Origin of the sequence: Pseudomonas sp. VE 267-6A (assembly GCF_024126555.1) — a bacterium.
In the GTDB taxonomy this organism is placed as follows: Bacteria; Pseudomonadota; Gammaproteobacteria; order Pseudomonadales; family Pseudomonadaceae; genus Aquipseudomonas; species Aquipseudomonas palmensis.
Window position 1 is genome coordinate 57,672 of the sequence record NZ_JAMYBY010000012.1, and the last position, 57,325, is coordinate 114,996.

A 57,325-nucleotide genomic window follows, 5' to 3' on the forward strand; every position below is an offset into this window, starting at 1 on the left:
GGGCTTGTTGGCCTGCGCCGCCGGGCTCACCCCGTGCATGAAGAAGGCATACAGCGCGCGGATATCGTCGTCACTGAGCTTGGCGTACGAGGGGTAGGGCATGGCCGGGTACAGCCGGCGACCGTCCGGGGTCACCCCATGGCGCACGGCGCGGTCGAAGTCGGCCAGGCTGTAGGCGCCGATGCCGGTGGCGCGGTCGGCGGTGATGTTGGTGGCGTAGATCGCGCCCAGCGGGGTGGCCATCTTCAGCCCGCCGGTAAACGGCGCCGCCTCTGGCAGGCTGTGGCAGGCCACGCAGTCGCCCAGCCGCGCCACGTACTCGCCGCGTTGCACCAGGGCCGGGTCTGGCGGTGCGGCACTGGCCTGGGCAGCGAAGGGCGACGCCGGCGTGCGGGTCACGTACCAGGCCAGCACGGCTGCGATGACGAGGCACAGCAGCGCGAAACAGCCCAGCGTTGTTGCGAGTCGACTCTTGGTCATGTGCGCGATGTCCCTGATCGAGGCCTAGCTGAAGGTGTAGCGCGACAGCGGCATGCTGCGGATGCGCTGGCCGGTCAGGTGCGCCACCGCATTGGCCACCGCCGGGGCCACCGCCGGCAATGGCGGTTCGCCGATACCGCCCATCTTCGCGCCGCTCTCGACGATGCGTACATGCACCCGCGCCATGCGCTGCGCCGACAGGATCGGGTACAGGTCATAGTTGCGTGCGCGCGGCTGGCCGTTCACGTACACCGCTTCCTCCACCAGTGCCTGCGACAGCCCCAGCGACACCGCGCCATTGACCTGCGCCTCGATGATCGCCGGGTTGACGATGCTGCCGGGGTCGATGGCCTCCCAGATATCGTGCACCTTCACCTGGCCCTGCTCGATGGACACCTCGGCGATCACCGCCGCCTCCGAGCCGAACGGCGAGGCCATGGCCACACCCCGAGCGCGCCGCGAGCCGTCCTCGGCAGTGAACGGGCCGCGCTTCCAGCCACCGGACAGATCGCCCACCGCCTGCAGCAGGTTGGTCAGGCGCTGGTTGTCGCGCAGCAGGTGCAGGCGCAGTTCGAACGGGTCCTGCTTGCCCTTGTCGGCCAGTTCATCGAGGAACGCCTCATAGAAGAAGTCATTCAGCGAGTTGCCCACCGAACGCCAGTAACCGAGCATCGCCGGGCCTTTCACATAGACCTGGGCGATACGTTTGCTGGGGATGGCGTAGGCCTTGCCCGACAGCCCTTCGAGCGCCGTGGGGTCGATTTTCTCGCCCTGCTTGCCGGCGATGGCTTCGGTGGGGCCTTCGGTGGCGCTGACTGCCTCGATGGCCACCGGCAGGCCCTGGGCGTCGAGTGCTGCGCGGAACTTGACCACGGCCATGGGGCGCAGCGCGTCACGCAGAAACTCCTCTTCGCGGCTCCAGATCAGCTTGACCGGGCGCCCGACCGCCTTGGCCAGCAGGATCGCCTGCGGGTAGGGGTTGGCGCTGTCGTACAGGAAGTGGCGGCCGAAAAAGCCGCCCAGCAGCGGCGAGTGCAGGGTGATCTGTGACGGGTCCAGGCCGGTGCGCTTGGCCATGTCGGCGCGGAACATGTCGGGCGCCTGGTTGGGCAGCCACACCTCCAGCGTGCCGTCGGGGTTGAAGCGCGCCAGGGCCGAAGGCGGCTCCAGCTGCGCATGGTTGAGGAACTGGTTGTGGTAGGTGGCCTCCACCTGGGTGGCGGCGTCGGCATAGGCTTTGCCGAAGTCGCCTTCATTCTCCTCGTCGCGGGCCGGGCCGGTGGCCGCGGCCAACTGGTCGCGAAAGGCGTCGCTGGAAAAGTCCGCAGGCATCTGGCGCACCTTCGAGTCGGCCGATGCCTCCAGCCACTGCACCTGCACGGCCTCCACCGCGCGCTTGGCGTGCCACCAGCGCTCGGCCACCACGGCCACCGCACCGGGCAGCCGATGCACCGAATGCACGCCCTTCATGGCTTTCACCTGCGCCTCGTTGCGCAGCTCGCCCACGCGCATGCCCAGGCGCGGTGCATGCTGCACCGCGGCATGCAGCATGCCGTCGACCTTCACGTCGATGCTGTACACGGCCTTGCCGGTGGACTTGTCATAGGCGTCCACCCGTTGCACCGGCTTGCCGATCCAGCGGAACTGGCTGGGGTCGCGCAGCGTCACGCCGGCAGGGTCTGGCACGGGCAGGTCCATGGCCTGGGCTGCCAGTTCGCCATAGCCCAGCGTGCGCCCCGACGCGGAGTGTATCACCCGGCCGGGCTCGGTGCTCAGGTCGCCCACCGGCACGCCCAGGCGCTCGGCAGCGGCCTGCAGCAGCATGGCGCGGGCCAGGGCGCCGAGGCGGCGCATGGTCGGGTAGCTGGTGCGCACCGACATGCTGCCGCCGGTGATACGCATGCCGTTGTCCATCACCACGTACTGCTCGCCGGGCGGTGCGCTGTCGATCAAAAAGGTGGCGGGGTCGGCATCGAGCTCTTCGCCCACGATCTGCGCCATGGCCGTGAAGATGCCCTGGCCGCCCTCCATGAACGGGCTGAGCAGGCGGATGCGGCCGTCCGGGCGGATCTCCAGGAAGGCCGGCACCTGGGTGCCGGGCGCCGCTGCGTTGCCCGTGGCGGCCTGCACACGGCTCAGGCCCAGGGGCAGGCCGAAGCCCAGCACCAGTGCGCCCACTGCCGTGCCGGCGCTTGCCAGCAGAAAGCTGCGGCGCGAGATATTGACCGGCTCGCCCACAGGGAAGGGCTGGGCCACGCCGGTAACGCGCAGGCTGTCGTTCATCAGGCGTTCTCCTGCGCGGCGGCCACGTCGTGCACGGCGGCATGGATGGCGTTGTAGGTGCCGCAACGGCACAGGTTGACCATTGCGGCAGCAATCTGGGCATCGCTCGGGTGCGGGGTGTGCTTGAGCAGGGCGGTGGCCGCCATCACCTGGCCCGACTGGCAGTAACCGCACTGGGCCACCTGGTGCTTGACCCAGGCGCTGACCACGCGCTTGCCCACGGCGTCGGCCTCCACGGCTTCGATGGTGGTGATTTCGCGCCCCACCACGCCGGCCACCGGGGTCACGCAGGCACGCACCACGGCGCCGTCCACCAGCACCGAGCAGGCGCCGCACTGGGCCAGGCCGCAGCCGTACTTGGTACCGGTCAGGCCCAGGTCATCGCGGATTACCCACAGCAGGGGCGTGTCCGCGTCAGCATCGACCTCGTAGGTCGTCTGGTTGATTCGCAGTTGCATGGCTCACCCGTCATCAGTCGGTCAGGTCTTGATTTCTTATGGGCGTGGCCGTGCGCAAGGCGCAGGCCACCCATAGACGCTAGCACACGGGGCGGCGGGGGCCGTTGAAGGGGCGGGTCAGGTGACGATCAGCAGGGGCTGGCCAGGTCCAGCTTGGCCACGATGGCGCCGGTGAAGAAGTCCACCACCTCGCCACGATGGCTCAGCACGTGGTCGCCAAACCAGTCAGCGGCCAGTCGCGCCTTGGGCATGATGGTGGTCTCGGTATGGCCGGTGGCGGTTGCGATGATGAGATTGCCGGCGAGCGTGGAGCTGTCGGTGGGCGAGGTCGGCAGGCACAGGTGGCTGCCGGATTCGTTGAACAGGATGCGGCCCGAGCCGACATGGCCATACGCACTGACGTCCTTGGTCCATACCGTTGCGCCCTCGCGGTCGCAGCACAGCAGCCGGTTGTTTTCCCCGGTCACGAACAGGTACTGCCCGTCGCGGGAAAAGCGCAGGCTGCGCACCTTTGCCTCCAGCGGCACGCTGACCCTGCCGACTTCGCCGCTGGCGCAATCGACCGTCAATACGCCATTGCGGGCACGCTCGTCGGGGGCCCAGAGCCTGCCCTGCAACGGGTCGATGCTGCCGAACCTGGCGTCCACGTCACGCTCCACAGGGTCGCTGTGTTCACCGCTGTCCAGGTCGATGATCACCGGGCGTTTCTTGCCATTGGCCACGCTGACCAGCGCGTAGCGGGCGCTGGGGTCGAAGCGTGCCCAGTACGACAGCAGGTTCTGGGTTGCATGCAGCGGCGCGCCGTCGTGCACAAGGTTCAGCCGCGAGCGGCTGGCCCCGCGCACCACCAGCCACTTGACCCCGCTCAGCGCGATGCGGCGTTGGTCGCGCGCGATGTCCCACACGCTGTCGTCGGGCTGGGCGAAAGCCGGCCGGCTCAGGGTGCCGGTGTCGGGATGGTACTGCACGAGGCAGGGCGGGCGAACGGTGTCGTCCTTGTCGAAGAACACCAGGCGGCGCGGTACATCGATGTACATTGGAACTCCCAGGGCCAGCGTGCGAAACGATGCAGGATAAAGCCTGATTGCGCTGGGCAAAAGCACTTGTCGGCTGGCCAGCCTCCGTGACGCGCGGGCGCACGTACGGATTGCTGGCTATGGCATCAAGACACGGGATGGGAGGTCGTGATCAGCGGGCGGGTCAGTTTTATGACAGTTCTGCCAGGCAGCGCTCCAGGATATCCAGCCCGCGCTCCAGCACGTCTGCCTCGGCGGTCAATGGCGCCAGCAACCTGATGATGTGCCGCGCCTTGCCCGCCGGCATCAGCAGCAGCCCGGCCGCGCGTGCCTTCTCCAGCACCTCGGCCAGCTGCGCGGTGGCCGGTTTGCCTTGTGGCGTGACCAGCTCGATGCCGCGCATGGCGCCCACACCGGTCAGGCGCCCGAGGTACGGCGTCAACCCGCGGGCCTTCCACGCTTCATAACGCCCGACGATGGCGCGCTCCTGCAGCTCGCCCCAGGTCGCCAGGTTGGCATCGCTCATCAGTTCCAGGGTCGCCAACCCTGCCGCACAGGCCAGCGGGTTGCCCGAATAGGTGCCGCCCAGGCCACCCTTGGGCAGGCTGGCCATCAGCTCGCGCCGGCCTACCACCGCGCCCAGCGGCACGCCGCCGGCAATGCTCTTGCCCAACAGCAGCAGATCCGGCTCGATGCCCAGCCGCGGGAAGCCGAAGCGCTGGCCGGTGCGGCCAAAGCCCGACTGGATCTCGTCGATGATGATCAGGATGCCGTGTGCATCGCAGAACGTGCGCAGGGCCTGGGCAAAGGTGGGGTCCATTGCCAGGAAGCCGGCTTCGCCCTGCACCGGCTCGAAGATGAAGCAGGCCACTTCGTTGACGTCGATCTCGACGCTGAACAGGCGCTCCAGCGCCTGCATCGCCTGCTCGCCGGTCACGCCGTTGTCGGCGCTGGGGTAGGGCAGGTGGAACACCGGGCCGGGCAGCACGCCGACCTTCTGCTTGTAGGGTGCCACCTTGCCATTGAGGTTGAGCGTGGCCAGGGTACGTCCGTGGAAGCCGCCATCGAAGGCCACCACCGCCGTACGCCCGGTGGCGGCGCGGGCCACTTTCAAGGCGTTCTCCGCCGCCTCGGCGCCACTGTTGGTGAGCATGCCTGCCATCGGGTAGCTCAGTGGCACGAACGCTTCCAGGCGTTGCATGAACTGCACATAGGGCCCGTGCGGGACGGCGTTGAACGCCGCATGGGTCAGTTGCGTGGCCTGGTGCTGGATGGCGCTGACGATCGCCGGGTTGCAATGCCCCAGGTTGAGTACGCCGATACCGCCCACGAAGTCGATGTAGTGCTTGCCATCGGTATCCCACACCTGGGCATTGCGCCCGTGTGAAAGTGTAATGGGATGCACAATGGAAAGAGATCGGCTGATTGTTTCGTGCGTCATGGGCAAGTACCTGGGTGACGGAAGTTTTTATATATCTAAGCCAACATCCGGCAAACGCCACAAGCGAAATAAAGTCGAGCAATCATTCCGTCAAATCGTGATCTTGCCCTGTATCCACTCGACGAACGCCTTCACCTTCGGCACCTGCGCCGCATGCTCGGCATGGGCGATGAAGTGCGCGCCCTCGCTGGGCATGGTGTGCGCCCAGGCCACCACCAGCTTGCCCTCGGCCAGTTCTTCGGCCACCAGGTAGCGCGGCACCAGGGCGATGCCGCAGCCGGCCTGGGCCGCGCGGATGCACAGGTAGAAGGTGTCGAAACGCGGCCCGTGGTAGCTGTGCTGGGACTGCAGGTCCTGCTGCAGGAACCACTCGTGCCAGGCCTCCGGGCGCGAGGTGCATTGCAGCAACGGGTGGTGGGCGAGGTCTTCGGCACTGCGTGGCAGCGCTGCCGCGATCAGCTCGGGGTGACACACCGGCACCACCTCTTCATGGAACAGCTCGATGCAGGTGGCCCCCGGCCAGGTGCCCTGGCCGAAGAAAAACGCGATGTCGGCCTTGTTGTTGAGCAGGTCGAAGGGTTCCAGCTCGCTCTTGATGTCCAGATGGATGTTCGGGTGCTGCCGGCTGAAACCGTGCAGGTTGGGCACCAGCCAGCGTGCGCCGAAGGTGGGCTGGGTGGCCACGGTCAGCACCTGGGTCTCGCCGCCGTAGGTCAGGATGTAGCGGCTGGAGATGTCCAGCTGGGTGAGGATCTTGTTCACCTCGGCCAGGTACAGCGAGCCTGCAGGGGTCAGGTGCAGGCGCCGGCGCACGCGCTGGAACAGGTTGTGGCAGAGCATTTCCTCGAGTTGCGCCACCTGCTTGCTCACCGCGCTCTGGGTCAGGTGCAGCTCCTGCGCGGCGCGGGTGAAGCTCAGGTGGCGGGCCGCCGCCTCGAAGCATTGCAGGGTGGTGGTGGAGGGCATCAAACGCTTGGACATCGAGGGCACCGGGCAGATGAAAAGGACTGAGTTCATTCCATGGAGGAATCATGTGGTGATAAAAGGTCGTTTGTAAGCAGCCTGTTCGCAGATTAATACTGACCTGCGTCAATCATTTCAACTGCTAGTTTCGATGCCCCGAGGGACCGGGAAAAGTGCGTCCGAAACTTATCGAAAAGAGGCCGATCAGTACCCGTTACATTACGTTTGATGCCCAAAAAACAATAACGGCTCCTTACATTTCTGCTGCCGCACACTTTCCATGAAGACCTTGGCCTGACCTGCGCGGTCATCGCGCAACCAGGTGCAGCAGGCATTGGCCAGAGAGGCAACCATGTCGTCCCTACAAGAAAAACCGCAACGCTCGCTCAAGCACGGCCTGACCTCGCGTCAGGTCTCGATGATCTCCATCGCCGGCATCATCGGCGCCGGTTTGTTCATCGGTTCGTCCAACGCCATCGCCAAGGCCGGTCCGGCCATCCTCATCTCCTACATGATTACCGGCCTGCTGGTGCTGCTGGTGATGCGCATGCTCGGCGAAATGGCCATCGCCGACCCCAACAGCGGCTCGTTCTCCACCTACGCCGGGCGGGCCATCGGGCCATGGGCTGGCTTCACCATCGGCTGGCTGTACTGGTGGTTCTGGGTACTGATCATTCCGGTCGAGGCAATCGCCGGTGCCGACATCCTGCACGCCTGGTACCCCGACGTGCCGTCCTGGGCCTTTGCCTTCCTGATCATGATCGTACTGTCGTGCAGCAACCTGATCAGCGTGAAGAACTTCGGCAAGTTCGAGTACTGGTTCGCCCTGGTCAAGGTGGTGGCGATCATCGGCTTTTTGGTGGTGTGCCTGATGGGGGTGAGCGGTGTATGGCCGCTGGCGCAGACCTCGGGCGTCGAGAACCTGTGGTCCAATGGCGGCTTCATGCCCAACGGCTTCGGCGCCGTGCTGGCCGGCGTGCTGGTAACCATCTTCTCGTTCTTCGGTGCCGAGATCGTCACCATTGCCGCCGACGAAACCGCCAACCCGAAAGACAAGATCCGCCGCGCCACCAACCTGGTGGTGTACCGCATCGCGATCTTCTACGTGTTCTCGATCTTCTTCATCGTCGCGCTGGTGCCGTGGAATGACCCGCGCCTGCTGCAGGTGGGTTCGTTCCAGCGCGCGCTGGAAATCCTCAACGTGCCGGGCGCCAAGTTCCTGATCGATGTGGTGGTGCTGGTGGCGGTCACCAGCTGCATGAACTCGGGGCTGTATACCGCTTCGCGCATGCTCTATTCGCTGGGCGCGCGCGGTGAGGCGCACCCGCTGACCAAGCGTATTTCCGGTAGTGGCGTGCCCACCGTGGCGGTGCTGCTGTCGACCCTGGCCGGGTTTGTCGGTTGCTTCGTGAACTTCGCCTTCCCGGGCAAGGTGTTCGGCTTCCTGCTGTCGACCACCGGGGCCATCGCGCTGCTGGTGTACCTGGTGATTGCCGTGTCGCAACTGCGCATGCGTGCCATCGTCGAGCGCGAGGGCACCGAGCTGGCGTTCAAGATGTGGCTGTTCCCGTGGCTGACCTGGCTGGTGATCGTGGTGATTTCGCTGGTGCTGGGCTACATGCTGTTCAGCCCCGACTACCGCTACGAGACCTTGATGACGGCGGCGGTGACGGCGTTGATCCTGGGCATCGCGTTCTACCGCAAGCGGGCGCGTATCGAGCATCAGCCGCAGGCGATGACCGAGCAGGGTTAGCGAGCGCTGCGCACTCGATCGCCGGCAAGGCCGGCTCCTGCAGGATCATCGTGACTCCTGCAGGCGCCGGCGAAGACGTCGCTACAGGCCTCAGCCGAAAATGTCGCGCACGCTGCTGCGATAGAACTCGAACGCCGCCAGCGCCCCATCCACCGCCTGGCGCTCCTGTTCCTCACTCAGCACCAGTGCATCGATCAACCCCACGAACTGGCGCCACTGCAGCGCACGCCCGTCCGGGTGCGGCGCCAGATGCCGGGCGCCACACTGCGCGCCCAGCCCCAGTTGCTGGGTCTGCCTGAACAGAAACGCCGCCCCCAGGTTCGAGCCCTCGCTGCAGTACAGCCAGCCCAGTGCTTCAGCTGGCGCAGACAGCTGCACAGGTGCCGGTACACCGGGCACCGGCAGGCCAAGGTCGCGCAGGTCGGCCTGCACTGCCTCGAACCGCGACAGCGCCGCCAGCCCGGGCAATGTGCGGTTCAACTGCACATCGCCATACAAGGCTTGAAGGCTGCCATGAAAGCGGTGCTGCACTTGCAGAAACAATGCATAGCGCTCGCGGCTCTCGAACGGTCGAACGCCCAGCACCAGCGTATCGACACTGTCGTGCTCGCGGCGGCTGGCGGCCTTGAGGCGTTGGCAGCGGCCGGGTTCGGGCGCAGGGGAGGCGGGGGCATTCATGGTCGGGGTCTCATGTCGGCAGTGAGCAGGCATTGGTAATGCCAATGCCTAGACTCTCTCGCGCCATCGTCGTTCCGTGCAGCACCCGGCCTGCCAGGCGAGCGTCTTCAATGCGTGGATCTGCAATGGCATCTTCATCCCGGGGCATTCGTCTCTGAACTGCATTCGTGGGCGTCATGGCCGGCGGATGCTTGCATGCGCTCCAGGTACGGTCAAGCGCCGCGCAGGGCGGGTAGATGCGGGGTTGAGCAGGGATGTCGAGCAGGCCCCTGCACCCGCAGCGCGGGCGCAGGGGCTGGCAGGTTCATGCCGGTGCGGCGGCTGTCTTGACTGCCCGCGGCTTGCGCAGCTGTTCCAGGCGTGAACCGCTGTAGGTGGTCTCGCGGAAGAACTTCCAGCGCCCGAACAGGCAGTACACGTGCGCCACGCGCCCCTGTTCGTGATAACCCATGCGCAGGTGCAGCTTCATGGCCGGTACGTTGTGCGTCTCGACCACGTCCACCACCTTGTTGCAGCCCTGGGCCTGCATGGCCGCCCACAGGTTGACCTGGGCATCCACCGACAGGCTGGTGCCGAAGTACGACGGGGTCATCTCGCCGCCGAACTCGAAGAACTCGCCCTCCTTGACCGGGAAGGTGCAGCCGTAATAGTGACGGTCCAGGTAGTCGCGCTTGCTGCCCCAGATGAACGCCACCGCATTGTCGGCATCGTCCAGGTACATGTGCCCGGTGTGGCCTTCGCGGGCAAGCTCGGCCATGGTTTGCACACGGTCGCCGAAGTGGCGGGCAAAGGCGACGGCGTTGTCCTCGGTGATGGTCACCAGGCGCACCGGCTTGTGCGGTCGCAGGTTGTGCGGCGGTACCGCACTGACCAGGTCGCGTTCCATCCACAGCAGTTCCCAGTGATAGAACACATGGCGTTCCCAGAGGGTTCTGGCGACGCGGCGAAGGCCTTTTCTTCTGATCTTGTCGCGCACGTTCTGCAAAGCACCCATGGTGCCTCCTTGCCGGATAGGGCAGATGAAACGGTGGGTTTGGTGAAATCTTTTTCATGGTATAGCCCAGCATTTTGACGGCGTGTCAAAAAGCCATCGCGGCGGTTGTTTCAAAATATGTGTAACAAGGGTGAGCCGCTCTACACCGGAGGTTACCGGCATAGAGCAGTTGATCGGAAAGGTCTGACGCTTTTTTGACGATTTAATGGCGCCTGAATCAAGGCGCGGTTCTGCTCAGGCGATGAAGGTGTCAGGGGCCCGTGGCCGGGCCCGCGGCGCCAGGTGAGCGAGGCGCTTGCCGCTGTAGTGGGTGGTGCGCGAGAACCGCCAGCAACCGAACACTCTGTAGGCGTGGGTGATGCGACCCTGTTCCTGATAATCCAGCTGCAGGTGCATCTTCACCGCCTGCACGTTGTCCAGCGCCACCACATTGACGATGCGCGTACACCCCTTGGCCAGCATGGTGGACCACAGGTCGAGCTGGGCCTGGGTCGACAGGCCTGTACCGAAGTAGGCGCGGTCGACTTCCCCGGCAAACTGGAAGTATTCGCCCGGCTGCACCGGGAAGGTGCAGCCGTAGTAATGGCGGTCGTGGTAATCGCGGGTGCTGGCCCACACCATCGCCACCGCGTTGCCGTGGCTGTCCACGTACATGTGGCCGGTGTGGCCCTGTTCGGCGAGGTCGGTCATGGCCTGCACCTGGCCAGGGAAGTAACGGCTGAAGGCCTCGGTATTGTGGGGTGTTATCGCTACCAGGTGCACTGGCGGGCAGGTGCGCCTGCGTTGCGCGGCGACGGGCGCAAGGGGGCTGCGCTGCAACCACACCAGTTGCCAGTGCGAGAAGATGTAGCGGCGCCACAGCGGGCGAAGCGCACGCAGCAAGCCTTTTTGTCTGATGCGCTGGTGGGCGATTTCGATCAATTGCATGAGAACTCCGACAGGTTTTATTCCAGGAGCTCCGATTAGGCGTCCACCGGCAGTTGCATGCCATCGGCCTTCTCTACAGCCCCGGTAAGCTGAAGGTCATGCGCGCTGCATGACCTTGCAACCCGGGGCGTAGGCGCTCAGGCGTCGGTGTCGTGCAGCTGCGGCGCCGGCTCGCTGTCGGCCTTGCGTCTGGCTCGCGGGGCCAGGTGGGCCAGGCGCGAGCCGCTGTAGTGGGTCACGCGGGAGAAGTACCAGCGCCCGAAGAACCTGTACGCGTGGGTGATGCGACCCTGTTCGTGGTAGTCCAGGTGCAGGTGCATCTTGACTGCCTGTGCGTTGTCCAGCGCCACCACCACCACGATGCGCGTGCAGCCTTTGGCGAGCATGGCCTCCCACAGCTCGGTCTGCACCCGCGTGGACAGGCCGGTGCCGAAGTAGGCGCGCTCGACTTCGCCGGCGAACTGGAAGTATTCGCCGGGCTGTACCGGGAAGGTGCAGCCGTAGTAGTGCCGGTCGTGATAGTCACGGGTGCTGGCCCACACCATCGCCACTGCGTCACCGGCTTCGTCCAGGTACATGTGGCCAGTGTGGCCTTCGCGTGCAAGGTCGTTCATGGCCTGCAACTGGCCGGGGAAATGGCGCGCGAACGCGTCGGTGTTGCTCGGGGTGATCTGGACGAGCCGCACGGGAGGGCAGGGGCGCGTGCGTTGTCGAGGCACCCTGGCCAACGGGTCGCGGTCCAGCCACACCAGTTGCCAGTGCTGGAACACGTGGCGTTGCCACAGCGGGCGCAAGGCGCGACGCAGGCCTTTTTGTCTGAGACGTTGGAGCAGTTGCGAAACTAGGCGCATACGGCCTCCTGGCAGATCCGGTACTCAAGGGACCCCGATTAGGCGTGTGTCGGTAAACCCTGACCATCGGACAATGCTGCAGCCCTTGTCAGGCTTTGCACTACTACGGGCTCATGACAAAGACACTGCATGTCCGTGGCAAGTTTCATCGGTGGGGCCGGCGCGGCGCGGCGAGCGTTATTGTCGCCCCCCCGACGCATGACGTACCATCGGGCCTGCGACCCGCACCTACCTATAACAACCTTCTGCAGCGCAACACCCAGGCCGCCGGCCCAGGGGTGGCTTTTGCCTGCGCGCCTTTTGCCGCGCAGGTTTCATTGAACCCAGGGTAGCGTCTGACGCGCCCGCCCCGGAGCCTTGCCCCGTCCGATGAACAACCCCGCAGATACCCGTAATGGCAGCTGGCTCAGCGTTTTCGCGCTGGCCCTGGCTGCATTCATCTTCAACACCACCGAGTTCGTGCCGGTGGCCCTGCTCAGCGATATCGGCCGCAGCTTCGACATGCCCACCGCCCAGGTCGGGCTGATGCTGACCATCTATGCCTGGGTGGTGTCGCTGGCCTCGCTGCCGATGATGCTGATGACCCGCAACATCGAGCGGCGCAAGCTGCTGGCGTTCCTGTTCGTGCTGTTCATTGCCAGCCATGTGCTGTCGAGCATGGCCACCAGCTTCGGCATGCTGCTGTTCAGCCGCATCGGTATCGCACTGGCCCACGCGGTGTTCTGGGCCATCACCGCGTCGCTGGCGGTGCGGGTGGCGCCGCCGGGCAAGCAGGCCAAGGCCCTCGGGGTGCTGGCCACCGGCACCACCCTGGCCATGGTGCTGGGCATTCCGCTGGGGCGAGTGGTGGGCGAGGCGCTGGGCTGGCGCACCACCTTCATGGGCATCGCCGGGGTCTCGGTACTGACGTTGCTTTGGCTGATGCGCTCGCTGCCGCGCCTGCCCAGCCAGAACTCCGGTTCGCTGCGCAGCCTGCCGATGCTGCTCAAGCGGCCGGCGCTGCTCTCGGTGTATGCGTTGGTGGTGCTGGGCATCACCGCGCAGTTCACCGCCTACAGCTACATCGAGCCGTTCAGCCAGCAGGTGGCGGCGATGAGCGGCGAAATGACCACCATCCTGCTGTTGCTGTATGGCGGGGCGGGCATCTTCGGCTCGATCCTGTTCAGTCGCTACAGCGAGCGTTTCCCGCGGGGGTTCGCGATTGGCGCCATCGGCGCCATCGCCCTGAGCCTGTTGCTGCTGGCCCCGCTGGCAGTCAACCCGACCCTGCTCTGCGCGCTGAGCATGGTGTGGGGCATGGCGATCATGTGTTTCAGCCTGGTCCTGCAATCGAAGGTGCTGGTGCTGGCTTCGGATGCCACCGACGTGGCCATGGCCATGTTCTCGGGGCTGTACAACGTGGGCATCGGTGGCGGGGCATTGCTGGGCAGCCTGGTCAGTACCCACATGGGCCTTGGCGACATCGGCCTGGTGGGCGGCGCGGTCGCGGTCAGCGGCCTGGTGCTGTGTTGCGTGACCACCTACCGTTATGCCGGGGTGCTGGGCGCCGACAAACCGGCGTAAGCACCTCACCAGGGGCGCAGGCCCCGCTCGCTGAAGTAGCGCTCCACGGCGGCGGTGGAGGCCGAGGGTTCGGCCAGCGCCACGTAGCTGTCGGGGCGCAGCAGGTACAGCGCGTTGCGTGCCAGGCCGGCGGCCGTGCAGGCGGCCGACCAGGGGTAAACCTGCAGTGGCAGCTGGCGTGCGGCGCACCAGGCGCTCAGTTCCTTGCTGGCCAGGCCGTACACGTGTACCTGCCAGCCCAGGTGCGACAGCGCGCTGAAATTGTCGTGTTCCTGCGTGACCACCCAGGGCAGGCGGTCGCCGCCCTGCACATGGCCGGCGCTGCCGAAGCTCAGCGGCATCAGGCGGTAGTTCAGGCCCAGCTGCGAGACCGTGCGAAACAGCAGGCTGCGCGCCTTGGCGAATGCCGCCATCCGCGGTATCAGCACCGGTGCCAGGCGCGTACGCAACAGGTTGGCGATGCTGCCATCGGCGGTAGCGAAGGTGAACACCTGGTCGGTGGTGGCCACCAGGCGCCGGGCGAAGGCCATGCGCTCGACCGGGTAGCTGTCGAGCAGGTCGTCGTGGGCCTTGCCCTTGAGTACGCTGCACAGCTTCCAGGCCAGGTTGATTGCATCGCCGATGCCGGTGTTCATGCCCTGGCCGCCGGCCGGGCTGTGCACGTGCGCGGCGTCGCCGAGCAGGAAGGCGCGCTGCTGGCGGAAATGCCCGGCCACGCGATGGTGTACGCGGTAGGTGGAAAACCAGTTGACCTTGAGCACCTGCAGTTGCAGGTGCTCGATGGCACGTTGGCTGACATCCTCGAAACGCAGTTGCTCGGGGTGTTCGGCGCGTGCGTCGCGCACCGTGCCGATCAACCGCGCGCGGCCTGTGCCGGCCAGCGGGAACACCGCCAGAAAGTCCGCTTCGTCCAGGTCCACGTGCAGCTCGCCGTTCATGGGCGGGCCGCTGGCATCCACGTCGGCCACGTAGAACAGCTGCTGGTAGGTGCCGCCGGGGAAGTCGACATGCAGGCCGTTGCGCACGCTCGAATGGGCGCCGTCGCAGCCGGCCAGGTAATGCGCCTCGCAGTCTTGCTCGCTGCCGTCGGGCAGGCGCAGGCGTGCGCTGACGGTGGTGTCGTGCTGGGTGAAACCGAGCAGTTCGGTGCTGCGTTCGACCTCCACGCCAAGGCCGCGCAGGCGCTCTATCAGCAGGTTCTCGTGCTGGTCCTGCGGGTAGATTTCGAGAAAGGGGTAGGGCGTGAGGTTGGCGCCGATGCTGTCCAAAGGCAGGCGTGCGGCGGGCTCGCCCTTGACCCAGAGGTTGGCGGCGGGCACCTGGTGGCCGGCGCCAACGACCGCGTCGGCCAGGTCCAGCTGGCGGTACAGCTCCAGGGTGCGGGCTTGCACGGCGAGCGCGCGGGAGGTGGTGCCGGCGGCGCTGGTCCTGTCGAGGATACGTACCGAGATGCCCAGCTTGCTCAGCCACAGGGCCAGGACCAGGCCGGTGGGCCCGGCGCCGATGATCAGGACGTCAGAGTGGGGCATGGCGCGGTCCTCCGGGAAGGTGCGGTGGCACTGACAAGTGTAGATGCAGGTGGCCACACCCCTCATCCAATTCGGTGTACCTTTGCATCCCCCCAACGCCCAGAGCACACCCATGATCGACTGGCTCAGCAACCACCCACACCACAGCGATACCCTGGCCCGCTGGCTGCACGAGCAGTTCGCCTACGAATACGCCGATGTACCGCTGGCCCAATGGCAACAGGAGTTCGCCGATGGCCAGACTGACGGCAGCCTGTACAGCCTGCTGGCGCTGGATGACGGCAACCTGCTGGGCAGCGCTTCACTGGCCCGCGACGACCTGCCCCTGCGGCCCGACCTGAGCCCGTGGCTGGCCTGCGTGTTCGTCAGCCCGCAAGCCCGCGGCCAAGGCCTGGCCGAAACGCTGATCGAGGGCATCTGCACCAAGGCCAGGGCCCTGGGGCACACGCACCTCTACCTGCACACCCACGACCGCGCCGAGTACTACCACAAGCGGGGGTGGCAGTACCTCGAGCAGTTCCAGGCCTGGGGCAAATCACACTGGCTGATGCAGTACCCGCTCTAGCCCGGGAACAGAAACGGGTTCACGCCGCTGCGATCGAACCCCTGGCGCTCCACCTCGGCATCCAGCGCGATCGAGGCCAGGTCATCGGCCACCAGCTCAAGGTCGCGCTCGTGCTCGGGGTAGAACACCTTCAGGTAGCTGTGGCAGTCGTCGCAGCTCTCGGCCTTGATCGCGGTTTCATGGGTATCCAGCGACCAGTAGTCCAGGCTGCCGGTCTCTTCGCAGTTGCTGCACTTGAGCCGCACCATGTGCCAGCGGCTCTCGCACAACCCGCAGTGCAGGTAGCGCAGCCCGGCCTGGGCACCGGTCATGATCACGCTGGCCACCGGCGCCCCGGTGCACACCGGGCAATGCTGGCGCTGCTCGCCCACGCCGGCATTGCCGATGGCGGGCAGGTGCGCCGCCAGCTGGGTGAAGTACAGCGACAGGGCCGCCCACAGAAACAGCGCCTGACCGCTGTCGATCTCGCTGAAGCGGCCTGCCAGCAACGCATCGGCCGCCACGTCCAGGGCGGCCTCGCCCTGCGCGCACAGGCCCTGCAGGGTGGCGTGTTCGATGTGCTCGCCAAGCCCGCGCAACAGTTGCTGCCAGTAGGCATCGCGCGGCAGGCTGGCCCAGGCCAGCGGCGCTTTGCCGGCGGCTACCCGCCCGGCCAGGCTGCTCACCAGCGTTGCCGGTAGCGGCAGGCGTTCGAGCAATTGCTGCTGGGCATCGGCCACCTGTGCCACGAACCGCAGGTAGTCGGCCATCGGGTGCCCCTCGGCCAGCTGACGCAGGCGGGTGGCGCGCTGGCGGTAGCGCTCGCCCAGGGTCGGCAGCAGCACGGCAGGTATTTCGCCAACGCCGGCGCTACGCTGCTCGGCAGGGGTCATCTGGATGCTGTTCATTGCTGCTTGCCACTCCCGCTCTGCTTGTTGCTGATCTGCCGGTACCAGCGGTCATGGTGGGTCTTGGCCCAGTTGCGGCTCACATACCCGGTGACCATGCCGCGAATCGAACCCTTGACCCAGAACGCCAGGTACGCATGGCCGATGATCAGCAGGATCAGGCAGATGCCGGCAATGGCGTGTACCAGCAGGCCGATGCGAATCGACGGGATGCTGAACCACGGCGCAAAGTACGGCCGCCAGATCACCACGCCACTGACCAGCAGCACGCTGATCAGGCCCATGATTCCCCAGAACAGGATCTTCTGCCCGGCGTTGTACTTGCCGATCTGCAGCGCCGGCTCGTGCTCGCCGGCCAGCACCTGGCGCACGTTCCTGAACCACGCGAGGTCTTCACGCTCGGGCAGGTTGTACTTGACGAAGCGCACGAACAGGAACGCCAGCAGCAGGAACACCACCACCCCGAAGAACGGGTGCAGGATGCGCGCCAGCTGCGGGGTGCCGAACACCGCGTTGAGCCCGTTGAGCGACGGGAAGAACCACGACAGCCCCGACAGGGCCACGGCAAGGAAGCACAGCACCATTACCCAGTGGCTGGCACGCTCGATGAAGCGGGTGCGCAGGATCAGTTTGTCCTTGTTCATGCGTGGGTGTCCTCCTCGTGTTTCTCGTCGGCTTCCTCGACCTCGTTCGGCCCCACGCCCACGTAGTGGAACAGGGTGCCGGCCAGGGTGGCGAAGAAGGCCACGGCCGCCACCGGCTTGAGCCAGCCCTTCCAGCCATGGATGGCGCTGCTGATGCGCGGGTCGGTGGGCAGCTTGTGGTACAGGTGCGGCTTGTCGGCGTGCTGCAGCACGTACACCACGTGGGTGCCGCCCACGCCCTGCGGGTCGTAGATGCCGGCGCCGGCAAAGCCGCGGCCCTGCAGCTCGGTCACGCGCTCGCTGGCCTGGTGCAACATGTCCTGCTTGCTGCCGAAGTTGATCGCACCGGTGGGGCAGGTCTTGACGCAGGCCGGCTCCTGGCCGACCGACACGCGGTCCACGCACAGGGTGCACTTGTAGGCCTTGTTGTCCTTCTTGCTGATGCGCGGCACATCGAACGGGCAGCCGGCGATGCAGTAGCCGCAGCCGATGCAGTGGTCGGACTGGAAGTCGACGATGCCGTTGGCGTACTGGATGATCGCCCCTGGTTGCGGGCAGGCCTTCAGGCAGCCCGGGTCGGCGCAGTGCATGCAGCCGTCCTTGCGGATCAGCCACTCGAGCTTGCCGCTTTCATCTTCGACTTCATCGAAGCGCATCAGCGTCCAGGTTTCGGCCGACAGGTCGGCCGGGTTGTCGTACACGCCGACGTTGTGGCCGACCTCGTCGCGCAGGTCGTTCCACTCGTTGCAGGCCACCTGGCAGGCCTTGCAGCCGATGCAGATGCTCACGTCGATCAGCTTGGCCACTTCGGCCTGGTGGTCGCGCGCGCGCGGCGCCGGGGTCAGCACGTTGGTGGCCGAGCGCTTGATGATGTCTTGGGATTGCATGGACATGAAGTTCGCTCCCTCAGGCCTTTTCGATGTTCACGAGAAACGCCTTGTATTCCGGCGTGTGGGTATTGGAATCGCCCACCCCCGGGGTCAGGGTATTGGCCAGAAAGCCCTTGCGCGTGGTGCCTTCATAGCCCCAGTGGCAGGGGATGCCGATGGTGTCGACGTCCTGCCCGTCGATGGCCAGGCGGCGGATGCGCTTGGTCACCACGGCCTTGGCCTTGATGTAGCCACGCTGGGTGCTGACGCGCACCAGGTCGCCCTGCACGATGCCCTTGTCGGCGGCCAGCTTCTCGCCGATCTCGATGAACTGCTCGGGCTGCACGATGGCGTTGAGCCGCGCATGCTTGGTCCAGTGGCGGAACAGTTCGGTGATCGAGTAGGTGGTGGCCACATACGGGAACTGCTCACGGCTGCCCATGCGCTTGCGATCGCTTTCGTACACCCGCGCGGTGGGGCTGTAGGTCACGTTCGGGTGCAGCGGGTTGTTCGCCAGCGGGCTTTCGGTGGGCTCGTAGTGTTCGGGGAACGGCCCGTCGTTCATCGCGCCCACCGAGAACAGCCGGCCCAGGCCTTCAGGCAGCATGATGAACGGGTTGGTGTTGCTGCCCGGTGCAGCGGTGACGGCGAAGTCCGGCACGTCCACGCCGCTCCAGCGCGCCCCGTCCCAGCCGATCAGCTTGCGCTTGGGGTCCCACGGCTTGCCCTGGGGGTCGGCCGAGGCGCGGTTGTAGAGAATGCGCCGGTTCTGCGGCCACGCCCAGGCCCAGCCCGGGGTGCAGCCCAGGCCGCTGTCGGCGTTGTCGCGCCGTGCCATCTGGTTGCCCTTTTCGGTCCAGGAGCCGGCGAAGATCCAGTTGAAGCTGGCAGTGGTGCCGTCGTCGCGCAGCTGCGAGAAGTCGTCGAGCAACTGGCCCTTGCGCAGAATCAGGTTGCCCTGTTCGTCGTGCAGGTCGGCCAGGGCGCGGCCGTTGGATTCCTTGGCCACTTCCTCGGGCTTGGGGTCGAACGGGTCGGCGTAGTCCCAGGCCATGTTGAGGATCGGCGCGGGGTTGGCACCGCCTTCCTTCTCGTACAGCTCGCGGATCTTCAGGAACAGGTGGCCGAGGATCTTGCCGTCGTGCCAGGCCTCGCCCGGCGGCGCAGCGCCGGCCCAGTGCCATTGCAGCCAGCGCCCGGAGTTGACGATCGAGCCGTCTTCCTCGGCAAAGCAGGAGGAGGGCAGGCGGAACACTTCGGTCTGGATCGCCGCGGTGTCCACGTCGTGCTCCTCGCCGTGGTTCTGCCAGAAGCTCGAGGTCTCGGTGGCCAGCGGGTCGATGATCACCAGGAACTTGAGTTTCTCCAGCGCGGCCTGGGCCTTGTTCTTGTCCGGGAACGCCGCCACCGGGTTGAAGCCCTGGGCGATGTAGCCGTTGACCTTGCCCTCGTACATGCGGTTGCTGTAGTTGAGCACGTCGTAGCTGTCGTCCCACTTGGGCAGCCAGTCGAAGCCCCAGTCGTTGTCCTTGGTGGCCTTGTCGCCCCACAGGCTCTTCATCAGGCTGACGAAGAACTTGGGGGTGTGCTTGTAGTAGTTGACCTGGTCGGGCAGCACCGCGCTGGGCGTGGTCTGCTTGAGGTAGGTGGCCAGGTCGGTCTGCGCATCCGATGGCAGGTTCATGTAGCCGGGCAGGCGCAGCGAGAGCAGGCCCAGGTCGGTGTAGCCCTGGATGTTGGAGTGGCCGCGCAGGGCGTTGACCCCGCCACCGGCCATGCCGATGTTGCCCAGCAGCAGCTGGATCATGCCCGAGCCTCGGATCATCTGCGCGCCGTTGGTGTGGTGGGTCCAGCCCAGGGCGTAGAGGAAGGTGGCGGTCTTGTCCGGGGCACTGGTGGTGCCGAGGATTTCGCAGATCTGCAGGAAGTCGGCCTTGGGCGTGCCGCAGACGTTGGTGACCATGTCCGGGGTGTAGCGGCTGACGTGGGCCTTGAGCAGGTTCCACACGCAGCGCGGGTGGCTCAGGGTCATGTCGCGCCTGGCGAAGCCGTCGGCGTCCAGCTCGTAGGTCCAGGAGCTGCGATCGTAACTGCGCTTGGCCGGGTCGTAGCCGCTGAACAGGCCGTCGTCGAAGCTGTAGTCCTCGCGCACGATCAGGCTGGCGTTGGTGTAGGCGCGCACGTAGTCGTGCTGGATCTTGTCGTGGGTGATCAGGTAGTTGACCACGCCCATCAGGAAGGTCACGTCGGAGCCGGCGCGGATCGGCGAGTAGAGGTCGGCCACGGCGGCGCTGCGGTTGAAGCGCGGGTCCACCACGATGACCTTGGCGCCATTGCGGATCTTGGCCTCGATCACCCACTTGAAGCCCACCGGGTGCGCCTCGGCGGGATTGCCACCCATGATCAGCACCACGTTGGCGTTCTTGATGTCGACCCAGTTGTTGGTCATGGCGCCGCGCCCGAAGGTCGGCGCCAGGGCCGAGACGGTAGGGGCGTGGCACACACGGGCCTGGCTGTCGGTGCCCAGGATGCCCAGGGCGCGGGTGAAGCGCTGGTCCAGCGAGCCGGTTTCGCTGCTGGCGGCCGAGCTGCACAGCATGCCGGTGCTCAGCCAGCGGTTGACCGTGGTGCCCTTGTCGTTCTTCTCGATGAAGTTGGCGTCACGGTCGTCCTTCATCAGGCGTGCGATGCGCTCGATGGCGTGATCCCAGCTGATGCGCTGCCATTTGTCCGAGCCAGGGGCGCGGTATTCGGGGTAGAGCAGGCGTTGTTCGCTGTGGATGTAGTCCACCAGGCCCGCGCCCTTGGGGCACAGCGAGCCGCGGCTGACCGGGTGATCGGGGTCGCCTTCGATGTGGAAGATACGCGCCTTGGCGTTCTTGGCGCCGTCGCCAAGGCTGTACATCAGCACGCCGCAACCCACCGAGCAGTAGGTGCAGTTGTTGCGGGTTTCCTTGGCGCGCAGCAGCTTGTACTGGCGTGATTGGGTGGCCTGGGCCATGCCCGGGGCGAAGCCCAGGCTGGCCGCAGTGGCGGTGGCAGCGCCGACGGTGCACAGCTTGAAGAACTGTCTTCTGCCCAGTCCCATGGTTATCTCCTTGTACAAACGAGCTCCAGAATCGGCCGCGCACGCGCAGGCCCGCCGAGATCAGCGTCAGGATCGGTAAGTGGTATGCAGGCTAGTCACAGAGGGTGCGCGCCAAGACCCTTTCTATCGTGGGTGTATTGCGCGCATTCGGGGGCAGTTTATGCCCTTACTTAATTTGTGACTAATCGACCTTGTCGATGAACCTATAGAGGGATTCGATTGTTTGGCATTCAGCGCGAGAGGTCGGCGGGGATCATCGCGGTATCGATCACGATATCCACGGGCGCGGTGACGATAAACGCCAGCGGGCACACGATCAGCGGCCAGCAGAACTGCGCCGAGGTGGCGCTGAACAGGAACGAGAAGTTGTTGCGCACGCCCCGGTACATGCCTGGGGATGCACATTCGGCGCAGTACCCACCGCGCATCATGGTGCCGCAGCTGGTGAGGGCGAGGGTGGAGACGATGAGGGCGAGCGAGAGGATTCGGATGGTGCTGTTCCTTGGCACAGGGGGGAGGGTCCGTTTTTCTGCGCGGCATTCTCTCACCGGGGGCCGGGGCAATGCTACAGTCGCTCCTTTTTCAATCAGCAGGCCAGGCCTCTTCGCTGGCAAGGCCAGCTTCTGCAGGGCCAGCGAAGAGCCCGGTACTGCCGACACACAACCAACGGGAGAGACAACCATGCGCGCAGCAATGCTATTGGGTACGGCACTGGTGCTGGCCGGATGCGCCTCGTCGACGATGAACCAGGCTCGCCTGGGCGCACCGCACAAGACCTTCACCTCGGCCAAGGCCGAGCCGCTGGTGGCCGAGTGCATCCAGTTCGGTTGGCAGGACGAAGCCGTCTTCGGCGTGGATGCCAGCGGCTACCTCGACGCCGGCCCCAACGGCGGGGCCACGGTGTCGACACGCGATGCCGAATACTTCGCCGATGTGCGCGCCGAAGCCGGCGGCACAGTGGTCAAGTTCTACACCCTCAAGGACGATGCATTGGCCCAGCGGCGCATGGCGGCGTTGGCCACCTGCCTCTAGCCACGCCCCTCGAAACGCCCGGTGATGCGCTCGCGCCAGCTCAGCGGGCGCGCAACGTGTTCATGCGCGCCGATCTCAACCAGGGTGAAGGCGCAGCGCACGATATCGCTCACTTCCTGATCGGCCAACCGTGCGCAGGCTTCGCGGTGCGCCTGTGCCTGATCGCGACCTGCCAGGCTGTGCACCTCGAAGCCAAGGTTGCGTTTGGTGATATGCCAGTGGTGAAACACAGCGACAAAGCGGCTCATGTTCGCCCCGCAGTCAGATCAAGGATGGGGTCATGCATGCAGCTTGCCCGTGATGCGCTCCAGCCAGCTCAGGCGCCGGGGCGCCTGGGCAGTGCTGGCAATCTCGATCACGGTGAAGTCGCAGGTCTGATCGTCCTGGTAGCCCTGTTCATTGCGTATGTCGCCCGCTTCAAGGTGCGCATCGGCATGATTGTCGCTGTGTAGCGCGTGCACCTTGAAGCCCCTGTCCACGGCATGCCGGCTTCGCAGGTGAAACACCCCCACGAAGCGGCTCATGCCTGCGAAGCCCCGCGCTGTGCTTCAAGCGCCTCGATACGTGCCTGCAGGCGTTCGCGTTCCTGGCGTTCGGCGCCGATGTCCTCGAACACGCTGATCAGATGCTGCGGCTGGCCGTCCTGGCGGCGCTGCAGGGCGGTACGTGCACGTACCCAGATGTAGTGGCCCTGCTTGTGGCGCACGCGCTTTTCCACTTCGTAGCGCTCGATCTCGCCGGCCAGCAGGCGCTGCAGCAACTGCAGGTTGGCGGCCAGGTCGTCGGGGTGGGTAAGTTGCTGGAAGGTCATGCCGTACAGCGTTTCGGCGCTGTAGCCCAGCAGCTCGCAGAAGCTGCCGTTGACCCGCTGCCAGGTGCCGTCCGGGTCGATGTAGGCCAGCGCGCCCCAGGCCAGTTCGAAGATGGCGCGAAAACGTTCCTCGCTGTTGCGCAGTTGCTCTTCGGCGACCTTGCGCTCGGTGTTGTCCATGCTGATGCCGACCATCTTCACCGCGCGCCCGGCGCTGTCGCGCACCACCGTGGCGCGGGAGGCGATCCAGCGCATCTCGCCGTCGGGGCGATAGATGCGAAAGTCGCACTCGCAGCCTTCGCCTTCGAGCAAGGTCTTGCTGTACAGCGCCTGCAGCATCTCGACGTCTTCGGGGGGCAGGTGCACCCAGAAGTCTTCGTTGCGGATCACCTGCCAGCCGTACACGGCCTCGACGTTGGGCGAGTAGGTGAGTTCGTCGCTGATCAGGTTCCATTCCCAGGTCACGATGCGGGCGCCTTCCTGGGCCAGCTTCATGCGGGTTTCGCTCTCCATGATCTCGGCGGTGTAGCGCCGGCGCAGGTCGGTCATCGGCAGCTCCACCACCTGGGTCTGCTGCACGTCCTGCAGGGCTTCTTCGCCGTAGCGCAGCCAGATCCAGTTGACCTTGAGAAAGTCGGCCAGCTTGCGCAGGTTGGCATAGTCGATCTCGCCGCCGCGGGTCCATTTGTGCACGGCGGTGCGCGAGATCCCCAGGGCCGTGCCTACCGCCTGCAGCGTCAGCTTGTGGTGTTCGAGCAGTTCCTTGAGGCGAAAGGCGAAGCTGTTTTCGGTCATGCGCTGGGGTGTCCTTGGCGAGGGCATGGCCGGCCAGTATACATAAGCTGTCAACCTCAGGTTGACGGGGGTATGCGCGTCGCATCGCGGGCCTGACCCGCGATGCACTCAGCGCCGCTCACCAGCGCACACGCACCCCCAGGTTGCCGATCAACCCGTTCAAGTCGTTGTCGTCCACGTCGCTGCTGTAATCGGCACTGACAAACAGCGCCACCTTGGGCGTCACCCGTGCCACCAGGCCCAGGCCCACCTCCACGGTGGTGGCGTTGCGTCCGCTGCTGATCTTGTCGACCTTGTCCAGGCTCACCGTGTCGGCGTTCGAGAAGTCGTACCACACGTTGGTGCGCACATAGGGTTCGATGGGCATGCCGCGCACCTCGTAGCGAGCCGACAGCTTCGCCCCCACCCGGCCGGTCCAGCTCGGCTGGCTGTCATAGGCCTGCAGGGTCTGGGCCTGGGCGTCGTTGCCGGGGTAGTACTGCTGGTTGATCAACTGCGCCTGGGGCTCGATCACCCAGTGCTTGCCCAGGCCGATGGGGAAGCCGCCCTCCACCGAGAAGGTCAGCGCGTGGCCGTTGCCATCGAGCCGTTCGCCGTCGCTGCCGCGCCCGCTGGCGTCGAAACGGGTGCCCATGGCCACCGCATCCACATGCCAGCCCTGGTCATGCTGCAGGCTCCAGTACATGCCCAGGCTTTGCCCTTCCAGGCGCACGGCGTTCTGCTTGTCGCCCAGCTGTGGCCGGCGATTGTCCAGGCCGCCCTGCAGGTTGCTGTGGCCCATGAAGATCCCGGCGCGGTGGGTGTTGCCGCCGGCGGTTTCCCGCACGAACAGGTCGGGGGCGATCTGCAGGTTCTGGTTGGGGGCATCCAGGCGTTGCGGGGCGGTCCTGACCGGGGTGGGAAAGAACTGCGCCCACTGGCTGGCAATGCCTTCGTCGCCGAGTACCGCCGTGCGCTCTGCCAGGCGCTCGGAAAACGCCCCCAGCGTGCCCAGGCTCAGCCCCGACACGCTGGCCGGGACCAGCGACGGCAGCGCCAGGCCGTGTGCCGGGTTGAACATCGGGTCGTCGTCTTCCAGCCCCGCCGCCAGGCTTTCCAGCGGGGTTGCCAGCAGCAGCGACGTCGACAGTGCGTAGAAAACATACTCGAGCCCCGAAGGGCAGGGTGCGCTTTTCATGGCCGATCTCCTCTGTGTGTTACAGCCAAAGGTCTGGCCTGATGTCACGGGCTGTAAGGCAGGAACAGAGAGCGACCCAAACCAGCAAACCTGCCCCATGGCGCGCGCAAAGCCGCGTGCCAGAGGCCCGGAATGAAGTTGAACACGGTGGTTCTAGGTGTAGCTAAGGAGAGTCGCAGGCAGGCGTCAAGATAGTGTGATTATTTTGTGATGGCTGTGTTGGAGGGGGTAAGCGGTTGAAAAATAGCGGTTCCTGATTGGGCATAGCCGCGTTGCGCATGACAACGCGGCTGGCTATTTCGAATGATTGCTAAAGCGTCAGGCGTCCTCGTCCCGTTGCAGTTCCAGCAGCAGCAACGAGCGTCCGGTGACGTTGAACACGCTGCCGAATTCCAGACGCTGGGCCTTGCGCAACTGCGGCCGGTCGGTGTCGATCAGGCAATTCCAGTACTCGCCCTCGGGCACGTCGGGCAGGGTGAAGTCCACGCCGTCGTGGTGCGCGTTGACGATCAGCAGCAAGGTGGCGTCTGCCCCCGGGCGCAGGATGCCGCTGACCTGCGCGCGCCCGTCCATGAGCATGCCCAGGCAACGCCCTTGCGGGTCTTCCCACTGCTCCACGCTCATCTCGCTGGCGTCCGGCGCCAGCCAGGTCACGTCCTTGACCCCGATCGCCTCGTTGTAGTCGCCCACCAGGAAGCGGCTGCGGCGCAGGATCGGGTAGGCCAGGCGCAGCTTGGTCAGGCGCTTGACGAACTTGAGCAGGGCGCTGCCTTGCTCGTCCAGGTCCCAGTTGATCCAGCCGATCTCGCTGTCCTGGCAGTAGGCGTTGTTGTTGCCGTGCTGGGTGCGGCTGAACTCGTCGCCGGCCACGATCATCGGCGTGCCCTGGGCCAGCAGCAGGGTGGCGAAGAAGTTGCGCATCTGGCGCTGGCGCAGGCTGTTGATCTCGGGGTCGTCGGTGGGCCCCTCGACCCCGTGGTTCCAGGAGATGTTGTTGTTGCTGCCGTCCTGGTTGTTCTCGTCGTTGTCCTCGTTGTGCTTGTCGTTGTACGACACCAGGTCGCGCAGGGTGAAGCCGTCGTGGGCGGTGATGAAGTTGACCGAGGCATAGGGGCGCCGGCCGCGGCGGTTGAACAGCTCGCCGGAGGCGGTCATGCGCGCTGCAAAGTCGGCCAGCTGGCCTTCGTCGCCTTTCCAGAAGGCGCGCACGGTGTCGCGAAAGCGGTCGTTCCATTCGGCCCAGCCCGGCGCGAAGTTGCCCACCTGGTAGCCACCGGGGCCGCAGTCCCAGGGTTCGGCAATCAGCTTGACCTGGCTCAGCAGCGGGTCCTGGCGACAGGCCACCAGAAAGCTGTGCCGCTCGTCGAAGCCTTCGTGGTAGCGGCCCAGGATGGTCGCCAGGTCGAAGCGAAAGCCATCAACGTGCATCTCGCCTGCCCAGTAGCGCAGCGAGTCGGTGACCAGTTGCAGTACGCAGGGGTGGCTCAGGTCCAGGGTGTTGCCGGTGCCCGAGTCGTTGATGTAGTAGCGCTTGTCGTCGGGCATCAGGCGGTAGTACGAGGCGTTGTCGATACCGCGCATCGACAGCGTGGGGCCCTGCTCGTTGCCTTCGGCGGTGTGGTTGTAGACCACGTCCAGAATCACCTCCAGGCCGGCGTCGTGCAGGTGCGCGACCATCTCCTTGAACTCGGCGATCTTGCCGTTGGCCAGGTAGCGCGGGTGGGGCGCGAAGAAGGCGATGCTGTTGTAGCCCCAGTAGTTGTTCAGGCCCTTTTGCAGCAGGTGCTGGTCGTTGACGAAGGCGTGGATCGGCAGCAGCTCGATGGAGCTGACGCCCAGGCCCTTGATGTGCCCCAGCAGCTCGTCGTTCATCAGCCCGGCGAAGGTACCGCGCGCTGCTTCCGGCACCGCCGGGTGACGCATGCTGATGCCGCGCACGTGCGCTTCGTAGAACACGGTACGATCCCACGGCACGCCCACGCGCTGGTCGCGGCCCCAGGTGTAGGCCGGGTCGATGACCTTGCACTTGGGCACGAACGGCGCACTGTCGCGCTCGTCGAAACTGAGGTCGCCATCGGGGTGGCCGATGGTGTAGCCGAACAACGCCTCGGACCAGCGCAGCTCGCCGACCAGCTGCTTGGCATACGGGTCGATCAGCAGCTTGTTGGGGTTGAAACGGTGCCCGTTCTGCGGCTCGTAGGGGCCGTACACGCGGTAGCCGTAGATCTGCCCCGGGTGCGCGTCGGGCAGGTAGCCGTGGTAGATCTCGTCGGTGTACTCGGGCAGTTCGATGCGCTCGAGCTCATGTTCGCCGCTGGCGTCGAACAGGCACAGTTCGACCTTGGTGGCGTTGGCCGAGAACAGTGCGAAGTTCACACCCAGGCCGTCCCAGGTGGCGCCCAGGGGGAAGGGCAGGCCCTCGCGGATGCGCGAAGGTTCAACGGCGTCGGGCTGGGTGTTGTGTTTGGACTTGGGCTGGGTCATGGCAATCCTTGTAGCGATCCTTGGGGGGCGAAAGGCGACGCACTGGGCGCCGGGGCAGCGTTGCGCTGCCCCGGGGCGGTAGTGACGCAAGGTACGGCGGCGTCAGGGCGTGGCGGGCTTCTTCGCGGTACGCGGCTTCTTTGCCGGGTCGGGCTTGGCCGCAGGGGCCGGCGGCTTGGCCTTGGACGCGGCGGCGCCGGGCTTTGGCTTGGCGCCAGGGGCTACCGGCGGTGCGCCTGGCGGGGTGGTACGGGGCTTGCGCGGGGCGGCCTTGGGCGCAATGGCCTCGGCTTCGGCCAACTTGCGCGCCATCTCCCAGTGGCGCTCCTCCTGGCCTTCGGGTTTACCTTCCGACTCCCAGATCTGGTAGGCGAATTCGCGGATACGTTTTTCCTCAGCACTCATCTCGACGCTCCTGATGACTCAGTCTGTTCTATGAAGAGATTGACGGGGAAGGCTTTGAGCGCAGTGCTCAGCCACAGCTCGTTAGAGGGTGTGACTGCGCCCTGGGCGAAAAGTCCCGTGCAATTGGCAGCGCACAAGGCGAACGGTAAAAGCACACGGGTATCGTCCCAGTTCTGCGCCGGGATCAAGGGTTGCGTGGCGTTGCCCAGCAGGCCCGAGGCCAGCCGCGGCACCACCACCACCGCACGTTGCGCCTCGCCGATACGGGCAAAGGCGAGCACCCGCTCGGCGTGTTTGCCGCGTACCTCCAGGGGTTGGTAGCGGCCGTGGCGAAACAGCTCTGGGTAGGCCCGGCGCTGCTCCAGCACCTGGGCGATCAGGGCCTGCTTGACCCGCCCGTCCTGCCAGTGCCCGAGCAGTTCGGCGGGGGGCAGGCTGTCGTCCAGGGCCTGGCGACGCGCGGCGTAGTCCACCGCGCGGCGGTTGTCCGGGTCGACCAGGCTCAGGTCCCAGCATTCGTTGCCCTGGTACAGGTCGGGCACCCCCGGCACGGTCATGCGCAGCAGGCTCTGCACCAGGCTGTTGAGCGCGCCCGGGCAGGCCAGGGCCTGCGCCGCCTGGGCCACCGACTGGCGCAGCTGCTGGCATTGCGGCTCCAGCAGCAGGGCGTCGATGAAGCGTGCGCAGGCCTGCTCGTAGACCTCGTTGGGGGCGCTCCAGCTGCTGCGCAGCTTGGCCTCGCGCAGGGCTTTGCGCTGCCATTGGCGCAGGCGTTCGGCGTAGCCGCGCAAGGCGTGGGTGTCTTCGCAGCGCAGCGTCATCGGCCAACTGCCGAGCAGGGTCTGGTACAGCAGCAGTTCATCGCCGGCACTCGGTGCCACGCCATCGGCCAGTTGTGTGCGCAGGGGCGAGGCCAGTTCACGCCACAGCTCCACGCGCTGGCAGAACCAGTGGCTGCGTTCGCTGATCACCGCCAGGCGTGCGCGGCAATCTTCGCCACGCTTGTGGTCATGGGTGGCGGTGGCCAGCAGGTTGTCGGGGAAGTGCGCCAGGCGTTGCTGGCAACTGGCATGGAAGGCCTCGGCCGGCGCGCTGAAGCGCTCGGCGTCGAAGCCCACGTCGTTGCGCGACAACAGCACCGCCGAGCGATAGAAGGCGGTGTCTTCGACGGCCTTGGCAGCGGTGGGCGAGGTCAGCTGCTGGAAGCGAACGCAGGCGTGGCGCAACTGCTTGCGCGCCCGCCCCGGGCCCAGCTCGCGCCAGGGCTGGCCGCCCAGCCAGCGCTGCAGGTGGTCCAGCAGCGGCCAGTCGGCTTCGCCCAGGCTCGAACGCGCTTCGGCCAGGGCCTGCTGGAAGAACCCCTCGTCCATCGCCGGGCGCCCGCAGGCATTGATGTAGGTGCGGTATACCGGGTAGTGCTCCACCAGCGCCTGCAACGCGCGGCGGATGGCGCCCAGGGTCAGGTCGCGGCTCATGATGTCGTTGCGCGCCACCTGCAGCAGGGCCTGGGCCACCGATTCGAAGTCGCCGGCCAGGCTGGCATTGAGCACCAGCTGGCGGGCCAGGCGCAGTTCCTCGACGAACGCCGGGCGCTCGCTCAGGTCGTGCCACAGCGCGGTCAGTTCGGCTTCGCCCTGCGGGTCATGCTGCAGCAGCGAGACCTGGTTCATGAATTCGTAGCCGGTGCTGCCGTCCACCCGCCAGTCGTCGTGCAGGCGCTCGCCGGGGCCGAGGATCTTCTCCACGTAGATCGGAAAGTGCTCGAGCGCAGCGCTCAGCGGCCGGCGTGGGAGCAGGCCGTCGACGCGTCGGCGCAGCTTGCGGCAGTAACCGCGTGGGTCGGCCAGGCCGTCGATGTGGTCGATGCGCAGGCCGTCGACCAGGCCGCGCTCGATCAGCTCGAACACCTTGGCATGGGTGGCCTCGAACACCGCCGGGCGCTCCACGCGCAGGCCGCCCAGCTCGTTGACGTCGAAAAAGCGCCGCCAGTTGATGTCGTCACCGGCGGTGCGCCAGCTGGCCAGGCGGTAGTGCTGCTGTTCGAGCAGTTGATGCAGGTGCTCGAAACCGCTGGGGGTGCGCCCGTCGAAGGCGGCCAGCACCTGTTCGATGGCCTGGCCGATGCGCGGCTCGCGGGCCAGTTCGGCCAGGGCCTGGTGCACCGCCTCGACGTTGGCCGGGGCGTGGCGCTGGCCCTCGAAGGCGGCAAAGCGTGCCCCCAGTTCGCTCAGTTCCGGGTGGCCGCTGACGCACAGGATGCGCGCATAGTCCGGCGGGCTGATCGGGAAGCGGTGTTCGTGGTGCTCGATGTGAAAGCGCCCGTGGCGGGCGTCGAAACGCAGCGGGATTTCCCCGGCCTGCAGCACTGCGCCATAGTCGCTGGCCAGGAACGGCAACAGCAACTGGCCTTTGAGCAACGGGTCGGGCGAATGCCACTGGATGTCGAAGAACTCGGCGTAGGGGCTGCGCCGGCCCCAGGCCAGCAGGTCCTGCCACCAGGGGTTGTGTGCGCCGCCCACGGCCATGTGGTTGGACACGATGTCCAGGATCAGGCCCATGCCGTGCTGGCGCAGCGCGGCCACCAGGCGTTCCAGCGCCGCCTCGCCACCCAGTTCGGGGCTCACCCGGGTCGGGTCGACCACGTCGTAGCCGTGGCGCGAACCGGGCCGCGCCTGCAACAGGGGCGAGGCGTACAGGTGGCTGATGCCCAGCCGGGCGAAGTAGGGCACCAGCGGCACCGCATCGTCGAGGCTGAAGTCGGCATGAAATTGCAGGCGCAGTGTGGCGGTGAGGCTGTTCATCGGTCACGCTCGAAGGCTTGTTCACGGGCCTGGGCCAGCAGCTCGAGGCGTCGCGCCGCATCGCTGTCGTCCAGCAGCTGTGCGGCGGGCAACGCGAAGCGGCGGCGCCAGTTGGGGTGGGTGTCGACGGTGCCGGGCAGGTTGGGTTGTTCGTCCACGCCCAGCAGGTCTTCCAGCGGTACCAGCACCAGCGGCGCGCGGGTATGCCCGAGCAGGCGCAGGCTGGCATCGATCAGGGTGTCGGCTTCGCTGCTGGTGTCGCCGTAGCTGCTGTGCAGCAGGCGACGCAGGCCCTGGATTTCATGCTGGCGGCTGTCGCGCCAGTCGCGCTCGGTGATCGCGTCGATCGCCCCCAGGCGCTGGCCCCAGTCGATGTCGCGAGCCTGCAGCCAGCCTGCCAGCGGGGGCAGGTCGTGGGTGCTGGTGGTGGCCAGGGCGTTGTCGGGCCAGTCGAGGATGGGGGTGAACTGCCCGGGCGGGTCCTGCTCGAACAGCAGCACACGCATGCCCAGGATCGCGCGGGCCGCGAGCTTTTCGCGCAGGCCTTCGGGCACCGTGCCCAGGTCTTCGCCGAGCACGATGGCCTTGTGGCGCACCGACTCCAGGGTCAGCAGGCGCAGCAGGTCGTCCAGTGGGTAGTGCAGGTAGGCGCCTTCGCTGGGGGCGGCGCCCTGGGGGATCAGCCACAGGCGCTGCAGGCCCATCACATGGTCGATGCGCAGGCCCCCGGCGTGGGCGAAGTTGGCCCGCAGCATCTCGATGAAGGCGCGGTAGCCGTTGCGGCGCAGGCCCTCGGGGGAGAACGCGCAGATGCCCCAGCTTTGCCCCGATCGGTTGAGGATGTCGGGCGGGGCGCCGACGTGCAGCTCGGCCAGCAGCTCGTCCTGGCGGCTCCAGGCCTGGCTGCCGGTGCCGTCGGCCCCCACTGCCAGGTCGGCGATCAGGCCCACCGCCATGCCGCTGCCGCGCGCCGCTTCCTGGGCACGTTCCAGGCTGCGTGCGATCAGCCACTGGCAGAAGGCATAGAAGCCGATCTGCTCGACGTGGTCGGCGGCAAACGCGGCAATCTCGGCGCTGCGCGGGTCGAGCCAGGCGGCCGGCCACTGGCGCCAGTCCTGGCTTTCGCCGCGTTCGGCGGCGGCATCGAGCAGCGCTTCGAAGCGGCAGTGGTCTTCCAGCGCCTGGCCGCCGGCGTGGCGAAAGCTGTCGAAGTCGGCGCGCTGCGGTTGCTCGCCCTTGATAAAGCCCTGGTACAGCGCCTGCAATATCTGCTGGCGTGCCCCGGCCGCCCGTGGCCAGTCGATCAACGGCAGGCCTTCGAGCTGTTCGAGCTGGGCCTCAAGGCCCAGGGCCTGGACCGTGATGCGCACCGTGCGCTCGTCGATCACTGCCTGGGGGCTGGCATACAGGCTGTTCAGAAACAGCCGGCTGGATGGCGAATAGGGGCTGTAGCTGGGGTGGTTGCGGGTGAACATGGCGTGCACCGGGCTGATGGCCAGGGCCGTGGCGCCACGCTCGGCGGCGCTGCGTGCCAGGCCCTCCAGTGCCAGGCAGTCGCCCAGCCCGCCGTCGCCCGGGCGGCGCAGGCTGTACAGCTGGGCACTCAGGCCCCAGCACCGTGGGTGCGGGGTGCCCAGCGCATCGGCCAGGCTGTAGCACTGCGCCGGGGCCACGGCCAGGGTGAAGGTGGTGGCGTCGATATGCAGCTGGTGATACCCCAGTGGCAGCCCGGGCGGCAGCAGGGCCTGGGCATCCAGCTGCAGCTGCTGGCGGGTGCCGTCCTCGTGCTGCACCTCGCAGCGGCTGTTGGCCGCGAAGTAGCGCGACAGGTCCAGCGGCTGGTGCTGGTCGACCGTCAGCAGTGGCGGCAGGTGACGGGAGTCGTGGGCTTTTTCCAGGGCCTTGAGGCTGTTGGCGATGGCGATGTCGTCGGCGGCCGGGTGGCCAAGGGCGGCCAGGATGCGCCGCAGGACCGGTTCGCTGACACGCTGGGCGCGCCCGTTGGCGTCGATCCAGTCCACCGCCAGGCCAGCGCGTTCGGCCAGTTGCAGCAAGGGTAGGTCAGGCATGCACAGGCTCCGTGGGGCAGGAAGGGGTCAGGCTCACCACGCAGCTCAACGGCGGCAGGCAGGGTGGGCCCGGGGGCAGTTCGCAACTTTCGAACAGGTGCCGCTCGCGGGCCGGCAGGTCCAGGGCCAGTGGCTGCTGGCCGAGGTTGAGGTCGATGCGCAGCTCGCTGCCATCGCCCAGTTGCCAGCGGGCGCTCACGCCCTGGCCGTCGACCACCTGGGCGCCCAGGGCGCGGGTGCCCGGCAGGCGCGGGATGATGTGCTGGTGGCGCAGGTACAGCAGGCGACGGTACAGCGCCACCCATTGCTCGCTGTCCTCGCCCCATTGCGGTTGCGAGTCGAGGAAGGTCTGGGCGGCGTTCGGGTCGGGGATGCGCGCCCGTTGCTCGGGGTCGGCGAAGGCCTTGAACCCCTTGAACTCGGCGCGTCGGCCTTCGCGCACGGCGGTGGCAAGGTCGTCGTGGTGATCGGTGAAGAACAGGAAGGGCTGGCGGCACCCCCAGTCATCGCCCATGAACAGCAGCGGGATCATCGGTGCCAGCAGCAGCAGCCCGGTGGCGGCGCGCAGGGCCTGGGGCGGGCACAGGCGCTCGAGCCGCTCGCCCAGCGCGCGGTTGCCGATCTGGTCATGGTTCTGCAGAAACAGCACGAAGGCACTGGGCGGCAGATGGCCGCTGGCTTCGCCACGCGGTTCACCGTTGCGGTCCGGCTGGCCCTGGAACACGAACCCCTGGCTCAGGCAACGCGCCAGCTTGTTCAGCGGCGCCTCGCGGTAATCGACGTAGTAGCCTTCCTGCTCGCCGGTCAGCAGCACGTGCAGGGCGTTGTGGCCGTCGTCGTTCCACTGGGCGTCGTAGCCCTCCTGGAGCAGGTGCGCCTGGTTGCGCTCGTTCTCGAGGGTGAGCCACACCTGCCGGCCCGGTGCGGTGCTGGCGCGCACGCGGCGGGCCAGCTCATGCAGAAAGTCAGGGTCGTCGATGGCGTGCACCGCATCCAGGCGCAGGCCGTCGAAGCGGTAGTCGTGCAGCCACATCAGGGCGTTCTCGATGAAGAAGTCGCGCACCTGGCGGCGGCGAAAATCGATGGCCGCGCCCCAGGGCGTATGCCGGTCTTCGCGAAAGAAGCCCTGGGCATAACGGTGCAGGTAATTGCCGTCGGGGCCGAAGTGGTTGTACACCACATCCAGCAGCACCATCAGCCCCAGCGCGTGGGCCTGGTCGATCAGCGCCTTGAGTTGCTGCGCAGTGCCATAGCTCGCTTGCGGGGCGAACGGCAGCACGCCGTCATAGCCCCAGTTGCGCTGGCCGGGAAACTGCCCGATGGGCATCAGCTCGATGGCGGTCACGCCCAGTGCGGCCAGGCGCGGCAGGTGCCTGGCCACGCCGGCGTAACCGCCCAGCAGGCCCACGTGCACTTCATAGATGACTGCCTCGTGCCACGGGCGGCCCTGCCAGTCGGGGTGTTGCCAGGCATATTCGGTGCCCAGCACCTGGCTGGGGCCGTGCACGCCGTCGGGCTGGGCACGGCTGGCCGGGTCGGCGACCGACAGGTCGCCGTCGATACGGTAGCGATAGCGCGTACCGGCCGGGCAGGGCAGGCGCAGCACGAACCAGCCGTCGTCACTGCGCTGCATGGGTTGCGGGGCGGCGTTTTCACATTCCACCTCCACCTGCCGGGCATCGGGCGCCCAGAGGGCGAAGCGGGTGGTGTGGCTGTCCAGCATCACGGCCCCGTGGGTCGCGTGTTCCTGTGACCTGAAGGGCATACGGCAGTTCTCCTCAGCCTGCGTTGAGCGTGGCGCGCGTCACCAGTTCCTCGTACAGGTGGGCATAGGGTTCCACGGCCTGACACCAGTTGAATGGCTGGGTCATGGCCAGGCAGCGCATGGCATTGAGCAGGTGTTTCTTGCCGTATACGTAGAAGGCCCGCGAGAGTGCTTCGCGGTAGCTCTCCACGCTCGATTCGTCGAACAGAAAGCCGGTGACGCCATTCTCGATGGTGTCGGCCAGGCCGCCGGTGTTGCGCGCCACCGGCAGCGAGCCGAAGCGCTGCGCGTACATCTGGCTCAGGCCGCAGGGCTCGTAGCGCGAGGGCATCAGCAGAAAGTCGCTGCCGGCGAACATGCGCCGTGCGTCGGTCTCGTTGAAGCCGATGCGCACCCCCACGCGGCCCGGGAAGCGGCTGGCCAGCTCGCGCATGGCTTGTTCTTCCTCCGGTTCGCCGCGGCCGATGATGGCGATCTGGCCGCCCTGTTCGACGATGTACTCGGCCACCCCCAGGGTCAGGTCCAGGCCCTTCTGGTACACCAGGCGCGAGACCACGGCGAACAGCGGGCCGGTGGAGGGCTCCAGCTCGAACAGCTCGCGCACCTGGCTGCTGTTGGCCGCCTTGCCTTCCCAGTCGTTGATGCTGAAGCGGTGGGTCAGGTGGGTGTCGGTGGCCGAATCCCAGCTTTCGTCGATGCCGTTGGGGATGCCGCTGAGCAGGCCCTGCTGCGCCTTGCTGCCAAGAAAACCGTCGAGCCCGCAGCCGAAGGCCGGGGTGGTGATTTCCCGGGCATAGGTGGCGCTGACCGTGGTGATGTGGCTGGAGTAGGCCAGGCCGGCCTTGAGAAACGACAGCTTGCCGTAGAACTCCATGCCTTCCTGTTGCAGGGCGTGTTCGGGAATCGCCAGTTCCGGGCAGCAGCCGCGGCTGACCACACCCTGGTAGGCCAGGTTGTGGATGGTGAACAGGGTGGGGGTGTTCAGGCCGCGCCAGTGCATGTAGGCCGGGGCCAGGCCGGCAGGCCAGTCGTGGGCGTGCACCAGATCGGGCTTCCAGTGCACCATGCCCTCGCCCGCGGCGATTTCAGCGGCGGCCAGGCCCAGGCGGGCGAAGCGGATATGGTTGTCGGGCCAGTCACGGCCATTGTTGGCGCCGTAGGGGGTGCCTTCGCGCTGGTACAGCTCGGGGCAGATCAGTACATAGATGACCAGGCCGTCGGCCAGGTCCATGCGCCCGATCTTGCACGGGGGCAGTGCGGCATGGCCGCCCAGCTCGCCCACCAGGTGGATCGGGTTGTCGCTTTCGAGTACCTGCGGGTAGCCGGGGATCAGCACGCGTACATCGTGCAGGTGGCGCATGGCGCGGGGCAGGGCGGCGGAGACGTCGCCCAGGCCGCCGGTCTTGACCAGGTCGGCGATTTCCGAGGTCACGAACAGCACCTTGCGCTTGTTCGGGTTGCGCCGGGTATCGAGGGCAGGGGCCTTGGCTGTCGTGACGATCTGGGCAGCACGCACCTGCGCGCTGGTATCCGGGTTGAAATGCTCTGCATGAGGTTCGACAGCGGCGCTGATCATACTTGTCTCCGTCCCTTGTTCTGCGGGCGTATCCCACCCGCTGCATGTCTGTACTGTTGTTCTCGCTATGTCATGTGATGCGGTGAAACGCCCCGGACACACGTGCAAGCGCTACGCCAGCCGGCGCTCCTGCCGATGGCGTGCTGACGAGTGGGGGGTGGGCTGCGCCTGGGTAACCAGAGTCGTTGGCCTACTTAGTTGCTGACCTACCGGGTTTGCAGAAGTTTCGACTATTTTCGATCGAGTTTTCCGGACGGTATCAGGTCGATTGAACAGTGTAGGAGAGGGGCGGGATAAATGTGACCCGTTGGTCATGTTTTGTGAATTGGCCGGCACAGGGGTGCACCGACAGCGAGCGTGCACCGCTCGAAGGTGACCCCCGATGGTGCGCGTGCCAGCCTGGCTGGCGAAACCGGCGCGGTGGGTGGCTTCAGTCGCTCATCTGCGCAATCAGTTGCCACAGGCGCTCATCGTCGAAGTTCTTCACCACCAGCTGCGCACCGGCCTCCAGCAGCAGCTGTGGCGCCTGGCTGGTCGACAGGCCCACGGTAAGGATCCCCGCGCGGCTCGCTGCCGTCACGCCCGGCACCGAATCCTCGAACGCCAGCGCATGGTCTGCCCTGGCCCCCAGGCGCTCCAGGCCGGTGAGGTAGGGCAGGGGATCGGGCTTGGCCCGTGCCAGTTCCTCGGCCACCAGCACATGCTCGAAGCGCTCGGCCAGGCCCATGGCTACCAGCATGTGCTGCGCATTGGCCCGTGGCGCATTGGTGACCACGGCCATGCCGATGCCGCGGCGCTCGGCATGCGCCAGCAGGCGTTCGAGGCCGGCAGTGGGCTGCAAGGTCGGCGACAGCGCGCGAAAGCGCGCCTCCTTGCGGTCGGCGAATGCCTCATGCTCGGCCACCGGGCGCCCGGGGAACAGGTAGCGGCACATGTCGGCGTTGGCCCGGCCACTGACGTGGGCGTCGAACTCGGCCTCGCTCAGTTCGCGACCCTGCTCACGCAGCAACTGCTGCAGTGCCTGCAAATGCAGGGTATCGGTGTCGGTCAGGGTGCCATCGAGGTCGAACAACAGGGCTTCAAGCATGGGGCGCGGTTTCCATTGCACGGCGGGCCATCATAACCATTTTGCCGTGGCGATCAGCGGGGCTGGTCAGATAAACCCGAAAAGAGTACAAATGTGCTCCATGAACAGACTATCGCCCAAACGTGCCGCCATCCTGACCTTCATCCGCGACCGCATCGCGCAGCAAGGGCAGCCCCCGAGCCTGGCCGACATCGCCCAGGCCTTCGGCTTTGCCTCGCGCAGCGTGGCGCGCAAGCACATCCAGGCGCTGTGCGAGGCCGGCTTGATCGAGGTCACCCCCAACCAGGCGCGCAGCATCCGCCTGGCCGGTGCGCTGCGCCGCCCCGAGGTGCTGGAGATCCCGGTACTGGGCCAGGTGGCCGCCGGCCGCCCGATCGGGCCCGACGTGGACATCCACGAACAGCTGATGCTCGATGCGCACCTGTTCAGCCGTACCCCCACCTACCTGCTGAAGGTGCGCGGCGACTCGATGATCGACGACGGTATCTTCGACGGCGACCTGTTGGGCATTCACCAGCAGCCCGATGCCCGCGACGGGCAGATCGTGGTGGCCCGGCTCGATGGCGAGGTCACCATCAAGCGCTTCCAGCGCGCAGGCACGCACTACCGCCTGCTGCCGCGCAACCCGGCCTATGCACCGATAGACGTGGGGCCCGAACGCGACTTCGTGATCGAAGGGGTGTTCTGCGGCCTGTTGAGGCGCGACTGATGGGCGCGGTGGTCAGCCTCGACGGGCTGCTCGACGAGCGGCGGGTCTGGAAGGGGCGCCCGCTGGCCCAGCCCCGGGGCCTGCAACCCACCGGGCATGCCGCGCTGGACGCGGTGCTGCCGGGCGGCGGCTGGCCACCGGGTGCGCTCAGCGAACTGCTGCTGGCTGCCGAGGGCGCCGGCGAGCTGCACCTGCTCTGGCCGAGCCTGGCGCGCCTGACTGCCAGCGGCGAACGGGTGGTGCTGGTGGCGCCGCCGTTCATTCCGTACCCGCCCGCCTGGCTGGCAGCCGGTGTCGACCTGCGCTGGCTGTCGCTGATCCAGGCCTCCCGCGTCGAGGCCCTGTGGGCCGCCGAGCAGTGCCTGCGCTCGGGCAGTTGCGGCGCGGTGCTGTGCTGGCCGCAGCAGGTCGACGACCGCGCCTTGCGCCGCCTGCAGGTGGCTGCCGAAACCGGCCAGACCCTGGCCTTTGCCTGCCGCCCGCAGCAGGCGGCACTCAACCCGTCGCCGGCCGCGCTGCGCATTGCCGTCGACCTGCACCCGGCGCAGTGGCGGGTGCTCAAGTGCCGTGGCGGGCTGGCCCCGGCCACCCCGATCGCCATGGCCGGGCGAGGGTGATGGGCGATGCTGTGGGCCTGCATCCTGCTGCCGCAACTGGCACTCGACAGCGTGCTGCGCGGTCGCGACGACCCCCAGGCGCCGCTGGTGCTGCTCAGCGGCCCGGCGCAGCGGCGCGTGTTGCAGGCGGTCAACCCGGCGGCCCGGGCCCTGGGGCTGCGCGCCGGGCAGAGCCTGAGCACCGCGCAGGCGCTGGCCAGCAGTTTTACCTGCGTCGAGCATGACCCGGCGGCGGTCGAGCAGTTGCAGCAATTGCTGGCCGCCTGGGCCTACCAGTTCAGTTCGCAGGTCAGCCTGCATTACCCACGCACCGTGTTGCTCGAAGTCGAATCCAGCCTGGGCCTGTTCGGGCCCTGGCCGCTGTTCGAGGCCCGCCTGCGCAAGGAGCTGGGCGAGCTGGGGCTGCGTCATCGCATCGTGCTGGCCAGCAACCCGGTGGCGGCGCGCATGCTGGCCAACGCCCATGACGGGCTGGCACTGAACGACCCCCAGGCCACCCGCGCCGCCCTTGCGCAGATGCCCGTGGACCGCATCGGCCTGCCGGTGGAGGCCGCCACGGCCTTGTCGCGCATGGGCCTGCGCGACCTTGGGCAGGTGCTGGGGTTGCCGCGCGACACCCTGGCCAGGCGTTTTGCCGCCAGCGTGCAGGTGCACCTGGATCGCCTGCTGGGCCTGCGCCCCATGGCGCTGGCGTGCTACCGGCCGCCGGACCGGTTCGAGGCGCGGCTGGAACTCAACTTCGATGTGGAGTCGCACCAGGCGCTGTTGTTTCCGTTGCGCCGGCTGATTGCCGACCTGGCGGCGTTCCTGGCCAGCCGTGACGGCGGCGTGCAGCGTTTTACCCTGCACCTGGAACATGCCCGGGGCGTCGCCACGCCGGTGGTGGTCGGCCTGCTGGCCGCCGAACGCGAGGCGGGCATGCTGTTCGAGCTGGCACGCGGGCGCCTGGAGCAGTTGAGCCTGCCCGCACCGGTGCGCAGCGTGCGCCTGGTGGCCGACGACCTGCCGGCGTTCGTGCCGCAACCGGGCGAGCTGTTCAATGCGCGGCCCCAGCAGCAACAGGGCTGGGAGCAGTTGCGCGAGCGTTTGCGTGCACGCCTGGGCGATGAGAGCGTGCGGGCTGTGCAGGCTTTTGCCGACCACCGCCCCGAGTGCGCCTGGCAGGCGGCAGGCGGCGCCCCGCCGCTGGCCCGTGCGCCGGGTGGGCCGCCGCGCCCGGGCTGGCTGCTGGCCGAGCCGCAGGCCTTGGCGCCCGAGGGCCTGCGCCTGCTGGCCGGGCCCGAGCGGATCGAATCCGGCTGGTGGGATGGCGGCGATGTACGGCGTGACTACTACCTGGTCGAAACCCCGGCTGGCCAGCGCGGCTGGGCCTACCGGCCACTGGGCGAAGGCGGGCCGTTGTGGCTGCAGGGCTGGTTCGCATGAGCGTGGGCTATGCCGAGCTGCACTGCCTGTCGAACTTCACCTTCCAGCGCGGGGCCTCGAGTGCCCGCGAGCTGTTCGAGCGGGCGCACCAGCAGGGCTACCAGGCCCTGGCGATCACCGACGAATGCACCCTGGCCGGTATCGTGCGCGCCTGGCAGGCGGCCAGGGAGACGGGCCTCAAGCTGATCGTCGGCAGCGAGGTGCGGGTGCACGACGGCCCCAGGCTGGTGCTGCTGGTCGAAAACCTGAGCGGCTACCAGCACCTGTGTCGGCTCATCACCCTGGCGCGGCGCCGGGCGAAAAAGGGCGAATACCAGCTGCTGCGCGAAGACTTCGCCGGCCCGCTGCACGGCCTGCTGGCGCTGTGGGTGCCGGACGAGCCGTTGCAGGCCGGCCCCGGCCTGTGGCTGCGCGAGGTATTCGGCGAGCGCCTGTGGCTGGCGGTGCAACTGCATCGCGGTGCCGACGACCATCAGCGCCTGCAACAACTGCAGGGGTTGGCCGCGAGCCTGAACCTGCGCGCCGTGGCCTGTGGCGACGTGCACATGCATGCGCGTGGGCGGCGCGCGCTGCAGGACTGCATGAGCGCGCTGCGCCATCACAGCACCGTGGCCGGTGCCGGGCAGCACCTGTTCGCCAATGGCGAGCGGCACCTGCGGCCCCTGGCGCAGCTGGCCGAGCTGTACCCGGCCCACCTGCTTGAGGCCACCCTGGAGATTGCCCGGCGCTGCACCTTCGACCTCGGCCAGTTGCGCTACCAGTACCCGCGCGAAGTGGTGCCCGAGGGGTACACGCCGACCGGCTGGCTGCGCACGCTGTGCGAACGCCAGGTGCCGTGGCGCTGGCCGGGGGGAATCGAGCCGGCCGTGCGCCAGACCCTCGAACACGAACTGGCACTGATCGCCGAGCTGGGTTACGAGAGCTACTTCCTGACTGTCTACGACATCGTTCATTTTGCCCGTGGCCAGGGCATCCTGTGCCAGGGCCGGGGCTCGGCAGCCAACTCGGTGGTGTGCTTCGTGCTGGGCATCACCGAGCTGGACCCGACCCGCACGCACCTGCTGTTCGAGCGCTTTTTATCGCGTGAACGCGACGAGCCGCCGGACATCGACGTGGACTTCGAGCACGAACGGCGCGAAGAGGTGCTGCAATACGTGTTCAACCGCTATGGCCGCCACCGCGCCGCCCTGACGGCCGTGGCCAGCACCTACCATGCCGCCGGGGCGGTGCGCGACATTGCCCGGGTGCTGGGGCTGCCGCCCGACCAGATCAACGCCCTGGCCGATTGCTGCGGGCGCTGGACCGACCGCATCCCGCCGCCGGAGCGGTTGCGCGAAGCCGGTTTCGACCCCGACAGCCCGCTGCTGCACCGGGTGCTGACCTTGACCGGCGAGCTGATCGGCTTCCCCCGGCACCTGTCGCAGCACCCTGGTGGCTTCGTGATTTCCGAGCAGCCACTGGACACCCTGGTGCCGGTGGAAAACGCCGCCATGGACGAACGCACGGTGATCCAGTGGGACAAGGACGACCTGGACATGGTCGGCCTGCTCAAGGTCGATATCCTGGCCCTGGGCATGCTCAGCGCCTTGCGCCGCTGCTTCGACCTGGTGCGCTACCACCGCGGGCGCGAGCTGACCATCGCTACCCTGCCGCCGGACGATGTCCCCACCTACGACATGATCGGCCGTGCCGATACCGTGGGGGTGTTCCAGATCGAGTCACGGGCGCAGATGGCCATGCTGCCGCGGCTCAAGCCACGCGAGTTCTACGATCTGGTGATCGAGGTGGCCATCGTGCGCCCCGGGCCGATCCAGGGCGACATGGTGCACCCGTACCTGCGCCGGCGTAACAAGCAGGAGCAGGTGACCTACCCGTCGGATGCGCTGAAGAAGGTCTTCGAGCGCACCCTGGGCGTGCCGCTGTTTCAGGAGCAGGTGATGGAGCTGGCCATGGTGGCTGCCGACTATACGGCAGGCGAGGCCGATCAGTTGCGCCGTTCGATGGCCGCCTGGAAACGTCACGGCGGGCTGGAGCCACACCGCGAGCGGCTGACCCGGGGCATGCTGAACAACGGCTACAGCGTCGAGTTCGCCGAGCGCATCTTCGAGCAGATCAAGGGCTTTGGCAGCTACGGGTTCCCCGAGTCCCACGCGGCCAGCTTTGCCTTGCTGACCTACGCCAGTTGCTGGCTCAAGTGCCACGAGCCGGCGATCTTCGCCTGTGCGCTGATCAACAGCTGGCCGATGGGCTTCTACAGCCCGGACCAGATCCTGCAGGACGCGCGCCGCCACCGCATCCAGATTCGCCCGGTGGATGTGCAGCACAGCCAGTGGGACTGCAGCCTGGAGCCGGTGGGCGGCGATGAACTGGCGCTGCGCCTTGGCCTGCGCCAGGTGCGCGGCTTTCGCCAGGACGATGCCCTGCGCCTGGCACAGGCCAGGGCGCAGCGGGCGTTCGGCGATGTGGCCGACCTGTGCCTGCGTGCCGGCCTGGATGCGCGTGCGCGGGCGCTGCTGGCCGATGCCGGGGCCCTGGGCGCCCTGGCCGGGCACCGTTATCAGGCACGCTGGGAAGTGGCGGCGGTGCAGGCGCAACTGCCGCTGTTCGCCGGGGTGGAGCCGCCCCGTGAAGCGCCGGTGAACCTGCCGGTGCCCAGCGTGGGCGAGGACCTGTTTGCCGACTATGCCAGCGTCGGCACCACATTGGGCCCGCACCCGCTGAGCCTGCTGCGCCGACGCCTGAATGGCCTGGGCTGTCGCAGTTCGCAGGCCCTGGAGGGGGCCGAACACGGCGATGCGGTGAGCGTGGCGGGGCTGGTCACCGGGCGCCAGCGGCCAGGCACTGCCAGCGGCGTGACCTTCGTGACCCTGGAGGATGAGTTCGGCATGGTCAACGTGGTGGTGTGGCGCGAGCTGGCCGAGCGTCAGCGCCGGGTGCTGGTGGGCTCGCAGCTGCTGCGGGTGATGGGTACGCTCGAATGCGCCGACGGCGTGCGCCACCTGATCGCGAAGCGCCTGGAAGACCTCAGCCCGCTGTTGCACGGGCTGGATGTGCGCAGCCGCGACTTTCGCTGATCACACCATCGCCAGGCGCTGCTTGCGGGTGGGCGGCGGGAAGGCGCGGTCGATGGCGCGCAGGTCTTCGCTGCTCAAGGTCAGGCTGGCCGCGGCGGCATTGAGCTGCACATGGCGCTTGTCCACCGCCTTGGGGATCGCGATCACGCCGTCTTCACGGGTTACCCAGGCCAGCGCCACCTGGGCCGCGGTGGCGCCATGGCGTTCGGCGATCTGGTTGAGGGTCGCGTTTTTGAGCAGGCGTCCGGCCTGGGCCAGCGGGCAGTAGGCCATGGTTGGCAAGTGGCGCTTGTGGCTGTAGGGCAGCAGGTCGAACTCGATGCCGCGCTGCTCGGGGTTGTACAGCACCTGGTTGGTGGCGCAGGCCGGGTTGTCCAGCTCGCGCAGGTCATCGGTATCGAAGTTGGACACGCCCCAGCGCCGGATCTTGCCGGCCTCGCGCAGGCGCTCGAAGGCTTCGACGGTTTCCTCCAGCGGGTACTGGCCGCGCCAGTGCAGCAGGTACAGGTCGATATGGTCGGTGCCCAGGCGCTGCAGGCTGCGCTCGCAGGCGGCGGGGATGCCGCTGCGGCTGGCGTTGTGCGGGTACACCTTGCTGACCACGCAGACCTGCTCGCGACGCCCCTGGATGGCCTGGCCCACCACCCGCTCGGCGCCGCCCTCGGCATACATTTCGGCGGTGTCGATCAACGTCAGGCCCAGGTCGATGCCGTGCTGCAGGGCGGCGACCTCGGCTTTCTGCTGGCCGGGGTCTTCGCCCATGTACCAGGTGCCCTGGCCGATGACGGGTACGGTGGAGTCGCCGAGTTCGAGCGTACGCATGGAAGGCTCCTGCAAAGTGGGGAGGGTGGTCTACTGTCCTTTAGGGTTTTGTGGCGGGTCAAGCCTACCCGCGTCGACATTGATTTGAATAACCAATCAATCCATCAAAAAAACAAAATTAACAAATGAGTGGCCAAGGGTGAAGATGGCCCCAGACGCTCTCCGACGACCCTCGTCGGTTCTACAACTACAAAAGGCGAATCAGCATGGCCGGACTGGACAAGCGCGTAGCGACCTATGAAGAGGCCCTCGAAGGCCTTGCCGACAACATGACCGTACTGGCAGGCGGCTTCGGCCTGTGCGGCATCCCCGAAAACCTCATTGCCGAGATCAAGCGCCGCGGCGTGCGCGGCCTGACCGTGGTGTCCAACAACTGCGGCGTCGACGGCTTCGGCCTGGGCGTGCTGCTCGAAGACCACCAGATCCGCAAGATGGTCGCCTCGTATGTGGGCGAAAACGCCGAGTTCGAGCGTCAGCTGCTCAGCGGCGAGCTGGAAGTGGAACTTACCCCGCAAGGCACCCTGGCCGAGAAGATGCGCGCCGGCGGCGCCGGCATCCCGGCCTTCTTCACCGCCACCGGCTACGGCACCCCGGTGGCCGAAGGCAAGGAAGTGCGCGAATTCAACGGGCGCAAGTACATCCTCGAAGAAGCCATCACCGGTGACTTCGCCATCGTCAAGGGCTGGAAGGCCGACCACTACGGCAACGTGGTGTACCGCAACACCGCGCAGAACTTCAACCCGCTGGCCGCCACCGCCGGCAAGATCACCGTGGTGGAGGTCGAGGAGATCGTAGAGCCAGGCGTGCTGCTGCCTACCGAGATCCATACCCCGGGCATCTACGTCGACCGGGTCATCGTCGGCACGTTCGAGAAGCGTATCGAAAAACGCACCGTCAAAGCCTGACCCGACCCCGCGCAGAACAACAAAGAGAACCTGAGCATGGCACTTACCCGCGAACAAATGGCACAACGTGTAGCCCGTGAACTCAAGGACGGCTACTACGTCAACCTTGGCATCGGCATCCCGACCCTGGTGGCCAACTACGTCCCGGCGGATATGGACGTGATGCTGCAATCGGAGAACGGCCTGCTGGGCATGGGGGAATTCCCCACCGAAGCGCAGCTGGACGCCGACATGATCAACGCCGGCAAGCAGACCGTGACCGCCCGCACCGGCGCGTCGATCTTCAACTCGGCCGAGTCCTTCGCGATGATCCGTGGCGGTCACGTCGACCTCACTGTGCTGGGGGCGTTCGAGGTGGACGTGGAGGGCAACATCGCCTCCTGGATGATCCCGGGCAAACTGGTCAAGGGCATGGGCGGGGCGATGGACCTGGTGGCTGGTGCCGAGAACATCATCGTCACCATGACCCATGCCTCCAAGGACGGCGAGTCCAAGCTGCTGTCGCGCTGCAGCCTGCCGCTGACCGGTGCCGGCTGCATCCGCAAGGTGCTGACCGACCTGGCCTATCTTGAGATCGAGAATGGCGCGTTCATCCTGCGCGAGACAGCGCCGGGGGTGAGCGTGGAAGAGATCGTCGCCAAGACCGCCGGCAAGCTGATCGTGGCCGATGATGTGAAAGAGATGACGTTCTAGGCTGATAACCGCCTTGCCTGTGCTGGCCTCTTCGCCGGCAAGGCCGGCTCCTGCAGGGAACCACGCATTCCTGTGCAGGAGCCGGCCTTGCCGGCGAAGGGGCCTTCAGCCGTTCAAAAAAAATCAATAAGAAGGAAAATCCCGTGGCCGCCGAACTCCAAGACAGCCGCTCCGCCCGCTTTGCCCTGCGTTGCTCCAACTGGGCCGAACGCTGGTTCCCCGACTCCTGGGTGTTCGCCGCCCTGGCCGTGGTGCTGGTGTCACTGGCCGCCCTGGCCATGGGCGCCAAACCCCTCGATACCGCCACCGCCTTCGGTGACGGGTTCTGGAGCCTGATCCCCTTCACCATGCAGATGGCCTTCGTGGTCATCGGCGGCTATGTGGTGGCCAGCTCGCCGCCGGCGGTGAAACTCATCGACCGTCTGGCGCGCATTCCGAAGAACGGCCGTTCGGCCGTGTGCTGGGTGGCGCTGATATCGATGGTCGCCTCGCTGCTCAACTGGGGCCTGTCGCTGGTGTTCGGCGGCCTGCTGGTACGCGCCCTGGCGCGCCGTACCGACCTGAAGATGGACTACCGCGCCGCCGGTGCCGCCGCCTACCTGGGCCTGGGCGCCGTATGGGCCCTGGGCCTGTCCTCGTCGGCCGCGCAGCTGCAAGCCAACCCGGCCAGCCTGCCGCCGTCGATCCTGGCGATCACCGGGGTGATCCCGTTCACCGAAACCATCTTCCTCTGGCAGTCGGGCGTGATGCTGGCGGCGCTGGTCATCGTGTCGCTGATCGTGGCCTACGCCACTGCACCCGGCCCGCAGAGTGCCCGCGATGCCCAGGCCTGTGGCATCGACCCCAGCTTCAGCGCACCACCACCGGCGCAGCGCACGCGCCCGGGTGAATGGCTGGAATACAGCCCGGTGCTGACCCTGCTGCTGGTGGCCCTGGCGGCTGGCTGGCTGTACCACGAGTTCTCGACCAAGCCGGTCATCACCGCGATCTCGGGGCTCAATACCTACAACTTTCTGTTCATCATGCTCGGCGCCTTGCTGCACTGGCGCCCGCGCAGCTTCCTGGATGCGGTGGGCCGTGCGGTGCCGACCACCACCGGGGTACTGATCCAGTTCCCGCTGTACGGCTCGATCGCGGCCATCCTCACCCAGGTCAAGGGCGTGGACGCGCAAACCCTGGCGCACCATATCTCCACCTTCTTCGTGCAGATCGCCTCGCATGACACCTACGCCTTGCTGATGGGCGTGTACTCCGCGGTGCTGGGCTTCTTCATTCCCTCCGGTGGCGGCAAGTGGATCATCGAGGCGCCCTACGTGATGCTGGTGGCCAACGACCTGCAGTACCACCTGGGCTGGGCGGTGCAGATCTACAACGCCGCCGAGGCGCTGCCTAACCTGATCAACCCGTTCTACATGCTGCCGCTGCTGGGCGTGCTGGGGCTCAAGGCGCGCGACCTGATCGGCTTCTCGTTCGTGCAGTTGCTGGTGCACGTGCCGCTGGTGCTGTTCTTGCTCTGGGCGCTGGGCACCACGTTGCAGTACACGCCACCTGTGATGCCGTAGCGCATCCGGCGGGTAAAAAAGGCGATCTTCGGATCGCCTTTTTCATGCCTAAATTAAATCGATAAGCATTCGTATTAAGGGTGATCCGATGATGTCCCGCTGTGTATTTCTAAACGGAATTTCCCGTCGTAAAACAAGGAGAAGGCCGCGATGTTCGCGCCGATTACCCGTTCCATGACGTTGACACTGGGCCTGTACGGCACCGCCTGCAGCGCCGTCGCACTGGCTGACAACGAACCCCTGCCCGACGCCGCCCCCCAGGCGCTGGAGCTGGGTTCGACCAACGTGAGTGCCCAGGGCCTGGGCAGCACCACCGAAAACACCGGGGCCTACACCACCGGCAGCATGAGCACCGCCACCCGCCTGAACCTGTCGATCAAGGACACCCCGCAGTCGATGTCGGTGCTGACCCGCCAGCAGCTGGACGACTTCCAGCTCGACAACCTCTCCGAAGCCATGGGCCAGGTGACGGGCGTGGTGGTGCAGCGCAACGACTCCGAGCGCCCCACCTACAACTCGCGCGGCTATGCCATCGACAACTTCCAGATCGACGGCATGCTCAACACCTTCGCGGGGCTCAAGTCCGACTCGGACACCATCATCTACGACCGCATCGAAGTGGTGCGTGGCGCCACCGGGCTGACCACCGGCGCCGGCGACCCGTCGGGCACCATCAACATGATGCGCAAGCGCCCCACCCATGAACTGGCGGTGAAAACCGGCCTGCGTGGCGGCAGCTACGACAACTACTACAGCTATGTCGACGTGGGCGGGCCGCTGGCCTTCGACGGCCGTCTGCGCGGGCGCAGCGTGCTGGCCTACCGCGATGCCCATTCGTTTCGCGACCGCTACCAGACCCAGCGCGAGGTGGCCTACGGCATTCTCGAGGGCGACCTGAGCGACGACACCGTGCTGGCGGTGGGGTACGACTACCAGAACAAGCATGTACAGGGTGCCTCGTGGGGCACCGTGCCGTACTGGAACGCCTCCGGTGGCAAGGCCAAGCTGCCGCGTTCGAACAACATCTCGGCGCCGTGGAGTTCATGGCCGCTCAAGGACGAGACCGTGTTCGCCACCCTCGACCAGCGCCTGGGCGGCGACTGGCACCTCAAGGCGGCCTACACCTACCGCCAGAGCGAAACCGACGGCAAGGTGTACTTCGGTGGCCAGGGCTTCCCCGAGGCCGACCGCAGCGGCATGAATGCCTGGGTCAGCCACTTCATCGGCGACGAGAAAATGAGCGCCGCCGACCTCAACCTGGGCGGGCCCTTTGCGCTGCTGGGGCGCGAGCACGAATTCATGATCGGCTATGGCGAGTCGCAGCGGCGCAACAGCGCGCCGCTCAAGCGGCCCCTGGACCTGCCGCCCGGCTACACGACCATCCCCGACTGGAAGTACCTGGGCGGGGTAGACAAGTTCGCCGATACCGTGACCAACCTGGATGGTTCGCGCGATACCACGCAGCAGAAGGCCGGCTATGTCGCCACCCGGCTGAACGTGACCGATGCACTGCACCTGGTGCTGGGCAGCCGCTACGGCAGTTGGAAGGTCACGGGGCGCTCATGGGCATTCGATGCGGCGGGGCAGGTGGTGGAGAACCCGCGCTCCAGCCGCACCCACAATGACGTGTGGACACCCTATGCGGGCGTTCTGTACGACATCACCGACCAATACACCGTGTACGCCAGCTACACCGACATCTTCAAGCCGCAGAACTACAAGGATGTCGACGACAAGTACCTGGAACCGGTGGTGGGCAGCAACTACGAGGTGGGCCTGAAGGGCAGCCTGCTGGACGAGCGCCTGAACCTGTCGACGGCGGTGTTTCGCAGCAAGCAGGACAACGTGGCCGAGGTGGACGATTCCATTCCGGTAGGGCCCAACGGCGAGCAGTATTACAAGTCCGGCGGCAAGGGCAATACCGTGGAGGGCTTCGAGGCGGAGGTCGCTGGCGAGGTGATGGCGGGGTGGAACATGACCCTGGGCTACAGCTACACCCACTCGCTGGATGCCGAGCACAAGCGGCGCAACACCACCCAGCCGTTGAACATGGTGCGCTGGAACAGCACCTACAGGGTGATGGACAGGTTGACCGTGGGTGGGTCGGTGGATTGGCAGAGCGACATCTACCGCAGCGGCAATCGTCCGGTGGGGCGAGGCAGCGATGGCCGGATCATCACGGCGCCGGCTGACATTCGCCAGCGGTCCTACACGGTGGTGGGGTTGATGTCCCGTTACGAGTTCGACGAACACCTGTCGGCGTCCTTGAACGTGAAGAACCTGCTGGATACCAGGTACTACAACAACGTGGGGTTCTACAACGGGGTGTACTGGGGTGATCCGCGCACGCTGACGGTGAGCCTGGATTGGCGGTTGTAGCGCCCTGAAGCCGAGCCAACAGGGCTGGCGATGCATGCCCTGTTGGCCGGCGATACCGTGCGCTGAGGCCGTGATAAGGCCTTACCCCATCTGTTCGAGCAACCCGCGCAACCGCTCACGCCCGGCGTCATCCAGCCCGAACACCGGCCTGCGCGGCTCGCCCACCTCCAGCCCGGTCAACGCCAACCCTGCCTTCACCGTCGCTGGCAAGCCGCCCTTGAGGATGAACTCCAGCAATGGCAACTGCCGGTAGAACAGCGCCCGCGCCGCCTCAAGGTCGTTACCCAGCACGGCCTGGTACAGCTGCTGGTTGAGCGCCGGAATCAGGTTGGCTGCCGCCGTGCACCAGCCCGTGGCACCGGCCACGAACGCTTCCAGGGCCAACGGGTTGCAGCCGTTGTAGAACGGCACCTGGCCTTCGCCCAACTGCTGCAGTTTGTGCATGCGCTGGATGTCGCCGGTACTCTCCTTGACCATGGTCACGTTCTCGACCTGGCGCACGATGCGCATGATCAGCTCCACCGACAGGTCGGTGCCGCTGGTGGCCGGGTTGTTGTAGAGCATGATCGGCACGCCGATGCAGTCGCCGATGCTCTGGTAGTGCTGCAGGATCTCGGCCTCGCTCAGCTTCCAGTAGGCCGCCGGCAATACCATCACCGCATCTGCCCCATGGGCCTCGGCAAAGCGCGCGCGGCGCATGGCGCTGGCGGTGGTCAGGTCCGAGACGCTGACAATGGTCGGTACCCGCCCGCCAATGTGCGCCAGGCTGAACTCGGCCACCTGGTCCCACTCGCGGTCGCTCAGGTAGGCGCCTTCGCCCGTGCTGCCCAGGGGTGCGATGGCCTGTACGCCACCTTCGATCAGCCGATCGATGGAGCGGCCAAGGGCCGCCAGGTCGAGCTGGGTGCCGTCGGCGCTGAACGGGGTGATGGTGTAGCCGATGATGCCGTGAAAAGTCGTGGACATGAAAAACACTCCGCAGAAAACAGGTTCAGTTCAGGCAATCGGCATGCTGACGCAGGCACTGCCGGGCATAGTAGGCGAACGCCGCGCCGTGGCGCTTGGGGCGGGCGATCCAGTCGTGCGCTTCGCGCCCCAGCACCGGCTCGATGGGCTTGATCTGGCCGGCTGACATCGCCAGCAACTGCAGGCGCGCCGCGCGCTCGATCAACTGCGCGATCACACAGGCTTCCTCGATGCTGGCGCCGGTCGACAGCTGGCCGTGGTGCGAGAGCAGGATGGCGCGCTTGTCGCCCAGCGCCGCGCTGATCAGCTCGCCTTCCTCGTTGCCCACCGGCACCCCGGGCCAGCCTTCGAGAAACGCGCAGTCCTCGTACAGCGGGCAGAGGTCCATGTGCGACACCTGCAACGGTACCTCGAGCATCGACAGCGCGGCGATGTGGGTCGGGTGGGTGTGGATGATGCAGTTCACATCCGGGCGTGCGCGGTACACCCAGCTGTGAAAGCGATTGGCCGGGTTGGGCATGCCGCTGCCTTCGAGCACCTCCAGGTCCTCGTTGACCAATAGCAGGTTGCTGGCGGTGATTTCATCGAAGCCCAGCCCCAGTTGCTGGGTGTAGAAGGTGCCCGGTTGCGGGCCGCGGGCACTGATCTGCCCGGCCAGGCCGGAGTCGTGGCCGTTGTCGAACAGGATTCGGCAGGTCAGCGCCAGCTTTTCACGCACAGTCCACGTATTATCGGCAAGCGAGCCCTGCATCTGTTCCAGGGCCTGCTTGACCAGTTGGTCCTTGGGGAGTGCTAATGTCTTGGCCATTGGGGTTTCCTCGGTGGCGGATCGGACGTCAGGGCTGGCCCGCCCCGGTTGCTTGGAAGGTGAGCGGGGTGGTCAACCTCATGACACAAACAAGGCTATATGACACAAAGTGTCATTGGCAAGGGAAAGGTTGCCCATTGCACCGGGAATAGCGGCGTTAAATGTCTATCCGATTGAAAGTATTAAGAAAAAAACTTGGGCTGACGCTTGAGACGCTGGCCGAGAAAACGGCCATGACCAAGAGCTACCTGTCCAAGGTGGAGCGGGGTCTGAACACGCCTTCGATTGCGGCGGCGCTGAAACTGGCGCGGGCGTTGAACGTGAACGTGGAAGAACTGTTCGCCGAAGACCAGCCTGCGCAGGCGCGCTACAGCCTGGTACGCCGGGGTGAACGCCAGGCGTTGTCCGGCAGCGCCGAAGGGCCGGGCTACGCGGTGCTGGCCCAGCATATCGGCCAGCGCAGCCTGCTGCCGTTCATCATCTGCCCGCCGGCGGACTTCAGCGACTCGACGTTCAAGGAGCACCTTGGCGAAGAGTTCCTGTTCGTGCACGAAGGGCAGGTGGAAGTGGACTTCATGCACGAGCGGGTGTTGCTCGAGCGCGGCGATGCGCTGCACTTCAATGCCCAGACACCGCACCGGCTACGCTCGGTCGGGGCGGTGCAGGCGCAGTTGCTGGTGGTGGTGCACGACGCCGATTCGCCGGTTTAACCGGGCTGTCGAATGAACGCCACCGGCACGTGGGCCGTCAGCCATACGCCATTGTCGGCCTGGAAGAACGCCAGGCCCTGGGCGTGCATTGCCGCTGCATCGACGTGCAGCAGTACCGGTGAGCCGTAACGCTGGCCGACCGCAATGGCCGTGGCGGGGTCGTGGGACAGGTGCACGTGGTGACGGTTGCCGGCGATCAGGCCCTGTTGGGCAATCGAGTCGAGAAAGCGCGTTGCCGTACCGTGGTACAGCTCGGCAGGCGGCGCCTTGGGCGCGTACTGGAGCTCGACCGTCGCTGTCGAGTGCCCCTGTACGGCGCGAATCCTGCGGCCATCGTCCGACAGGCCGAAGCGTTTCTTGTCGCTGCTGGCCACCACCGCCTGCAGGTGCGCCAGGTCCAGCGCGCGGCCCTGGCGAGCGGCGCCGGCAATCAGTGCATCGACATCGCCCCAGCCTTCGCTGTCCAGTTGCAGATCGATGGATTCGGGGGCGTGACGCAGCACGTAGCTGAGAAATTTGCTGGTTTCGGTGAAGCGCTTGCTGCTCATGCGGGTCTTCCTTGAACGGTCTGCGCGGCAGCTTATCAGGGCGCGCGAGTGACGACGAGCGGTGCGCAAGGGGCAGTGGCACGCCCTGAAGCCTGATAGAGTGCGCGTTGTTCCACTGCCCACAGGCCCGCACGCGATGACCACCACCTCGTATTTCTGGCGTGACCCGGCGTTGCCCTTCATCGAGGCGCGCGGGGTCGCAGACGGTCGCAAGGTCTGCTATGCGCGCCATTCCCATGCCGGGTTCTCCATCGGTGCGATCACTGCCGGGCGCAGCTCCTACCTCAGCGGGCACACCTGGCGCGAGGTCGAGACCGGCACGGTGGTGATGATGAACCCCGGTGTGGTGCATGCCTGCAACCCGATCGCCGACCAGCCGTGGTCGTACCTGATGCTTTACGTGGACATGCCGTGGCTGACCCGGCTTGGCTTCGCACCGGTCGCTGCCACCCTGAGTACCGCCCCGGCCCTGTTCGAGGCCCTGTTGCAGCTGTACGACATGCTCATCGACAACCAGCGTGGCACGGCGTGCAAGGCGGCGGCTGCCGAAGCGTTCTTCGGCGACCTGCGCCAGCAGCTGGAGGCAGCGCCACCGCCGCTGGCCAGGCCGGATGCGCGCCTGGAGCGGGCGGCGGCATTCATTCGCGCACATTGCACCGAGCCGCTCAAGCTCGAAGACATCAGCCAGGCGGCCGGCTTGTCCACCTCGTATCTGATCCGCACCTTCAAGCAGCATTACGGCCTGACCCCGCACGGCTTTGTGCTGGACTGCCGCGTGCAGTACGCCCGCGCCCAGTTGCGCCAGGGCCGGCTGATCGCCGAGGTGGCGCTGGAGGCCGGGTTTGCCGACCAGGCGCACCTGCAACGGGCATTCAAGCAGCACCTGGCTGCGACGCCCGGGCATTACCGCTCAGCCTAGGCGCTGTACGAAAAGCCTTGATACTCGGTGATGCTGGGTTGAAAAAAGCCTGACCTTCGTCTTTTTCATACAGACCCCTGCATCAGGTACAGCGCGCTCAGCACCAGCAGGGCGGCCAGGCTGCGATTGAACAGGCGCAGGCGCCGCGGGTTGTCGAGGTAGCTGCGGATCAGGCTGCCGGCCAGCGCCCAGCAGCCCAGCGAGAGGTAGCAGATCACCAGGTAGATCAGGCTGAACTGGCCCAGCAGGGCGGTTTCGCCCTGGCCCACGAAGGCGCCGATGCCCGCCACGCAGGCCAGCCAGGCCTTGGGGTTGAGCCATTGCATGGCAGCGCCGCGCAGCAGGCTGGGTGCGTGGGTATCACGCCCTTCACCGAGCGCGCCGTCGTCGCGGGCCAGCTTCCACGCCATGTACAGCAGAAACAGCACCCCGGCCCAGTGCAGGGCAACGGCAAGGCCTGGCCAGTGGCGCAGCACCTCATGCAGGCCCAGGCCGATCAGTACCAGCAGCAGGATGAACCCCAGGGTGGCGCCGGTAACGTGGCGCATGGCCGGGCGCAAGCCATGCCGTGCGCCGGCGCCCAGGGCAACGATGTTGACCGGGCCAGGGGAAATGGAGGCGGCCAGGGCGAAGGCGGCCATGGAAAGGCTGAGGCTCATGCGGCAGATCCTTGAGGGGGAGGGTGCAGCGAGGGTAGGCGGGAAGGTCGGTGGGGTATTGAAGGAAATTGCCCTGTGCCGCAGCGCGTGTTTTGCCACAGATTGAAATAATTTCACGCTGTGAGAAAAGTCAGCTGAAATTGTAGGATCACCGTCCCTAATTGACCCAAGGTTGATATGACTTCGTTCTCGGAGCCTCCCAGTACCCGGCCGTCCTGGCCATCCTCCCTTTCCCGTCCCCGTGACGTTTCCCGCCTGAGTACCTGCCCATGGAATGGCTAGCCGACCCCACGGCCTGGCTGGGCCTTGCCACGCTGATCGTGCTCGAGCTGGTACTGGGTATCGACAACCTGGTGTTCATCGCGATTCTCGCCGACAAGCTGCCGCCCCATCAGCGCGACCGCGCGCGGGTGATCGGCCTGTCGCTGGCGCTGATCATGCGCCTGGGCCTGCTGGCCAGCATCTCGTGGATGGTGACGCTGACCGCGCCGCTGTTCGAGGTGTTCGACAAGAGCTTCTCGGGCCGTGACCTGATCATGCTGTTCGGCGGTGTGTTCCTGCTGTTCAAGGCCACCATGGAGTTGCACGAGCGTCTCGAAGGGCATGTCGCCCACCATCAGGGCCCGGCGCGCCATTCGGCGTTCTGGCCGATCGTGGCGCAGATCGTGGTACTCGATGCAGTGTTCTCGCTGGACGCGGTGATTACCGCCGTGGGCATGGTCGAGCACCTGTCGATCATGATGATCGCGGTGATCTTCTCCATCGGCATCATGATCGTCGCGAGCAAGCCGCTGACCCGCTTCGTCAACGCCCACCCCACGGTGATCATGCTGTGCCTGGGCTTTCTGATGATGATCGGCTTCAGCCTCACCGCCGAGGGCTTGGGCTTTCATATACCCAAGGGGTACCTGTATGCGGCAATCGGCTTCTCGATCCTGATCGAGCTGTTCAACCAGCTGGCCCGCGCCCGGCGCAAGCGCAGCCTGCAACAGCACCGGCCATTGCGCGAGCGCACCGCCCACGCGGTGATGCGCATGCTGGGCGGGCGCCGGTTGCAGGCCGACGAGGTGGGTGAGGACATCGCCGACCTGGTCGAGGATGGCGATGAACAGGTGCTGTTCGACCGCCGCGAACGGGTGATGATCAGCGGCGTGCTGAACCTGGCCGAACGCCCCATCAGAACGCTGATGACGGTGCGCGCCAAAGTCGACTTCATCGACCTGGCGCAACCGCCGGAGGCGATCCGTACCGCGCTGATGCATTCGTCCTACTCGCGCCTGCCGCTGATTCGCCAGGGGCGGGTGGAGGAGCCGCTGGGCTTCGTGCACAAGAAGGAGCTGCTCAGGGAGCTGCTGGCCGGTCACGAGCCGGACCTGGAGCGCCTGGCGCGCACGCCGCTGAACCTGCTGGAGAGTTTCAGCATCCTCAACGCGCTGGAGCAGATGCGCAGCCAGTCGACCCACATCGCCTTCGTGGTCAACGAATTCGGCGACTTCACCGGCGTGCTGACCATGACCGACATCCTCGAGTCCATCGCCGGCGAGCTGCCCGATGCCAGTGAAGTCGAAGGGCCGGGCATCGTGCAGGCGCCGGACGGCTACCTGGTCAACGGCGCGCTGAACCTGCGCCAGATCCAGGCGCAGATCGGCTTTGCGGCCAAGCCCACCGAGGACTACCAGACCCTCGCCGGCCTGGTCATGAGCCTGCTCGACCGCCTGCCGCGGGTGGGCGATCAACTGACCTGGGGCGACTGGCTGATGACCGTCGAGGCTGTGCAGGAGCGCCGGGTGCGGCAGGTACGGCTTACACCGAACGCCGCCGCTGACGCAGCAGGTGCCTGACCCCCTCGAGCACCAGCACCACCACTGCCAGCCAGATCGGCAGGTAGGTCAGCCACTGATCCCGGGCGATGCTCTCGCCCAGGATCAGGGCCACCGCCACCAGCAGCACCGGTTCCACATAGCTGAGCAGGCCGAACAGGCTGAACGCCAGCAGACGGCTGGCCATCACGTAGGTGACCAGCGCCAGGGCGCTGATCACCCCCAGGATCGGGATCAGCACGTAGAGCTGGGGGTGGGCCAACAGGTCGGCTGCGCTCAGCGGGCCCTGCACGATGAAGTACACCGAGGGCGGCATCATCAGGCACATGTCGGCCCACAGCCCGCCCAGGTGATCGGTGCGCAACTTGCGCCGCAAGATGAAGTAGAACGGGTAGCCGCCGGCCACCAGCAGGGTTTCCCAGGCGAACGAGCCATGGCGTATCAGTTCATGCCCCACCCCCACCACGGCGCAGGCCACGGCGACCTTCTGCAGGCGTGACAGGCGCTCGCCGTACACCACCCGCCCGGTCAGCACCATGGTCAGCGGCAGCAGGAAGTACCCCAGCGACACCTCCATGCTGCGCCCGTGCAGCGGTGCCCACAGGAACACCCACAGCTGCAGCCCCATCAATGTCGAGGTACCCACCAGCCCCAGCAACAGCAGCGGGTTGCGCCGGATGCGCTGCAGTACGCCGATTGCCAGTGGCCAGTCCTTGGACAGCAGCATGAACAGCGTGATGCACGGCAGGGTCAGCAACATGCGCCAACCGAAGATTTCCTCGCCGTCGAGGGGGGTGAGCAGGGAGGTGTAGTAGTACATCAGGGCGAACAGACACGACGCCATGACCGATGAAACGATGCCTCTGGACAAGGGGGCCTCGGGAGCACGAAGGGGTAGGGAAGTGGTGAGCGCGCATGATCTCAGGGGCGCGTCACCTGGGCAACCGGCTGTGTGCCCAATGCAGCCACGAATTCGGCCAACGGCATCGGCCGGGCGAACAGGTAGCCCTGCTGGAAGTCCACCCGGTGCCGGGCCAGGTAGTCGCGCTGGGCGATGGTCTCCACGCCCTCGGCGACAATGCCCAGGCCCAGCTTGCCCGACAGCTCGATGATGCTGTCGAGGATATGCAGCGACAGAGCATCGACGCCGATCATGGCCACGAAACTCTGGTCGATCTTCAGGTAGTCGACCTTGAACTGGCGCAGGTAGCCCAGGCTCGACTGGCCGGTGCCGAAGTCATCGATGGCGATCATCACCCCCAGGGCCTGCAGCCTTGCGAACAGTTGCTCGGTGGTGTCGCTGGGTACCACCAGCTTGCGCTCGGTCAGCTCCAGGGTCAGGATCACCCGGCCAGGCGGGAAGGCGGCGAGAAAATCGCGGCAGTCGTCATACAGGGCCATGTCCTGGCAGTGATCGGCAGTGATGTTGATGCCCACATGAAAGCCGTCGCCAAAGCTCTCGGCGTGGGGCGCCAGGCCTTCGGCCACGCGCTGCATCAGGCGCCGGGTCATGGGCACGATCTGGCCGCTGTGCTCGGCATAGGGAATGAACAGGTCAGGGCGCACCATGCCTTCGCGCGGGTGCTGCCAGCGCATCAGCACCTCGGCGCCGGCCCAGCGGTAGTCACCCTCGCGCACCACCGGCTGGAAGTACGGGATGAACTCGTCGGCCTCCAGTGCCCGTTGCAGCTCCACCCGTGGCGAACTGGCCCTGCGCA

Annotated in this window: 48 protein-coding genes and 1 pseudogene (2 of these 49 only partly in view); 15 read left to right on the forward strand and 34 right to left on the reverse strand. The window is 66.5% G+C overall.

Going from position 1 to position 57,325, the window contains the following annotated elements; genetic code table 11:
* The 6 genes from NJH59_RS15550 to gcvA form a co-directional block, all read right to left on the reverse strand.
* Nucleotides 1-480: the 5' end (the start) of a cytochrome c gene (locus NJH59_RS15550; protein ID WP_253086980.1), read on the reverse strand. The gene continues 870 nt to the left of window position 1, outside the view; only the first 480 of its 1,350 coding nucleotides appear in the window; its start codon is at nt 478-480; its stop codon lies off the left edge, out of view.
* Nucleotides 481-504: 24 nt separating this feature from the next.
* Entirely contained in the window at nt 505-2,763 is a 2,259-nt protein-coding gene (locus tag NJH59_RS15555) for a xanthine dehydrogenase family protein molybdopterin-binding subunit (protein WP_253086981.1), read from the reverse strand.
* A complete protein-coding gene (locus NJH59_RS15560; protein ID WP_043862972.1) occupies nt 2,763-3,221 on the reverse strand; it encodes a (2Fe-2S)-binding protein in 459 nt (152 codons plus the stop codon). Before NJH59_RS15560 ends, NJH59_RS15555 begins: the two co-directional genes overlap by 1 nt.
* A gap of 128 nt (nt 3,222-3,349) precedes the next feature.
* Nucleotides 3,350-4,258: a YncE family protein gene (locus NJH59_RS15565; RefSeq protein WP_229589267.1), complete on the reverse strand. Its 909-nt coding sequence runs from the start codon at nt 4,256-4,258 to the stop codon at nt 3,350-3,352.
* Between the two features lie 169 nt (nt 4,259-4,427).
* A complete protein-coding gene (locus tag NJH59_RS15570; RefSeq protein WP_054915403.1) occupies nt 4,428-5,678 on the reverse strand; it encodes an aspartate aminotransferase family protein in 1,251 nt (416 codons plus the stop codon).
* A gap of 90 nt (nt 5,679-5,768) precedes the next feature.
* A complete protein-coding gene (gcvA, locus tag NJH59_RS15575; RefSeq protein ID WP_253086982.1) occupies nt 5,769-6,659 on the reverse strand; it encodes a transcriptional regulator GcvA in 891 nt (296 codons plus the stop codon).
* Between the two features lie 334 nt (nt 6,660-6,993).
* On the opposite strand from gcvA, the gene NJH59_RS15580 reads away from it, so the two are divergent.
* Complete coding sequence (locus NJH59_RS15580) at nt 6,994-8,394, forward strand: amino acid permease (RefSeq protein ID WP_054915402.1); 1,401 nt, start codon at nt 6,994-6,996, stop codon at nt 8,392-8,394.
* A 90-nt stretch (nt 8,395-8,484) separates the two neighbouring features.
* Here NJH59_RS15580 and NJH59_RS15585 read toward each other — a convergent pair whose 3' ends face one another.
* The 4 genes from NJH59_RS15585 to NJH59_RS15600 form a co-directional block, all read right to left on the reverse strand.
* Nucleotides 8,485-9,072, reverse strand: coding sequence for a biliverdin-producing heme oxygenase (locus NJH59_RS15585; protein WP_253086983.1), 588 nt, complete (start codon nt 9,070-9,072; stop codon nt 8,485-8,487).
* A gap of 304 nt (nt 9,073-9,376) precedes the next feature.
* On the reverse strand, nt 9,377-10,066 hold the full coding sequence (locus tag NJH59_RS15590; protein ID WP_054915400.1) for a hypothetical protein: 690 nt from the start codon (nt 10,064-10,066) through the stop codon (nt 9,377-9,379).
* Between the two features lie 234 nt (nt 10,067-10,300).
* A complete protein-coding gene (locus NJH59_RS15595; RefSeq protein WP_116054480.1) occupies nt 10,301-10,993 on the reverse strand; it encodes an N-acetyltransferase in 693 nt (230 codons plus the stop codon).
* Nucleotides 10,994-11,130: 137 nt separating this feature from the next.
* Entirely contained in the window at nt 11,131-11,844 is a 714-nt protein-coding gene (locus tag NJH59_RS15600) for a GNAT family N-acetyltransferase (protein WP_229589264.1), read from the reverse strand.
* 369 nt (nt 11,845-12,213) lie between these two features.
* Here NJH59_RS15600 and NJH59_RS15605 point away from each other — a divergent pair, with 369 nt between their 5' ends.
* Complete coding sequence (locus tag NJH59_RS15605) at nt 12,214-13,407, forward strand: sugar transporter (protein ID WP_088515397.1); 1,194 nt, start codon at nt 12,214-12,216, stop codon at nt 13,405-13,407.
* 5 nt (nt 13,408-13,412) lie between these two features.
* On the opposite strand, the gene NJH59_RS15610 is transcribed toward NJH59_RS15605, so the two are convergent.
* A complete protein-coding gene (locus NJH59_RS15610; protein WP_253086984.1) occupies nt 13,413-14,936 on the reverse strand; it encodes an FAD-dependent oxidoreductase in 1,524 nt (507 codons plus the stop codon).
* Nucleotides 14,937-15,048: 112 nt separating this feature from the next.
* Between NJH59_RS15610 and NJH59_RS15615 the strand changes: the two genes are divergently transcribed.
* On the forward strand, nt 15,049-15,501 hold the full coding sequence (locus NJH59_RS15615; RefSeq protein WP_043862962.1) for a GNAT family N-acetyltransferase: 453 nt from the start codon (nt 15,049-15,051) through the stop codon (nt 15,499-15,501).
* Here the strand turns inward: NJH59_RS15615 and fdhE are convergent.
* From fdhE to NJH59_RS25600, 5 genes are all read right to left on the reverse strand, one after another.
* Entirely contained in the window at nt 15,498-16,388 is an 891-nt protein-coding gene (fdhE, locus tag NJH59_RS15620; RefSeq protein WP_043862961.1) for a formate dehydrogenase accessory protein FdhE, read from the reverse strand. The genes NJH59_RS15615 and fdhE overlap by 4 nt on opposite strands.
* A complete protein-coding gene (locus tag NJH59_RS15625) occupies nt 16,385-17,032 on the reverse strand; it encodes a formate dehydrogenase subunit gamma (RefSeq protein WP_253086985.1) in 648 nt (215 codons plus the stop codon). Before NJH59_RS15625 ends, fdhE begins: the two co-directional genes overlap by 4 nt.
* Entirely contained in the window at nt 17,029-17,919 is an 891-nt protein-coding gene (fdxH, locus tag NJH59_RS15630; protein WP_269210608.1) for a formate dehydrogenase subunit beta, read from the reverse strand. The genes NJH59_RS15625 and fdxH overlap by 4 nt, the downstream gene beginning before the upstream one ends.
* A 19-nt stretch (nt 17,920-17,938) precedes the next feature.
* Nucleotides 17,939-20,989 (reverse strand): formate dehydrogenase-N subunit alpha, encoded by a 3,051-nt coding sequence (gene fdnG / locus NJH59_RS15635; RefSeq protein WP_229589261.1) that lies wholly within the window; start codon nt 20,987-20,989, stop codon nt 17,939-17,941.
* Nucleotides 20,990-21,219: 230 nt separating this feature from the next.
* The gene (locus NJH59_RS25600) at nt 21,220-21,498 is read right to left on the reverse strand and encodes a YceK/YidQ family lipoprotein (protein ID WP_116054465.1); all 279 of its coding nucleotides are present in this window, start codon (nt 21,496-21,498) and stop codon (nt 21,220-21,222) included.
* 172 nt (nt 21,499-21,670) lie between these two features.
* On the opposite strand from NJH59_RS25600, the gene NJH59_RS15645 reads away from it, so the two are divergent.
* On the forward strand, nt 21,671-22,021 hold the full coding sequence (locus NJH59_RS15645; protein WP_043862958.1) for a hypothetical protein: 351 nt from the start codon (nt 21,671-21,673) through the stop codon (nt 22,019-22,021).
* On the opposite strand, the gene NJH59_RS15650 is transcribed toward NJH59_RS15645, so the two are convergent.
* The 11 genes from NJH59_RS15650 to NJH59_RS15700 all read right to left on the reverse strand — a co-directional run bounded on the left by NJH59_RS15650 (nt 22,018) and on the right by NJH59_RS15700 (nt 36,991).
* On the reverse strand, nt 22,018-22,269 hold the full coding sequence (locus NJH59_RS15650) for a hypothetical protein (protein ID WP_043862957.1): 252 nt from the start codon (nt 22,267-22,269) through the stop codon (nt 22,018-22,020). The two genes, NJH59_RS15645 and NJH59_RS15650, sit on opposite strands and share 4 nt — an antisense overlap.
* A 30-nt stretch (nt 22,270-22,299) precedes the next feature.
* Entirely contained in the window at nt 22,300-22,545 is a 246-nt protein-coding gene (locus NJH59_RS15655; RefSeq protein WP_043862956.1) for a hypothetical protein, read from the reverse strand.
* Complete coding sequence (locus NJH59_RS15660) at nt 22,542-23,627, reverse strand: helix-turn-helix transcriptional regulator (protein ID WP_043862955.1); 1,086 nt, start codon at nt 23,625-23,627, stop codon at nt 22,542-22,544. The genes NJH59_RS15655 and NJH59_RS15660 overlap by 4 nt, the downstream gene beginning before the upstream one ends.
* A gap of 118 nt (nt 23,628-23,745) precedes the next feature.
* Nucleotides 23,746-24,804 (reverse strand): autotransporter outer membrane beta-barrel domain-containing protein, encoded by a 1,059-nt coding sequence (locus tag NJH59_RS15665; protein WP_253086986.1) that lies wholly within the window; start codon nt 24,802-24,804, stop codon nt 23,746-23,748.
* A gap of 318 nt (nt 24,805-25,122) precedes the next feature.
* A complete protein-coding gene (gene glgX, locus NJH59_RS15670; RefSeq protein ID WP_054915395.1) occupies nt 25,123-27,288 on the reverse strand; it encodes a glycogen debranching protein GlgX in 2,166 nt (721 codons plus the stop codon).
* 102 nt (nt 27,289-27,390) lie between these two features.
* Nucleotides 27,391-27,693 carry a DUF2934 domain-containing protein gene (locus tag NJH59_RS15675; protein WP_043862952.1) on the reverse strand — a complete coding sequence of 101 codons (303 nt, stop codon included), beginning with the start codon at nt 27,691-27,693 and terminating at the stop codon, nt 27,391-27,393.
* Nucleotides 27,690-30,494 carry a malto-oligosyltrehalose synthase gene (locus NJH59_RS15680; RefSeq protein WP_253086987.1) on the reverse strand — a complete coding sequence of 935 codons (2,805 nt, stop codon included), beginning with the start codon at nt 30,492-30,494 and terminating at the stop codon, nt 27,690-27,692. The genes NJH59_RS15675 and NJH59_RS15680 overlap by 4 nt, the downstream gene beginning before the upstream one ends.
* Nucleotides 30,491-32,563 (reverse strand): 4-alpha-glucanotransferase, encoded by a 2,073-nt coding sequence (gene malQ, locus NJH59_RS15685; RefSeq protein ID WP_253086988.1) that lies wholly within the window; start codon nt 32,561-32,563, stop codon nt 30,491-30,493. Before malQ ends, NJH59_RS15680 begins: the two co-directional genes overlap by 4 nt.
* Nucleotides 32,556-34,328, reverse strand: coding sequence for a malto-oligosyltrehalose trehalohydrolase (treZ, locus tag NJH59_RS15690; RefSeq protein ID WP_043862949.1), 1,773 nt, complete (start codon nt 34,326-34,328; stop codon nt 32,556-32,558). The genes malQ and treZ overlap by 8 nt, the downstream gene beginning before the upstream one ends.
* Before the next feature lie 13 nt (nt 34,329-34,341).
* On the reverse strand, nt 34,342-35,904 hold the full coding sequence (gene glgA / locus NJH59_RS15695; protein ID WP_058541106.1) for a glycogen synthase GlgA: 1,563 nt from the start codon (nt 35,902-35,904) through the stop codon (nt 34,342-34,344).
* A 430-nt stretch (nt 35,905-36,334) separates the two neighbouring features.
* Nucleotides 36,335-36,991: an HAD family phosphatase gene (locus NJH59_RS15700; protein ID WP_253086989.1), complete on the reverse strand. Its 657-nt coding sequence runs from the start codon at nt 36,989-36,991 to the stop codon at nt 36,335-36,337.
* A gap of 100 nt (nt 36,992-37,091) precedes the next feature.
* Here NJH59_RS15700 and lexA point away from each other — a divergent pair, with 100 nt between their 5' ends.
* From lexA to NJH59_RS15720, 4 genes are read left to right on the forward strand one after another with little or no spacing between them, the layout of a single operon-like run.
* Entirely contained in the window at nt 37,092-37,700 is a 609-nt protein-coding gene (lexA, locus tag NJH59_RS15705; protein WP_253086990.1) for a transcriptional repressor LexA, read from the forward strand.
* A complete protein-coding gene (imuA, locus tag NJH59_RS15710) occupies nt 37,700-38,317 on the forward strand; it encodes a translesion DNA synthesis-associated protein ImuA (RefSeq protein ID WP_043862945.1) in 618 nt (205 codons plus the stop codon). Before lexA ends, imuA begins: the two co-directional genes overlap by 1 nt.
* Before the next feature lie 6 nt (nt 38,318-38,323).
* Nucleotides 38,324-39,742 carry a DNA polymerase Y family protein gene (locus tag NJH59_RS15715; RefSeq protein WP_078480165.1) on the forward strand — a complete coding sequence of 473 codons (1,419 nt, stop codon included), beginning with the start codon at nt 38,324-38,326 and terminating at the stop codon, nt 39,740-39,742.
* Entirely contained in the window at nt 39,718-42,816 is a 3,099-nt protein-coding gene (locus NJH59_RS15720; protein ID WP_218186780.1) for an error-prone DNA polymerase, read from the forward strand. Before NJH59_RS15715 ends, NJH59_RS15720 begins: the two co-directional genes overlap by 25 nt.
* Here NJH59_RS15720 and NJH59_RS15725 read toward each other — a convergent pair whose 3' ends face one another.
* Entirely contained in the window at nt 42,817-43,638 is an 822-nt protein-coding gene (locus NJH59_RS15725) for an aldo/keto reductase (protein ID WP_043862942.1), read from the reverse strand.
* 206 nt (nt 43,639-43,844) lie between these two features.
* Between NJH59_RS15725 and NJH59_RS15730 the strand changes: the two genes are divergently transcribed.
* From NJH59_RS15730 to NJH59_RS15745, 4 genes are all read left to right on the forward strand, one after another.
* Nucleotides 43,845-44,543, forward strand: coding sequence for a CoA transferase subunit A (locus tag NJH59_RS15730; protein ID WP_043862941.1), 699 nt, complete (start codon nt 43,845-43,847; stop codon nt 44,541-44,543).
* A 36-nt stretch (nt 44,544-44,579) separates the two neighbouring features.
* Nucleotides 44,580-45,236, forward strand: coding sequence for a CoA transferase subunit B (locus tag NJH59_RS15735; RefSeq protein ID WP_054915387.1), 657 nt, complete (start codon nt 44,580-44,582; stop codon nt 45,234-45,236).
* A gap of 143 nt (nt 45,237-45,379) precedes the next feature.
* A complete protein-coding gene (locus NJH59_RS15740; protein WP_253086991.1) occupies nt 45,380-46,798 on the forward strand; it encodes a TIGR00366 family protein in 1,419 nt (472 codons plus the stop codon).
* A 150-nt stretch (nt 46,799-46,948) separates the two neighbouring features.
* Nucleotides 46,949-49,177, forward strand: a complete 2,229-nt coding sequence (locus NJH59_RS15745) for a TonB-dependent siderophore receptor (RefSeq protein WP_100633912.1) — start codon at nt 46,949-46,951, stop codon at nt 49,175-49,177.
* Between the two features lie 81 nt (nt 49,178-49,258).
* Here NJH59_RS15745 and NJH59_RS15750 read toward each other — a convergent pair whose 3' ends face one another.
* The gene (locus NJH59_RS15750) at nt 49,259-50,143 is read right to left on the reverse strand and encodes a dihydrodipicolinate synthase family protein (RefSeq protein ID WP_100633914.1); all 885 of its coding nucleotides are present in this window, start codon (nt 50,141-50,143) and stop codon (nt 49,259-49,261) included.
* Nucleotides 50,144-50,168: 25 nt separating this feature from the next.
* The gene (locus tag NJH59_RS15755; RefSeq protein WP_043862936.1) at nt 50,169-50,951 is read right to left on the reverse strand and encodes an aldolase; all 783 of its coding nucleotides are present in this window, start codon (nt 50,949-50,951) and stop codon (nt 50,169-50,171) included.
* Between the two features lie 161 nt (nt 50,952-51,112).
* Here NJH59_RS15755 and NJH59_RS15760 point away from each other — a divergent pair, with 161 nt between their 5' ends.
* Entirely contained in the window at nt 51,113-51,661 is a 549-nt protein-coding gene (locus tag NJH59_RS15760; RefSeq protein WP_043862935.1) for a helix-turn-helix domain-containing protein, read from the forward strand.
* Here the strand turns inward: NJH59_RS15760 and NJH59_RS15765 are convergent.
* A complete protein-coding gene (locus tag NJH59_RS15765) occupies nt 51,658-52,209 on the reverse strand; it encodes an RNA 2'-phosphotransferase (RefSeq protein ID WP_253086992.1) in 552 nt (183 codons plus the stop codon). The two genes, NJH59_RS15760 and NJH59_RS15765, sit on opposite strands and share 4 nt — an antisense overlap.
* A 136-nt stretch (nt 52,210-52,345) precedes the next feature.
* On the opposite strand from NJH59_RS15765, the gene NJH59_RS15770 reads away from it, so the two are divergent.
* Nucleotides 52,346-53,128, forward strand: a complete 783-nt coding sequence (locus NJH59_RS15770) for an AraC family transcriptional regulator (RefSeq protein WP_104573088.1) — start codon at nt 52,346-52,348, stop codon at nt 53,126-53,128.
* A 65-nt stretch (nt 53,129-53,193) separates the two neighbouring features.
* Here the strand turns inward: NJH59_RS15770 and NJH59_RS15775 are convergent, their stop codons facing one another.
* Complete coding sequence (locus NJH59_RS15775; protein WP_058540672.1) at nt 53,194-53,787, reverse strand: LysE family translocator; 594 nt, start codon at nt 53,785-53,787, stop codon at nt 53,194-53,196.
* A 269-nt stretch (nt 53,788-54,056) separates the two neighbouring features.
* On the opposite strand from NJH59_RS15775, the gene NJH59_RS15780 reads away from it, so the two are divergent.
* On the forward strand, nt 54,057-55,628 hold the full coding sequence (locus NJH59_RS15780; RefSeq protein ID WP_043862931.1) for a TerC family protein: 1,572 nt from the start codon (nt 54,057-54,059) through the stop codon (nt 55,626-55,628).
* Here NJH59_RS15780 and rarD read toward each other — a convergent pair.
* Together rarD and NJH59_RS15790 are read right to left on the reverse strand one after the other, a co-directional pair.
* On the reverse strand, nt 55,591-56,478 hold the full coding sequence (gene rarD, locus NJH59_RS15785) for an EamA family transporter RarD (RefSeq protein ID WP_253086993.1): 888 nt from the start codon (nt 56,476-56,478) through the stop codon (nt 55,591-55,593). The genes NJH59_RS15780 and rarD overlap by 38 nt on opposite strands.
* A 61-nt stretch (nt 56,479-56,539) precedes the next feature.
* A pseudogene (locus tag NJH59_RS15790) lies at nt 56,540-57,325 on the reverse strand (EAL domain-containing protein); it runs 763 nt beyond the window's last position.

Coding starts and splice junctions, on each gene's coding strand:
- fdxH (WP_269210608.1), bottom strand. CDS start 17,919: ATGCAATCCCAAGACATCATCAAGCGCTCGGCCACCAACGTGCTGACC.
- NJH59_RS15605 (WP_088515397.1), top strand. CDS start 12,214: ATGAACAACCCCGCAGATACCCGTAATGGCAGCTGGCTCAGCGTTTTC.
- NJH59_RS15610 (WP_253086984.1), bottom strand. CDS start 14,936: ATGCCCCACTCTGACGTCCTGATCATCGGCGCCGGGCCCACCGGCCTG.
- NJH59_RS15615 (WP_043862962.1), top strand. CDS start 15,049: ATGATCGACTGGCTCAGCAACCACCCACACCACAGCGATACCCTGGCC.
- NJH59_RS15555 (WP_253086981.1), bottom strand. CDS start 2,763: ATGAACGACAGCCTGCGCGTTACCGGCGTGGCCCAGCCCTTCCCTGTG.
- NJH59_RS15665 (WP_253086986.1), bottom strand. CDS start 24,804: ATGAAAAGCGCACCCTGCCCTTCGGGGCTCGAGTATGTTTTCTACGCA.
- NJH59_RS15565 (WP_229589267.1), bottom strand. CDS start 4,258: ATGTACATCGATGTACCGCGCCGCCTGGTGTTCTTCGACAAGGACGAC.
- glgA (WP_058541106.1), bottom strand. CDS start 35,904: ATGATCAGCGCCGCTGTCGAACCTCATGCAGAGCATTTCAACCCGGAT.
- NJH59_RS15750 (WP_100633914.1), bottom strand. CDS start 50,143: ATGTCCACGACTTTTCACGGCATCATCGGCTACACCATCACCCCGTTC.
- NJH59_RS15735 (WP_054915387.1), top strand. CDS start 44,580: ATGGCACTTACCCGCGAACAAATGGCACAACGTGTAGCCCGTGAACTC.
- fdhE (WP_043862961.1), bottom strand. CDS start 16,388: ATGAACAGCATCCAGATGACCCCTGCCGAGCAGCGTAGCGCCGGCGTT.
- NJH59_RS15660 (WP_043862955.1), bottom strand. CDS start 23,627: ATGACCGAAAACAGCTTCGCCTTTCGCCTCAAGGAACTGCTCGAACAC.
- NJH59_RS15655 (WP_043862956.1), bottom strand. CDS start 22,545: ATGAGCCGCTTCGTGGGGGTGTTTCACCTGCGAAGCCGGCATGCCGTG.
- NJH59_RS15650 (WP_043862957.1), bottom strand. CDS start 22,269: ATGAGCCGCTTTGTCGCTGTGTTTCACCACTGGCATATCACCAAACGC.
- NJH59_RS15625 (WP_253086985.1), bottom strand. CDS start 17,032: ATGAACAAGGACAAACTGATCCTGCGCACCCGCTTCATCGAGCGTGCC.
- NJH59_RS15770 (WP_104573088.1), top strand. CDS start 52,346: ATGACCACCACCTCGTATTTCTGGCGTGACCCGGCGTTGCCCTTCATC.
- NJH59_RS15780 (WP_043862931.1), top strand. CDS start 54,057: ATGGAATGGCTAGCCGACCCCACGGCCTGGCTGGGCCTTGCCACGCTG.
- NJH59_RS15765 (WP_253086992.1), bottom strand. CDS start 52,209: ATGAGCAGCAAGCGCTTCACCGAAACCAGCAAATTTCTCAGCTACGTG.
- NJH59_RS15760 (WP_043862935.1), top strand. CDS start 51,113: ATGTCTATCCGATTGAAAGTATTAAGAAAAAAACTTGGGCTGACGCTT.
- lexA (WP_253086990.1), top strand. CDS start 37,092: ATGAACAGACTATCGCCCAAACGTGCCGCCATCCTGACCTTCATCCGC.
- malQ (WP_253086988.1), bottom strand. CDS start 32,563: ATGCCTGACCTACCCTTGCTGCAACTGGCCGAACGCGCTGGCCTGGCG.
- imuA (WP_043862945.1), top strand. CDS start 37,700: ATGGGCGCGGTGGTCAGCCTCGACGGGCTGCTCGACGAGCGGCGGGTC.
- NJH59_RS15580 (WP_054915402.1), top strand. CDS start 6,994: ATGTCGTCCCTACAAGAAAAACCGCAACGCTCGCTCAAGCACGGCCTG.
- NJH59_RS15755 (WP_043862936.1), bottom strand. CDS start 50,951: ATGGCCAAGACATTAGCACTCCCCAAGGACCAACTGGTCAAGCAGGCC.
- NJH59_RS15730 (WP_043862941.1), top strand. CDS start 43,845: ATGGCCGGACTGGACAAGCGCGTAGCGACCTATGAAGAGGCCCTCGAA.
- NJH59_RS15700 (WP_253086989.1), bottom strand. CDS start 36,991: ATGCTTGAAGCCCTGTTGTTCGACCTCGATGGCACCCTGACCGACACC.
- NJH59_RS15775 (WP_058540672.1), bottom strand. CDS start 53,787: ATGAGCCTCAGCCTTTCCATGGCCGCCTTCGCCCTGGCCGCCTCCATT.
- NJH59_RS15745 (WP_100633912.1), top strand. CDS start 46,949: ATGTTCGCGCCGATTACCCGTTCCATGACGTTGACACTGGGCCTGTAC.
- NJH59_RS15585 (WP_253086983.1), bottom strand. CDS start 9,072: ATGAATGCCCCCGCCTCCCCTGCGCCCGAACCCGGCCGCTGCCAACGC.
- fdnG (WP_229589261.1), bottom strand. CDS start 20,989: ATGGGACTGGGCAGAAGACAGTTCTTCAAGCTGTGCACCGTCGGCGCT.
- NJH59_RS15675 (WP_043862952.1), bottom strand. CDS start 27,693: ATGAGTGCTGAGGAAAAACGTATCCGCGAATTCGCCTACCAGATCTGG.
- NJH59_RS15680 (WP_253086987.1), bottom strand. CDS start 30,494: ATGAACAGCCTCACCGCCACACTGCGCCTGCAATTTCATGCCGACTTC.
- glgX (WP_054915395.1), bottom strand. CDS start 27,288: ATGACCCAGCCCAAGTCCAAACACAACACCCAGCCCGACGCCGTTGAA.
- treZ (WP_043862949.1), bottom strand. CDS start 34,328: ATGCCCTTCAGGTCACAGGAACACGCGACCCACGGGGCCGTGATGCTG.
- NJH59_RS15590 (WP_054915400.1), bottom strand. CDS start 10,066: ATGGGTGCTTTGCAGAACGTGCGCGACAAGATCAGAAGAAAAGGCCTT.
- NJH59_RS15645 (WP_043862958.1), top strand. CDS start 21,671: ATGCGCGCAGCAATGCTATTGGGTACGGCACTGGTGCTGGCCGGATGC.
- NJH59_RS15725 (WP_043862942.1), bottom strand. CDS start 43,638: ATGCGTACGCTCGAACTCGGCGACTCCACCGTACCCGTCATCGGCCAG.
- NJH59_RS15715 (WP_078480165.1), top strand. CDS start 38,324: ATGCTGTGGGCCTGCATCCTGCTGCCGCAACTGGCACTCGACAGCGTG.
- gcvA (WP_253086982.1), bottom strand. CDS start 6,659: ATGTCCAAGCGTTTGATGCCCTCCACCACCACCCTGCAATGCTTCGAG.
- NJH59_RS15570 (WP_054915403.1), bottom strand. CDS start 5,678: ATGACGCACGAAACAATCAGCCGATCTCTTTCCATTGTGCATCCCATT.
- NJH59_RS15600 (WP_229589264.1), bottom strand. CDS start 11,844: ATGCGCCTAGTTTCGCAACTGCTCCAACGTCTCAGACAAAAAGGCCTG.
- NJH59_RS15595 (WP_116054480.1), bottom strand. CDS start 10,993: ATGCAATTGATCGAAATCGCCCACCAGCGCATCAGACAAAAAGGCTTG.
- NJH59_RS15560 (WP_043862972.1), bottom strand. CDS start 3,221: ATGCAACTGCGAATCAACCAGACGACCTACGAGGTCGATGCTGACGCG.